This window comes from Nocardia higoensis NBRC 100133, from assembly GCF_000308595.1.
GTDB classification, from domain to species: domain Bacteria; phylum Actinomycetota; class Actinomycetes; order Mycobacteriales; family Mycobacteriaceae; genus Nocardia; species Nocardia higoensis.
Window position 1 is genome coordinate 1 of sequence record NZ_BAGA01000181.1, and the last position, 56,995, is coordinate 56,995.

General features: G+C 66.0%; 62 protein-coding genes and 2 pseudogenes (1 of these 64 cut by a window edge). 25 read left to right on the top strand and 39 right to left on the bottom strand.

Going from position 1 to position 56,995, the window contains the following annotated elements; genetic code table 11:
• The 4 genes from ON26_RS29350 to ON26_RS29365 are packed head-to-tail and all read right to left on the bottom strand — an operon-like array spanning position 1 to position 4,554.
• On the bottom strand, positions 1–951 hold the full coding sequence (locus ON26_RS29350) for an SDR family oxidoreductase (RefSeq protein WP_051027875.1): 951 nt from the start codon (positions 949–951) through the stop codon (positions 1–3).
• Positions 948–2,459 (bottom strand): flavin-containing monooxygenase, encoded by a 1,512-nt coding sequence (locus ON26_RS29355; RefSeq protein ID WP_083884455.1) that lies wholly within the window; start codon positions 2,457–2,459, stop codon positions 948–950. The genes ON26_RS29350 and ON26_RS29355 overlap by 4 nt, the downstream gene beginning before the upstream one ends.
• A gap of 35 nt (positions 2,460–2,494) precedes the next feature.
• Positions 2,495–3,682 carry a PDR/VanB family oxidoreductase gene (locus ON26_RS29360; protein WP_083884456.1) on the bottom strand — a complete coding sequence of 396 codons (1,188 nt, stop codon included), beginning with the start codon at positions 3,680–3,682 and terminating at the stop codon, positions 2,495–2,497.
• Positions 3,679–4,554, bottom strand: coding sequence for a metal-dependent hydrolase (locus ON26_RS29365; protein WP_040801252.1), 876 nt, complete (start codon positions 4,552–4,554; stop codon positions 3,679–3,681). Before ON26_RS29365 ends, ON26_RS29360 begins: the two co-directional genes overlap by 4 nt.
• 112 nt (positions 4,555–4,666) lie before the next feature.
• On the opposite strand from ON26_RS29365, the gene ON26_RS29370 reads away from it, so the two are divergent.
• Both ON26_RS29370 and ON26_RS29375 read left to right on the top strand, forming a co-directional pair.
• Positions 4,667–5,344, top strand: coding sequence for a TetR/AcrR family transcriptional regulator (locus ON26_RS29370; RefSeq protein ID WP_040801254.1), 678 nt, complete (start codon positions 4,667–4,669; stop codon positions 5,342–5,344).
• A gap of 56 nt (positions 5,345–5,400) precedes the next feature.
• Positions 5,401–5,673, top strand: a complete 273-nt coding sequence (locus ON26_RS29375) for a hypothetical protein (RefSeq protein ID WP_040801256.1) — start codon at positions 5,401–5,403, stop codon at positions 5,671–5,673.
• Between the two features lie 116 nt (positions 5,674–5,789).
• Here ON26_RS29375 and ON26_RS29380 read toward each other — a convergent pair whose 3' ends face one another.
• The 4 genes from ON26_RS29380 to efeU form a co-directional block, all read right to left on the bottom strand.
• Complete coding sequence (locus ON26_RS29380; protein ID WP_040801339.1) at positions 5,790–5,969, bottom strand: hypothetical protein; 180 nt, start codon at positions 5,967–5,969, stop codon at positions 5,790–5,792.
• A gap of 89 nt (positions 5,970–6,058) precedes the next feature.
• Positions 6,059–7,333 (bottom strand): iron uptake transporter deferrochelatase/peroxidase subunit, encoded by a 1,275-nt coding sequence (gene efeB / locus ON26_RS29385; RefSeq protein WP_040801258.1) that lies wholly within the window; start codon positions 7,331–7,333, stop codon positions 6,059–6,061.
• A complete protein-coding gene (efeO, locus tag ON26_RS29390; protein WP_174375464.1) occupies positions 7,317–8,450 on the bottom strand; it encodes an iron uptake system protein EfeO in 1,134 nt (377 codons plus the stop codon). Before efeO ends, efeB begins: the two co-directional genes overlap by 17 nt.
• 18 nt (positions 8,451–8,468) lie before the next feature.
• On the bottom strand, positions 8,469–9,521 hold the full coding sequence (gene efeU, locus ON26_RS29395) for an iron uptake transporter permease EfeU (protein WP_245546111.1): 1,053 nt from the start codon (positions 9,519–9,521) through the stop codon (positions 8,469–8,471).
• 109 nt (positions 9,522–9,630) lie between these two features.
• Here efeU and ON26_RS29400 point away from each other — a divergent pair, with 109 nt between their 5' ends.
• Entirely contained in the window at positions 9,631–10,242 is a 612-nt protein-coding gene (locus tag ON26_RS29400) for a GNAT family N-acetyltransferase (RefSeq protein ID WP_083884458.1), read from the top strand.
• Here the strand turns inward: ON26_RS29400 and ON26_RS29405 are convergent.
• Entirely contained in the window at positions 10,208–10,819 is a 612-nt protein-coding gene (locus ON26_RS29405) for an acid phosphatase (RefSeq protein WP_040801343.1), read from the bottom strand. The genes ON26_RS29400 and ON26_RS29405 overlap by 35 nt on opposite strands.
• Positions 10,820–10,957: 138 nt before the next feature.
• On the opposite strand from ON26_RS29405, the gene ON26_RS29410 reads away from it, so the two are divergent.
• The 11 genes from ON26_RS29410 to ON26_RS29460 all read left to right on the top strand — a co-directional run bounded on the left by ON26_RS29410 (position 10,958) and on the right by ON26_RS29460 (position 20,308).
• The gene (locus tag ON26_RS29410) at positions 10,958–11,464 is read left to right on the top strand and encodes a DinB family protein (protein WP_245546112.1); all 507 of its coding nucleotides are present in this window, start codon (positions 10,958–10,960) and stop codon (positions 11,462–11,464) included.
• Between the two features lie 442 nt (positions 11,465–11,906).
• Positions 11,907–13,523, top strand: coding sequence for a fatty-acid--CoA ligase FadD1 (gene fadD1, locus ON26_RS29415; protein WP_040801262.1), 1,617 nt, complete (start codon positions 11,907–11,909; stop codon positions 13,521–13,523).
• A gap of 111 nt (positions 13,524–13,634) precedes the next feature.
• A complete protein-coding gene (locus ON26_RS33690; protein WP_157172063.1) occupies positions 13,635–14,024 on the top strand; it encodes a hypothetical protein in 390 nt (129 codons plus the stop codon).
• Between the two features lie 420 nt (positions 14,025–14,444).
• Entirely contained in the window at positions 14,445–15,188 is a 744-nt protein-coding gene (locus ON26_RS29425) for an SDR family oxidoreductase (protein ID WP_040801266.1), read from the top strand.
• Positions 15,189–15,216: 28 nt separating this feature from the next.
• Positions 15,217–15,402, top strand: a complete 186-nt coding sequence (locus ON26_RS29430; protein ID WP_051027877.1) for a hypothetical protein — start codon at positions 15,217–15,219, stop codon at positions 15,400–15,402.
• Positions 15,402–16,004 carry a TetR/AcrR family transcriptional regulator gene (locus ON26_RS29435; RefSeq protein ID WP_040801268.1) on the top strand — a complete coding sequence of 201 codons (603 nt, stop codon included), beginning with the start codon at positions 15,402–15,404 and terminating at the stop codon, positions 16,002–16,004. The genes ON26_RS29430 and ON26_RS29435 overlap by 1 nt, the downstream gene beginning before the upstream one ends.
• 72 nt (positions 16,005–16,076) lie before the next feature.
• Positions 16,077–16,787, top strand: coding sequence for a TetR/AcrR family transcriptional regulator (locus ON26_RS29440; RefSeq protein WP_040801270.1), 711 nt, complete (start codon positions 16,077–16,079; stop codon positions 16,785–16,787).
• On the top strand, positions 16,784–17,761 hold the full coding sequence (locus ON26_RS29445) for an aldo/keto reductase (RefSeq protein WP_040801272.1): 978 nt from the start codon (positions 16,784–16,786) through the stop codon (positions 17,759–17,761). Before ON26_RS29440 ends, ON26_RS29445 begins: the two co-directional genes overlap by 4 nt.
• A 289-nt stretch (positions 17,762–18,050) precedes the next feature.
• Positions 18,051–18,959 carry an ABC transporter ATP-binding protein gene (locus tag ON26_RS29450; protein WP_040801274.1) on the top strand — a complete coding sequence of 303 codons (909 nt, stop codon included), beginning with the start codon at positions 18,051–18,053 and terminating at the stop codon, positions 18,957–18,959.
• On the top strand, positions 18,956–19,789 hold the full coding sequence (locus ON26_RS29455; protein ID WP_245546113.1) for an ABC transporter permease: 834 nt from the start codon (positions 18,956–18,958) through the stop codon (positions 19,787–19,789). The genes ON26_RS29450 and ON26_RS29455 overlap by 4 nt, the downstream gene beginning before the upstream one ends.
• A 15-nt stretch (positions 19,790–19,804) precedes the next feature.
• Positions 19,805–20,308: a PNPOx family protein gene (locus ON26_RS29460; RefSeq protein WP_157172064.1), complete on the top strand. Its 504-nt coding sequence runs from the start codon at positions 19,805–19,807 to the stop codon at positions 20,306–20,308.
• Here ON26_RS29460 and ON26_RS29465 read toward each other — a convergent pair.
• From ON26_RS29465 to ON26_RS29475, 3 genes and pseudogenes are all read right to left on the bottom strand, one after another.
• Positions 20,285–21,025 (bottom strand): VIT1/CCC1 transporter family protein, encoded by a 741-nt coding sequence (locus ON26_RS29465; RefSeq protein WP_373280971.1) that lies wholly within the window; start codon positions 21,023–21,025, stop codon positions 20,285–20,287. The two genes, ON26_RS29460 and ON26_RS29465, sit on opposite strands and share 24 nt — an antisense overlap.
• 110 nt (positions 21,026–21,135) lie before the next feature.
• Entirely contained in the window at positions 21,136–21,654 is a 519-nt protein-coding gene (locus tag ON26_RS29470; protein ID WP_040801275.1) for a DUF2231 domain-containing protein, read from the bottom strand.
• Between the two features lie 119 nt (positions 21,655–21,773).
• Positions 21,774–22,943 (bottom strand): annotated as a pseudogene (locus ON26_RS29475) (Cmx/CmrA family chloramphenicol efflux MFS transporter); the annotation flags it as partial.
• Positions 22,944–23,156: 213 nt separating this feature from the next.
• Between ON26_RS29475 and ON26_RS29480 the strand changes: the two are divergent.
• Positions 23,157–23,453: a hypothetical protein gene (locus tag ON26_RS29480; protein ID WP_040801277.1), complete on the top strand. Its 297-nt coding sequence runs from the start codon at positions 23,157–23,159 to the stop codon at positions 23,451–23,453.
• A 23-nt stretch (positions 23,454–23,476) separates the two neighbouring features.
• Here ON26_RS29480 and ON26_RS29485 read toward each other — a convergent pair whose 3' ends face one another.
• Positions 23,477–24,793: an NsdA family TPR-like regulatory protein gene (locus ON26_RS29485; RefSeq protein WP_157172065.1), complete on the bottom strand. Its 1,317-nt coding sequence runs from the start codon at positions 24,791–24,793 to the stop codon at positions 23,477–23,479.
• A gap of 338 nt (positions 24,794–25,131) precedes the next feature.
• On the opposite strand from ON26_RS29485, the gene ON26_RS29490 reads away from it, so the two are divergent.
• The 7 genes and pseudogenes from ON26_RS29490 to ON26_RS34345 form a co-directional block, all read left to right on the top strand.
• A complete protein-coding gene (locus tag ON26_RS29490) occupies positions 25,132–26,286 on the top strand; it encodes a cytochrome P450 family protein (protein ID WP_306307264.1) in 1,155 nt (384 codons plus the stop codon).
• Between the two features lie 32 nt (positions 26,287–26,318).
• A complete protein-coding gene (locus ON26_RS29495; protein ID WP_051027880.1) occupies positions 26,319–27,584 on the top strand; it encodes a cytochrome P450 family protein in 1,266 nt (421 codons plus the stop codon).
• Between the two features lie 78 nt (positions 27,585–27,662).
• On the top strand, positions 27,663–28,166 hold the full coding sequence (locus ON26_RS29500; RefSeq protein WP_040801280.1) for a nitroreductase/quinone reductase family protein: 504 nt from the start codon (positions 27,663–27,665) through the stop codon (positions 28,164–28,166).
• Positions 28,167–28,516: 350 nt separating this feature from the next.
• Positions 28,517–28,762 carry a transposase family protein gene (locus tag ON26_RS34340; protein WP_218000651.1) on the top strand — a complete coding sequence of 82 codons (246 nt, stop codon included), beginning with the start codon at positions 28,517–28,519 and terminating at the stop codon, positions 28,760–28,762.
• Entirely contained in the window at positions 28,704–29,492 is a 789-nt protein-coding gene (locus tag ON26_RS32765) for an ISAs1 family transposase (RefSeq protein WP_218000652.1), read from the top strand. The genes ON26_RS34340 and ON26_RS32765 overlap by 59 nt, the downstream gene beginning before the upstream one ends.
• Positions 29,473–29,601, top strand: coding sequence for a hypothetical protein (locus ON26_RS34975; protein ID WP_281032419.1), 129 nt, complete (start codon positions 29,473–29,475; stop codon positions 29,599–29,601). Before ON26_RS32765 ends, ON26_RS34975 begins: the two co-directional genes overlap by 20 nt.
• Positions 29,602–29,646: 45 nt before the next feature.
• Positions 29,647–29,841: pseudogene (locus ON26_RS34345) on the top strand (acyl-CoA synthetase); the annotation flags it as partial.
• Between the two features lie 113 nt (positions 29,842–29,954).
• On the opposite strand, the gene ON26_RS34350 reads toward ON26_RS34345, so the two are convergent.
• The 3 genes from ON26_RS34350 to ON26_RS33695 form a co-directional block, all read right to left on the bottom strand.
• Complete coding sequence (locus ON26_RS34350; protein ID WP_218000653.1) at positions 29,955–30,110, bottom strand: transposase; 156 nt, start codon at positions 30,108–30,110, stop codon at positions 29,955–29,957.
• Positions 30,095–30,226: a hypothetical protein gene (locus ON26_RS34980; protein ID WP_281032420.1), complete on the bottom strand. Its 132-nt coding sequence runs from the start codon at positions 30,224–30,226 to the stop codon at positions 30,095–30,097. Before ON26_RS34980 ends, ON26_RS34350 begins: the two co-directional genes overlap by 16 nt.
• Before the next feature lie 63 nt (positions 30,227–30,289).
• On the bottom strand, positions 30,290–30,835 hold the full coding sequence (locus ON26_RS33695) for a hypothetical protein (protein ID WP_157172066.1): 546 nt from the start codon (positions 30,833–30,835) through the stop codon (positions 30,290–30,292).
• Between the two features lie 560 nt (positions 30,836–31,395).
• On the opposite strand from ON26_RS33695, the gene ON26_RS29520 reads away from it, so the two are divergent.
• The gene (locus tag ON26_RS29520) at positions 31,396–31,695 is read left to right on the top strand and encodes a transposase (protein ID WP_040801284.1); all 300 of its coding nucleotides are present in this window, start codon (positions 31,396–31,398) and stop codon (positions 31,693–31,695) included.
• A gap of 2 nt (positions 31,696–31,697) precedes the next feature.
• Complete coding sequence (locus ON26_RS29525) at positions 31,698–32,582, top strand: IS3 family transposase (RefSeq protein ID WP_040801361.1); 885 nt, start codon at positions 31,698–31,700, stop codon at positions 32,580–32,582.
• 124 nt (positions 32,583–32,706) lie between these two features.
• Here ON26_RS29525 and ON26_RS33700 read toward each other — a convergent pair whose 3' ends face one another.
• From ON26_RS33700 to ON26_RS29615, 21 genes are all read right to left on the bottom strand, one after another.
• On the bottom strand, positions 32,707–33,198 hold the full coding sequence (locus ON26_RS33700; protein ID WP_157172067.1) for a hypothetical protein: 492 nt from the start codon (positions 33,196–33,198) through the stop codon (positions 32,707–32,709).
• Positions 33,195–35,087 carry a hypothetical protein gene (locus ON26_RS33705; protein WP_157172068.1) on the bottom strand — a complete coding sequence of 631 codons (1,893 nt, stop codon included), beginning with the start codon at positions 35,085–35,087 and terminating at the stop codon, positions 33,195–33,197. The genes ON26_RS33700 and ON26_RS33705 overlap by 4 nt, the downstream gene beginning before the upstream one ends.
• Before the next feature lie 667 nt (positions 35,088–35,754).
• The gene (locus tag ON26_RS29530) at positions 35,755–36,159 is read right to left on the bottom strand and encodes a hypothetical protein (protein WP_040801286.1); all 405 of its coding nucleotides are present in this window, start codon (positions 36,157–36,159) and stop codon (positions 35,755–35,757) included.
• Positions 36,160–36,206: 47 nt separating this feature from the next.
• Positions 36,207–37,493 carry a hypothetical protein gene (locus ON26_RS31930; RefSeq protein ID WP_051027882.1) on the bottom strand — a complete coding sequence of 429 codons (1,287 nt, stop codon included), beginning with the start codon at positions 37,491–37,493 and terminating at the stop codon, positions 36,207–36,209.
• 57 nt (positions 37,494–37,550) lie between these two features.
• Complete coding sequence (locus tag ON26_RS29540; protein ID WP_157172069.1) at positions 37,551–38,597, bottom strand: hypothetical protein; 1,047 nt, start codon at positions 38,595–38,597, stop codon at positions 37,551–37,553.
• Complete coding sequence (locus ON26_RS29545) at positions 38,594–39,670, bottom strand: hypothetical protein (protein ID WP_157172070.1); 1,077 nt, start codon at positions 39,668–39,670, stop codon at positions 38,594–38,596. Before ON26_RS29545 ends, ON26_RS29540 begins: the two co-directional genes overlap by 4 nt.
• A gap of 1 nt (position 39,671) precedes the next feature.
• The gene (locus ON26_RS29550; RefSeq protein ID WP_040801290.1) at positions 39,672–40,736 is read right to left on the bottom strand and encodes a hypothetical protein; all 1,065 of its coding nucleotides are present in this window, start codon (positions 40,734–40,736) and stop codon (positions 39,672–39,674) included.
• A 24-nt stretch (positions 40,737–40,760) separates the two neighbouring features.
• A complete protein-coding gene (locus tag ON26_RS29555; protein ID WP_040801293.1) occupies positions 40,761–42,380 on the bottom strand; it encodes a Gp37-like protein in 1,620 nt (539 codons plus the stop codon).
• The gene (locus ON26_RS29560) at positions 42,380–43,273 is read right to left on the bottom strand and encodes a hypothetical protein (RefSeq protein WP_040801295.1); all 894 of its coding nucleotides are present in this window, start codon (positions 43,271–43,273) and stop codon (positions 42,380–42,382) included. The genes ON26_RS29555 and ON26_RS29560 overlap by 1 nt, the downstream gene beginning before the upstream one ends.
• Positions 43,270–45,510 (bottom strand): hypothetical protein, encoded by a 2,241-nt coding sequence (locus ON26_RS29565; RefSeq protein ID WP_157172071.1) that lies wholly within the window; start codon positions 45,508–45,510, stop codon positions 43,270–43,272. Before ON26_RS29565 ends, ON26_RS29560 begins: the two co-directional genes overlap by 4 nt.
• 172 nt (positions 45,511–45,682) lie before the next feature.
• Positions 45,683–45,991, bottom strand: a complete 309-nt coding sequence (locus ON26_RS29570) for a DUF5361 domain-containing protein (protein WP_040801299.1) — start codon at positions 45,989–45,991, stop codon at positions 45,683–45,685.
• 68 nt (positions 45,992–46,059) lie between these two features.
• The gene (locus ON26_RS29575) at positions 46,060–46,350 is read right to left on the bottom strand and encodes a hypothetical protein (RefSeq protein WP_040801302.1); all 291 of its coding nucleotides are present in this window, start codon (positions 46,348–46,350) and stop codon (positions 46,060–46,062) included.
• A 120-nt stretch (positions 46,351–46,470) separates the two neighbouring features.
• A complete protein-coding gene (locus ON26_RS29580; RefSeq protein ID WP_051027884.1) occupies positions 46,471–47,058 on the bottom strand; it encodes a phage tail tube protein in 588 nt (195 codons plus the stop codon).
• Between the two features lie 76 nt (positions 47,059–47,134).
• Positions 47,135–47,569 carry a hypothetical protein gene (locus tag ON26_RS29585; protein ID WP_040801304.1) on the bottom strand — a complete coding sequence of 145 codons (435 nt, stop codon included), beginning with the start codon at positions 47,567–47,569 and terminating at the stop codon, positions 47,135–47,137.
• 18 nt (positions 47,570–47,587) lie between these two features.
• Positions 47,588–48,178 carry a hypothetical protein gene (locus tag ON26_RS29590; protein ID WP_040801306.1) on the bottom strand — a complete coding sequence of 197 codons (591 nt, stop codon included), beginning with the start codon at positions 48,176–48,178 and terminating at the stop codon, positions 47,588–47,590.
• A gap of 672 nt (positions 48,179–48,850) precedes the next feature.
• Positions 48,851–49,282 (bottom strand): hypothetical protein, encoded by a 432-nt coding sequence (locus ON26_RS29595; protein ID WP_040801307.1) that lies wholly within the window; start codon positions 49,280–49,282, stop codon positions 48,851–48,853.
• Between the two features lie 681 nt (positions 49,283–49,963).
• Positions 49,964–50,476 (bottom strand): hypothetical protein, encoded by a 513-nt coding sequence (locus ON26_RS33710; protein ID WP_157172072.1) that lies wholly within the window; start codon positions 50,474–50,476, stop codon positions 49,964–49,966.
• Positions 50,469–50,888: a hypothetical protein gene (locus ON26_RS33715; protein WP_157172073.1), complete on the bottom strand. Its 420-nt coding sequence runs from the start codon at positions 50,886–50,888 to the stop codon at positions 50,469–50,471. The genes ON26_RS33710 and ON26_RS33715 overlap by 8 nt, the downstream gene beginning before the upstream one ends.
• 90 nt (positions 50,889–50,978) lie before the next feature.
• Entirely contained in the window at positions 50,979–51,269 is a 291-nt protein-coding gene (locus ON26_RS29605) for a hypothetical protein (protein WP_040801311.1), read from the bottom strand.
• Positions 51,270–51,779: 510 nt separating this feature from the next.
• Positions 51,780–54,098, bottom strand: coding sequence for a hypothetical protein (locus ON26_RS29610; protein WP_157172074.1), 2,319 nt, complete (start codon positions 54,096–54,098; stop codon positions 51,780–51,782).
• A gap of 100 nt (positions 54,099–54,198) precedes the next feature.
• Positions 54,199–55,329, bottom strand: coding sequence for a serine hydrolase domain-containing protein (locus tag ON26_RS29615; protein ID WP_040801315.1), 1,131 nt, complete (start codon positions 55,327–55,329; stop codon positions 54,199–54,201).
• 416 nt (positions 55,330–55,745) lie between these two features.
• On the opposite strand from ON26_RS29615, the gene ON26_RS29620 reads away from it, so the two are divergent.
• Positions 55,746–56,279, top strand: coding sequence for a cytochrome P450 (locus ON26_RS29620; protein WP_051027886.1), 534 nt, complete (start codon positions 55,746–55,748; stop codon positions 56,277–56,279).
• A gap of 79 nt (positions 56,280–56,358) precedes the next feature.
• Here ON26_RS29620 and ON26_RS29625 read toward each other — a convergent pair whose 3' ends face one another.
• Positions 56,359–56,742, bottom strand: coding sequence for a hypothetical protein (locus ON26_RS29625; protein WP_040801317.1), 384 nt, complete (start codon positions 56,740–56,742; stop codon positions 56,359–56,361).
• A gap of 18 nt (positions 56,743–56,760) precedes the next feature.
• Positions 56,761–56,995: the final stretch of a DUF3558 domain-containing protein gene (locus tag ON26_RS29630; protein ID WP_083884465.1), read on the bottom strand. The gene runs 368 nt beyond the window's last position; the window shows 235 of its 603 coding nt (coding positions 369–603); its start codon lies off the right edge, out of view — the gene reads right to left on this strand; it ends in the stop codon at positions 56,761–56,763.

Sequence of the window (56,995 nt, forward strand, 5' to 3'; positions counted from 1 at the left end):
TCAGCGCCTGGAGGTCCCACGGATCAGCGGGCGCACCACCGTGTCACGCGCCGCGGACAGGCGCTGCTCGAGGCGGTCGAGCAGCGAGTGCAGGTTCGCGTCGCGGGTGAGGCGGTCGTCGAGGACGACATTGACGGTGCCGCGCAGCAGGGCGTAGGCCTCCCACTGCTTGGGCGCCATCGTGCGCGGGGAGCGCCGGATGATGCCGTCGGCGATGGAGACGGCGGCTTCGCGGGCGGTGATGCGCTGGTTCAGCGGCCAGGGCAGCATCTCCCCCACCTCACGGCCGAGTTCGTCCTCGTCCAGGGTGTTCCTGGTCATGGCGGTCTCGACCACGCCCAGGTAGGCGACGCCCGCGGTCGCGCCGTGCGCGGACAGTTCCACCCGCAGCGCGCGGCCGAACTGCTCGACCGCGGCCTTGCTGGTCATATAGGGCGAACCGGCCATGCCGGGCGCGAAAGCGGCCGCCGAGGAGACCACCACGACATGCCCACCGGCTTCGATGACGCTGTCGAGCGCGGGCTGCACGGTATTGAACACGCCGGTCAGGTTCACCGCGATGACCCGGTCGAAGTCGGCCGGGTCCATCAGGCGGATGGTCGCGGGCGGCGGCACGATGCCGGCGTTGGCGACCACCACGTCGATGCGCCCGAACTCCTCACGCACCCGCGCGATGGCCGCGTTCATGCCCGCGCGGTCGGTGACATCGGCGGTGACCGCGAAGCCACGGATGCGCAGATCGCGGGCCACGGCTTCGGCCGCGGCGGCATCGATGTCGATCACCGCGACATGCGCGCCGCGCGCGGCCAGCAGCCGAGCCAGTTCCCGGCCGATGCCGGTGCCCGCGCCGGTGACGACGGCGACCCGGTCCTGCAGGTCGAAGATCGGCTGATCGGAGACGCCGGTGAACGGCACCGAGGCGAGCAGTCCGCGCAGATCCGGCAATTTCATCGGGTCCTCATCTCATACGATTCGGCGTCGAAACGTCGCGTGCGGCGAGCGTATTCGAAGCTCCAGCTCGGGTACAGGCCGGAGTTCGCGCCGTCGGCGGTGGTGTAGTAACTGTTGCAGCCGCCGGTCAGCCAGGCGGTGTCGGTGCTGCGCGCGTTGACGTCGGCGAGGAACGCCTCCTGCACCTCGGGGCGGACCGCCACGCGGGTGACGCCCTTCTCGCGCATGGTCTTCACCGCGTCGACGATGTAGCGGGCCTGCGACTCGATCATGAAGACCGCCGACTGATTGCCCACCACGCCGAACGGGCCGAGGGTGGTGAAGAAGTTCGGGAACCCGGCCATCGAGGTACCGAGGTAGCTGCTCGGCGCTTCGCGGTAGATATCGGCCGCCGAGCGCCCGTCGACGGCGTGGATGCGCTCGAACACCCTGGCGGGCATGCCGAAACCGGTCCCCCAGATCAGCGTGTCGACCGGGTGCTCCACGCCGTCGGCGGTGACGATCGAATGCTCCCTGATCTCCTTGATCCCGGCCGTGACGACCTCGACATTGGGCTGGGTCAGCGCCGGGAAGTAGGCATCGGAGAAGATCGCGCGTTTGCAGCCGATCACGTAGTCGGGAGTGAGGATCTTGCGCAGCTTCGGGTCGCGGACCTGGCGCAGCAGTTGCAGCTTGGCCAGCGTCTCGAACGGATGCCGGAAGCGCTTGTCCACGAAGCCGACCAGGCCGAAGCTCTCGATGCCGGTGTAGAACGCGCCGCGCACCGCCTTGCCGAGCACCGGGAGATTGCGCAGCAGCGCGCGTTCCACGGGGGTCGTGCGGCGATCGAGGCGGGAGACGATCCACGGCGCGGATCGCTGGAACACCGTCAGCTTGCCGACCTTCGGCTGGATCTCCGGAATGAACTGCACCGCGGACGCGCCGGTGCCGATCACCGCGACCCGCTCGCCGGTCAGATCGTGATCGTGATTCCAGTGCAGCGAATGGAACTGGGTGCCCGCGAAGCTCTCCCGGCCGGGCAGGTTCGGGATATTGGCCTCGCTGAACGGGCCGACCGCCGAGATGAGCACGTCGGCGGTGTAATCACCTCTGCCGGTCGTCACGCGCCAGCGATTCGCGTCCTCGTCGAAGCGCGCGTCGGCGACCTCGACGCCGAAGCGCATGTGCGGCACGATCGCGAAATCGGCGGCGACCTTCTCCAGGTAGGACAGGATCTCCGGCTGCGTGCCGTAGGTGCGCGACCAATCCGGGTTGGGCGCGAAGGAATACGAGTACAGGTGGGAGGGCACGTCGCAGGCGCAGCCGGGATAGGTGTTGGCGCGCCAGGTGCCGCCCAGGCCCGAGGAGCGTTCCAGGATGACGAAGTCGGTGATGCCCTGGGCGCGCAACTCGACGCCGAGCGCGATGCCCGCGAAGCCGGCGCCGATGACGACCACCGGGAAGTGCTCGGTGGTCTTCCGCTGCGTGGCCTTCTCAGCGGTGGCGGGGGTGTTCTTCTCGGTCGCCATGTCGGCGACTCCTTTCCGAGGCAGGTCGGGTCGGCTCACAGATCCAGCACGAGGTCGCCCTCGTCGGCCCGTGAGACGCAGGTCAGCATGGCCTTGTCGCGTTCGACCGGCGACAGCGTCCGGTCCCGGTGCTGTACCCGGCCGGCCAGCACGCCCACCTTGCAGCTTCCGCAGAAACCCTGCTGGCAGGAGTAGGCGACGCCCGGCTGCACCCGGCGGATCGCGGCCAGCGCCGATTCTTCCGCGCCCACCCGCACGTCGGTGCCGCTGCGGGCGAGGGTGACGGTGAACTCCTGGCCGCCGAGAACCGGTGGCGGCGAGAACCGTTCGGTGTGCAGGGAGACGCGCAGGTCGTCGCCGACGGCGCGGGCGGCCGCGGCCGGCATCGGCGGCGGGCCGCAGACGTAGATCGCGGTGCCGCGCGGGGCCGAGGCGACGATCGAGGCCACGTCCGGCCGACCGAACTCGTCGTCGGGACGGATCTCGACGTCGGCGCCGGGAATCGCCGCCAACTCGTCGAGGAACGGCATGGTGGCGCGGGAACGGCCGGTGTAGACCAGGCGCGCGAAGCGGTGGTCGGCGCGGGCGGCCCGCAACATCGGCAGGATCGGGGTGATGCCGATGCCGCCCGCGACGAACAGGTACCTGGGTGCGGCCACGTAGTCGAAGGCATTGCGCGGACCGCGAATTCGTACGCGATCGCCCACCTTCAGCTCGTGCACCTCGACCGATCCCCCGCCGCCGTCGGCGATGCGGCGCACCGAGACGCGGTAGTGGCGGCGGTCGGCCGGGTCACCGTTGAGCGAGTACTGGCGCTGCCTGCCCGAGGGCAGGAAGAGGTCCAGGTGCGCGCCGGGCGACCAGGCGGGCAGTTCGCTGCCGTTGGGATGGCGCAGGATCAGGCTGCGCACGTCCTCGGCTTCGTCCTCGATCCGGTCGACCAGCATCGGCAGGTCGAAGCCGGTGCGCCGGACCGGTTGTGGGCGCGAGAGCAACGGAGCCGCCGGGCTTTTCACGAAGACGTTCTTGTAGGCGTCGAACGCGCCGACCAGCAGCCGTAGACCCGCGTTCGGCTCGTAGCCCGGACGCGACGCGGCGGTTCCCCGGCCGCCCCCGTGGCCGCCTACCTCGCGATCACGCTCCGCCACGGCCACCGTCTCCGGCGCGAGCGGACGGCTCGTGCGGTCACCCCTCGCCGCCACCTCCTGCTTCTGCACGGTCATGCCTGGCCGCCCCGGGCCGCCGGAGAACTCGCCAGGTAGCGCAGCGCGTTGTCCATCGGACCGAGCTGCGAGGGGTGGAAACCCGGGCGCAGGTAGCGCGGGATCTCGGTGAAGAAGGTGGTGAAGCTGGGCACCACCCCGCGCACCGTCGCGCTGGCCAGCTGCACCGGCCACCAGCGACCCTTGCGCGGCGAGGGATCCTTGGCGAACAGGTAGCCGCCGGTCGCGGCGAACAGCGCGAGCAGGCCCATGCTGGAGATCAGCGCGTGCCGGGCCTTGCGCGCGTAGCTGCCGTCGACGTGCATGTAGGCGTCGTAGACCACGCTGCGGTGCTCGACCTCCTCGGCGCCGTGCCAGCGGATGAGATCGAGCATGGCCGGATGCATGCCCTTCTCCTCGAGCACGTCGTTGGTGAGCAGCCATTCGCCGATCACGGCGGTGTAGTGCTCCATGCCCGCGAACAGCGCCAGCCGCTCACACAGCCACTCGTGTTTGGCGCGGCCGCTGAGGCCGTGATCGCCCAGCATGCGGTCCACCAGCCAGCCGACCAGCTCGACCAGCGGACCCACCTCCAGCCCGAGCTTCTCGAGCTGGATGCGCGCCTGCTCATGGGAGGTGGCGTGCATGGCTTCCTGGCCGATGAACCCGCGCACCTCCTCGGCGAGCCGCTCGTCGTCGATCAACGGAAGCGCTTCCGACAGTGCCTGGGCCATCGCGCGCTCGCCTTCGGGCAGCAGCAGGTGCATGACGTTGATGATGTGCGTGGCCATCACCTCGCCGGGGATGTAATGCAGCGGCACCGAAGAGAAGTCGAAGGCGACGTCCCGGGCGTGAATCGCGTGCGCCTGCTCGGTATAGGAGGCAGTACCCATCGGATGATCCTCACGGCTCGACGTTGAACGGGAGGCCTTGACGATATTTGTTGACATCAGGCAATGTCAACAGCACCTGATGTCAACTTCTCGATGTGAGAGGATGAGGAGCATGGTGGCCGAATCCGACGCACTCGCCGGTATGCGCAACTGGCGGGGTCTCGCCCCCGCCGACCGCATCGCCGCCCGCCGCGCCCAGCTCATCGAGGCGGCCACCGACATGATGGCGACCTCCGGTTCCTCGGAACTGTCCATGCGCGGGGTGTGCAGGCAGGCAGGTCTCACCGAGCGCTACTTCTACGAGAACTTCCCCAACCTCGACGCGCTCATGGTCACCGTGCTCGAGACGGTGGTGATCGGCGCCCGTGACCGGCTGCTGGACGCGCTGACCGAAGCGCCCGCCGAGCGCGAAGCCATGTTCCACCACGTCGTGTCCGCGTTCACCGACTTCCTGCTCGAAGACCGCAGGCGCGGGCCGATCATGTTCATCGAATCCCAGGCCAACCCGGTCCTGAGCAAACGCGGCGACGAACTCATCGCCCTGTTCACCCAGCCCATCGCCTTCACCATCGGCAGCGGCGACTACCGGGAGCCGCTCCCCGACCACCTCGACGCCTCGCTCAACGCCAACGCCATCTTCGGCTCGCTGGCGTATCTGTACCGGCCGTGGCTGGATGGCACCTTCGACGTGCCGCGCGAACGGTTCGACCGGCACGCGGTGCGGGTGCTCACCGCCATCGCGACGGTGCGCTCCTCCGACGTCGCGGCCCCCGCACCCGACGGGTCGTAGGCCGCTGCGCCCGCCCGCGAGCGTTTCTCCTCCGACGCTCGGGGCACCCGATCAGCATGGCTACCGACAACTCCTCCGCCCGCGCCGACGACCCGACGCACGTCGACCCGAGCGATCTGCGCCGGCTCCTCGACGCCGTTCCCGGCAGCTGCCTGCTGCTCTCCGAGGGCCGGGTCCAGGTCCACAACGGCCCCGTGGACGACAACTACGGACTGGTCGTCGTCACGCGTGCCGATCTGGCCGCCCATCTGGGTGACCGCCCGGACGAGACCCAACTGACCACCGAGGCCGCGCTGCTCGACGACAAGATCCGCCTGCTCGGCGCCTGAGCCGACCGCCCGCGGCCGTCGCGGCCCGGGGACGGCCGCAGGCATGTGCGGGCCGTCGAACGCATCGGTGCACCGTCGCCCTGACGATGCGGGGCGACGCCTACGCCTTCGCGACGTCAGTGCGAGTAGTCCCGAAACGTCATGACGCCGCCGACCATGATCGCCACCGCGGTGAGGATGTAGATCGTGATGCGGAGCCACACCGGCCCGTAATAGCTGACCAACATCGACGCACCGAGCGCCACGAGAATCATCACCACCCCGTAGAAGGGCGTGTACTGCTCCTTGTCGACCATTACCCCAGTGTCCGCCGGGGGCGCCGCGGGTGGCAACGGCATCGGCCGCGCGGCCCGCGGATACGTCCGGTCTGCGCGGGATGCCGGGATCAGTCGGCGAACAGGGTCGAGCCCCAGTAGTCGCCGTCGCCGAGTCCGGGCGGGCAGGCGAACACCGCCGATCCGACGTGCTTGGTGTATTCGTTGAGCGCGTCGTTGCGGGCGAGTTTGTCCTGCATCGGGACGAACTGGGTCTTCGGGTTGCGGCAGTAGGCGATGAAGAACAGGCCCGCGTCCAGATGTCCGAAACCATCGGAGCCGTCGGTGAAGTTGTAGCCCCGCCGGAGGATCTGGATGCCGCCGAGCTCCTCATGAGAGGCCAGGCGCACGTGGGCGTCGCGATCGACCAGCGGACCGGACGGCCCTGAAGATTGCAGGTCGAGTTCGTCGAACTCGTCGCGGCCACCCAACGGCGCGCCGCTGCCCTTGGCGCGGCCGATCACCCGTTCCTGCTCGTGCAGGCTGGCGCGATCCCAGGGTTCGATCAGCATGCGGATGCGGCGGGTCACCAGATACGAGCCGCCCGCCATCCACGGTTGGTCGTCCGCGCGATCCACCCACACGAACTCGTCGACGGCGGCTTGGTCCTCGGCCTTGATATTGCGGGTGCCGTCCTTGAATCCGAACAGATTGCGCGGCGTCACCTGGCCGGTCGTGGTCGAGGAGGTACGGCCGAATCCGAGCTGGGACCACCGCACCGACACCGCCCCGAAACCCGCCCGCGCGAGATTGCGCACGGCGTGCACCGCGACCTGCGGGTCGTCCGCGCAGGCCTGGATCGCGATGTCGCCGCCGCAGCGCGCCGGGTCCAGCGCGTCGCCGGTGAACTTCGGAAGGTCGGCCAGCGCGGCGGGTCTGCGCCCGCCGAGGCCGAAGCGGTCGTGGCCGTCGCCGGTCACGAACAGCGACGGGCCGAACCCGATCGTCAGGGTCAAGCGCGAGGCCGACAGGTCGAGCGCCTCACCGGTATCGGTCGGCGGAGTGTAGGCGCCCAGGCCGACCGCGCCGTCGGTGAACGCTTCCTGCCCGCGGGTCATGCGTTCGGCCATCTCGGTCCAGGTCCGCAGCAGATCGACCAGTTCGGCACGGGACTCGGTGTGCACGTCGAACGTCGCGAAATGCAACCGGTCCTGCGCGGCGGTGACGATGCCGGCCTGGTGGGTGTCGCGGAACGGCACCACCTGCGCCGGGGCGGCCTGGCCGGCCGAGACCCGACCGGCCAGCACACCGGCGCCGGCCGCGACGGCGCCGACTCCCGCCGACCCGATCAAGCCGCGGCGGGAGATCCCGCCGCGGCCGGGACGAGGTTCACGATCCGGCGACAATGCCCTGCACCTGGCTCACCACGGCCGAGAGAGCGTCGATGCGCCGCGAGAGGGCGATGCGCTGTTCCTCGGTGACGGTGTCGTAGCTGACCTGCCCGTCGCCGAGCCGGTACTTGGCGAGCTCCTCGTCGAGTTCGGCGAAGCGCCGATCGATCTGAGCGCCCAGCTCGGCGTCGCGTTCGTCGAGGATCGGCCGCACGCTGGCGACCGCGGCCTGCGAACCGTCGACATTGGCCTGGAAATCCCAGAGGTCGGTGTGGGAGAAGATGTCCTCCTCGCCGGTGATCTTGGTGCGGGCGATCTCGTCGAGCAGGGTCTGCGCCCCGCCCGCGACCTGCACCGGGTCGACCGAGTAGCCCTCGGCGCTCACCCCGGCGACCAGCTCGTCGATATCGGCGAGCAGCTGATCGGCCATCCGGTTCGTATCCGGCTGCAGCCCCTGCGTCCAGAGGTCCTTCTCCAGCCGGTGGAATCCCGTCCAGGTGTCACCCTCGGCGAGATCGACCTCGCGCAGATCCAGACGCGGGTCCAAATCGTTGGGGAAGCTCTCCGCGACGGGCTCGATGCGCTCGTAGTAGGTGCGGGTCACCGGGTACTGCTTCTTGGCGGACTCGACATCACCGCTCTTGATCGCCTCGACGAACGAGCGCGCGGTTTCCTGCAGCGCGGTCGCCTGGCTGACGATGTAGCGCTTGTAACCGGTCGCCGCCTCGGCGAGTTTGCCGGATTCGTCGCGCTTGCGCGCGTCGCCGGTGACCGTGAAATCGTGGCGGATGCCGTCGCCGACCATGCCGGGCTTGCACACGGTCTGGTAGGTGCCCGGATCCGGCACGGAGACGATCAATTGCCTGGTCAGGCCGGGACCGATGTTCTCGACCTCGCCGATGACCCGGTCGCCGGCGCCGAAGACGTAGAACTCGGTGACCTTGGTTCCGTTGTTGACGATGCGGAAGGTCACCGTCCCGGTCTCGGCCGAATCCCGGGCGACCGCACAGGACGAATCGTCGGCGGTGACCGCGATGTCACTGTCCGACGCCGGGTCGGCCTTGCTCGTGCACGCGGCGAGCGCCAGCGGCACAGACGCCACCACGGCGACCGAAATCAGGGTATTGCGCACGGAGGACAGACCTTTCACTTACGACGGCGACGCCGCGGTTTCCGAAGACGACGAACTTCCACCACTCGAATCGGCAACTGCCGTCGGTCGCAGGAACAGCGTGAGCACCACGGCCGCATACAGAATCCAGGCGATCACCTGGAGCAGCGTGGGGTCGGCGCGGAAGTTGAAAATGCCCTGGACGATGGAGCCGTACCAGCTCGACATCGAAAACCACGACGAGATATCGAAGGCATTCCGCGACAGACCCGGCAGCCAATTCGCTGTCTGTAATGCCCGAATTCCGTAGGCGAGGATGCCCGCCGCGACCACGATCAACAACACGCCGGTATAGCGGAAGAACACCGCGAAATCGATCCGCACCGCGCCGAAATACATCGCCACCGTCAGCGCGGCGGCGACCACGATCCCCAGCAGCAGGCCGAGGAGCGGCCACTGGCTCCCCGAGGCGTTCTCCGCGTAGCCGACCATCAGCAGCGCGGTCTCGACACCTTCGCGTCCGACCGCGAGGAACGCCAGCGCCACGACCGCCGGTGGACCGACACTCAGCGCACGTGACATGCCGTGCTTCAGATCCCCTGATATCGACCGTGCCGCGGTGCGCATCCACAACACCATCCAGGTCACGATCACCACCGCCGCGAGCGAGGCCAGGCCCGCGATCAATTCCGCGGCGACACCGGTCACCGTGGAGGTGCCGTAGTGCACGCCGGCGAAGATCGCGGCCACCATGGCGACCGCGGCGCCGACTCCGGCCGCCACCCATTTCAGCGAGTCGCGACGCTGCGACTTCACCAGGAACGCGACGAGAATCATGACCACGATTCCGGCCTCGAGCCCCTCGCGCACCCCGATCAAGCCACTGCCGAACAACTCGGCAGCCACCGAGGGGCCGGAAGCAGAAGTACGTTCCAGCACATCTCTCCCAAAACGACGAAACAAAGCCTCACCAAAGGTTGGTAAGGCAACCCAGTGTTGCATACACCGATATGCGGGCAAACGAGGACTGCGGTAATCGGAGACCAGTCCATGTGTCACCTCTTGCCGGCTCGTGTCGAGATCTCCGGTCATGTCAGGTCGTCGATCTTCCGCGCTCCGCCCACGCGCGCCCGATTCGTCCCGAAATACGGGCTGCCGATATTGCGTTGCCCACGTCGCGACGAGCTGCCAGCATTCCGAGATGAACACCGAGCAGCCGTCCGCACTCGCACCGGGAATCGCGCCACCGGAGCGGATCGACCTGGGTGATCTACTCCTGCGCAGGTGGCAGCCCGAAGACCTGATGCCACGATTCGACGCCATAACGGCCTCCTTCGACCACATCCACCCCTGGATGGACTGGCTCGCCGAGCCCATGACGATCGAACGGCAACGAGCCTTCGGCGACGCGATCGCGACGAGCTGGCCCGGCCCCGACGGCAGCTGCAACTACGGCATCTTCGACGCCGAGGGCACCGTCCTCGGCGCGATCGGACTCCACGACCGCATCGGCCCGCGCACACTGGAAATCGGGTACTGGTGCCACATCGCGCATACCGGCCGTGGCGTGATCACCCGCTCGGCCGCCGCGCTGACCCGAATCGCGCTGGCACTACCCGGCATCGACCACATCGAAATCCGTTGCGACGAAGCCAATGTCCGCAGCGCCGCGGTCCCCCGCCGGCTCGGCTACCGGCTCGATCGGATCGAACCACGCGAGGTGCGCGCCCCCGCGGAATCGGGGCGCGGGATGGTGTGGGTCGCGCATGCGCACGACTTCATCGAGGCAGATGCGGACAGGCGTGGCCGGTGAGACCGAGTGCGGCGATCTGACGCACACCGTGCTCGAAACCGCACACCGCGATCGAGGCAGGCACCATGGAGAGCCGGATACCCTGGGCCACCGGCAATTCCATCCATCGCGCCAGCAGCACGCGGGAGAAGTGCCCGTGGCCGACGAAAACCACATCCCTGCTCTCCATCCGCTCCAGAGCCAGCGCCACAGCCCGGTCGGCGCGAGCGCCGACCACGGCCACGCTCTCACCGCCCGGACAGCCGTGCGTCCAGACCAGCCAGCCCGGAACGGTCTCGCGAACCTGCGCGGTGGTGAGCCCCTCGTAGTCGCCGTAATCCCATTCGGCCAACAGCGACAACTCTTCGTCGACCTCCAGCCCCGCCAGAGCGGCGGTCACCACCGCCCGGCGTCGCGGGCTGCAAATGACCAGAGGATCGCGCAACTCCAGTTCGGCGAGTGCTCCGGCGGCCATCTCGGCCTGCCGACGGCCGACATCGGTGAGATCGAGTTCGGTGCGGCCGGTATGCCTGCCAACAGCCGACCACTCGGTCTCGCCGTGCCGGAGCAACACGAGCCGGTGCCCCAGGACGCTCACATCGACGATTCTGCCGCACATCCGGCCGCCGTCAGCACTACTCGCGACCGGGCGCGTCGTTGGGCGCCCCTTCTCTCCGCAGCGCCGACAAGATCGGTTCCTCAGGTCGAGGCACGATGCCGATGGCACCATCTTCGGGTGACGATGAACGACCGCGCGATGCCACCGCTCGATGCCGACGAGCGCACCACCTTCGAGGCGTGGCTCGACTTCTACCGCGCAACTCTGGCCGCGAAGTGCCAGGGACTCGACGACACCCAGTTGCGTACCGCTTCGGTAGCGCCCTCTGCGCTGACCCTGCTCGGCCTGGTCCGGCATATGGCCGAGGTCGAACGCAACTGGTTCCGCAGAATCCTCGCCGGGGAGCCGGTTGCATCGATCCACCACCAACAGGATCCCGAGCACGATGCCGGGTTCGACCTGACCGAAGACTCGACCTACGACTCTGCCGTCACGATCTGGCAGGAGGAGATCGCCCACGCCCGCCGCAACTGCGCCGCACGCGAACTGGGCGACACCGCCCCGTTCATGGACGGCCGAGTGAGCCTGCGCTGGATCTACACGCACATGATCAGCGAATATGCCCGCCACTGCGGGCACGCCGACCTCATCCGCGAACGTATCGACGGCGCAACAGGAGTCTGACCCCGAGCCATGCCCTGGTAGTCGCATTGCCGCGCCGACCCGAATCGCATTGCCCCTACCCTGCGTCGACAGCGTCGAAATCACCTGCGCCGAGGCACATTTCGCAGTGCCACAGTCGCCCGCCGTCTCGGCTACCGGCTCGACCCTCATCGCCACAGGACTGGATCTTCAATCAGCGCTTGTACCACTGATTGAAACGTGTTCTACTCGTTCGCGTGAGCGACATCACCCCCAGCCCGGGCGCGACACCGCCGCCGATCCGAGCCGCCGGCGATCGACCACATCCCACTTCGCAGGCCTCGCGCTTCGACGGGACGGACAACGGGCGATCCCACTAGCCGAGGCGCCCGTCCAGCCCGGGCCGCCGCGTTCACACCCCGAACCCCGTTCTCGATAAACCAAAGCGATCCCATTCGGTCGCGGTCTCCACCGGAGGTCAACGATGACCCTGACCATGCAACAGCTCATCGCAGAACATGCCGAGAAAGACACCCTGGCGGTCATCCACGACGCCGCCGACGGCAGCCGGGTCCGATGGACCTGGAAGGAGTACGTCACGCGCTCCTCCCAGCACGCGGCCGCGATCCTCGAGCGCGCCGACGCCGGTCGCCCCCTGCACATCGGAGCGCTGCTGGGCAACACTCCCGCCATGCTCACCGCCATCGCGGGGGCGGCACTGGGCGGATACGTGCTGTGCGGAATCAACGGCACGCGCCGCGGTGCCGGTCTGCGGGCGGACCTCGCCACCGCCGACATCCAGATCCTGTTGACCGACACCGAACACCGGCACCTGCTCGACGGCCTCGACCTCGCGGGCGTGGACGTGATCGACGTCGAAGACAGCGAATGGCAACATCGATGCCAGAGCGCCGGCGAGCTGACACCGGCCCGGCAGGCCCAGCCGACCGACCCGTTCATGATGATCTTCACCTCGGGCACCAGCGGCGACCCCAAAGCTGTTCTCGTCTCCCACCTCATGGTGTCCTTCGCCGGCGGCAACCTCCTCGACCGATTCGCGCTGACCAGCAGCGACGTCTTCTACCTCGCGATGCCGATGTTCCACTCCAACGGCATAGCGGCGGGTTTCGCACCCGCTGTCGCGGCAGGCGGGACCATGGCGCCGAGCAAGTTCTCGGCCTCCGGATTCATCGACGAAATCCGTTCCTACGGGGCGACTTACATGAACTATGTCGGTAAGCCGCTGGCCTATGTCCTCGCCACACCAGCCCGCGCCGACGACTCCGACAACCCGCTGCGCGTGGCTTTCGGCAACGAGGCGTCCGATCAGGACATCGAGGGGTTCTCCCGGCGGTTCGGCGTCCGCGTGGTCGACGCCTTCGGCTCCACAGAGAACGCCGTGATCATCACCCGCGAGGAAGGCACGCCGCCCGGGTCGGTCGGACGCGGCCTGCCCGGCGTCGCCGTCTACAAGAGCGATCCGATCGCCGAGTGCCCGCCCGCCCGCTTCGACGACAGCGGAATGCTCGTCAACCCCGAAGAAGCCATCGGCGAACTGGTCAACACCAGCGGCGCCGGTTTCTTCTCCGGCTACTACAACAACGACGAGGCCTCCGCCGAACGCATGCGCGCCGGGATGTACTGGTCCGGCGACCTCGCCTACAAGGACTCCGACGGCTGGATCTATCTCGCGGGCCGCACCGCGGACTGGATGCGCGTCGACGGCGAGAACCTCACCGCCGGCCCGATCGAGCGAATCCTGCAGCGCCACCCCGACATCAGCCGCGTCGCCGTCTACCCGGTCCCCGACGAACTGGTCGGCGATCAACTCATGGCGGCCGTGGTCCTGCGCGAGGGAGCACGGCTCGACGAAGCCGAATTCGGCGAGTTCCTCGCTTCCCAGCAGGATCTGTCCCCCAAGGCATGGCCGCGGTTCGTGCGGATCGCGGCCGAACTCCCGGCTACCGCCACCAACAAGATCCTCAAGCGCGTGCTCGTCTGCGAGGGCACCGGCGTGGGGGCCGACATCCTGTGGACCCGGGCCGGGCGCGAACGCACCTATCGCCTGTCCGAGGGCCGAGCAGCCCGGACGCTGCCGTAGCCGCGCCGCCCCGACCGCGCTGGTTCAACAACCCGCGGACCGTCGCGGGAGGGGAACCGATCAGCCGGCGGACGCGTCTGAATGTGCAGGACCACCGAGAGGACAGTCGCCGTGAACGAATCGAACCCGCGAGATACCCCGCCCGGCCAGACCGCAGTGGGAGCAGCTGTCCTGCAACTGAACCCACAGGCGCTCATCGAACTCGACAGCGCGTGTTCGGAATTGGCCGCCGCACTGGTCGACGCCCAGGGCCGGGCCGCCGCACTCGGCGCGCTCACCACGTGGGGACTCGGCGAGGACGATCCCGCGCTGCGCACGGCCCGAGCCCTGGTGAACATATTCCGGGAGAAGGCATCCGGCGGTCCGGGCAGCGCGCATTCGGTGCTCGGCCGGCATCTGGCGAGCACGGAGGAACTGCGCGGGCTGTTCGCGACCGTGGCCACGGCATTGCCGCAGGTGGACGAGGAGTTCGCCCAAGAGGTACGGCAGATCGACAGCTGACCCGCACCAGGCGGTTCCGGTGGATCTCGGCCTATCGGCGCGCCGTCGGCCTGCGCCCGGCTCGAGCACCGATCGTGCGGGAAGATCACATAGGTGGTCCACCGGGAATCCACGCGTCGCACGATGCGCTGGCTGTCACCGGGCATATCCCAGGCTATGACCGCCCAGGGCTTGCGCGGCTGGCGTGCGCAGCCGGCCCCGCCCGCAACGGCGTGAACCCGAGCCGGCTGTTCTCGACGGAACCGTGCGGCACCATCGCCGTCGCCCGCGTCCCCTCGACCAACGCAAGCGCAGCACGAGCGGCAGCGAGCCCGTACCTCGACCTCCAGCTTTCTCCCTGCCGCATCGCGACTGTTAGTGGACGCACCGTTCATATCGTGCTTATATGGACGGTACGTCCACATAACCGATCGGAGCATCATGTCGAGCGCCAACCCCACGCCCCGCGTAGCACTCGTCACCGGCGGCTCCGGCGGCATCGGCCGTGCCGTGGTCGACCGACTCGCGGCTGACGGCTTCGCGGTCGCCGTCCATTACGCAGGCAACGCCGAGCGGGCTCGAAAGATCGTCGATGCGGTCACCGACCGTGCAGGCCGCGCCATCTCCGTCAGCGGCGACGTCGCCGACGAGGCCGCGATGGCGAACGCCTTCGACGTGGCGGAGGCCGAATTCGGCGGCATCGACGTCGTCGTCAATACCGCCGGGATCATGGTCCTCTCGCCGGTCGCGAGCCTCGACCTGGCCGACCTCGACCGAATGCATCGCACCAATATCCGCGGCGCCTTCGTGATCTCCCAGCTCGCCGCCAACCGGCTCCGCCGCGGCGGCGCCCTGATCAACGTCTCGACCAGCCAGACCCGGCTCCAGCACCCGACCTACGCCCCATATGCCGCGAGCAAGGCCGCCGTCGAGAGCCTGACCCTCGTCCTTGCCCGTGAGCTGCGCGGCAAGGACATCACCGTCAACGCGATCGCGCCGGGACCGACCGCCACGCCGCTGTTCCTCGACGGCAAAGACGATCAGACCATCGACCGCCTCGCCGCCCTGGCGCCCCTCGAGCGTCTCGGCACCCCGGAGGACATCGCCGAGGTCGCCGCCTTCCTCGCCGGCCCGGGTCGCTGGATCAACGGCCAGGTCGTCTTCCCCAACGGCGGGATCGCCTGAACCCCTTACACAGGACAGGAGTCCGAACATGACCGACTTCCGCACGGACAATATCGGCGAGCAGTCACCCTTCGAGGTGCTCGCCACTGAACCCGGCGACGAGCCGGAGTCCTATGTGGTCACCATGAAGGTCACCGGCAACGGCTTCAACGGCGCCGGTCCCCTGGCCTTCGTCCTGCGCGACGACCGGATCGCCGAGCTACGGATCAGCTGATGGCATCGGAATCATCGTCTGCGACACGCGGCCGCGGCCGCCGCCCCGCCGAGGAAGTGCGCGCCGACATCTTGAAAACCGTTGGGACACTTCTCCTGAGCGAGGGCAGCGCGGACCTCACCTTCGAGCGCGTGGCCCGCGAGGCAGGCGTCAGCAAGACAACCCTCTACAAGTGGTGGCCGTCGAAGGGCGCGCTCGCACTCGACGGCTACTTCCACGCCGTGGAAGAAAGACTCGCCTTCCCCGACACCGGCGACATCCGCACCGATCTGCTCGCCCAGCTCCGCGCCTTCGCGAAGCTCATGACACGGACTCCCGGCGGCCGGGTGCTGACCGAACTGATCGGCCTGTCCCAGACCGACGAAGACCTGGCAGTCGCCTACCGTCGACTGTATTCGTCGCAACGCCGCCGCCTCGCCTGCGAACGTCTGCGACGGGCACAAGAGATCGGCCAGATCCGGCCCGAAGCCGACCCGCAGATCATCGTGGACCAGCTCTGGGGAGCCGTCTACCACCGGCTGCTCATTCCCGACGAGCCCGTGACAGACCACTTCGTGACCGGCCTGGTCGCCAACCTCCTCGACGGCATCGCAGCCGGCTGATCCCGAATCCGCAATGCGCCGCCGACTATACCGACAGTCAGCATAATTCTCGATACTCTGTACCATTGATACATGGAGTCAGGAAGGACCCGCCTGCTGGAAGCAGCGCTCGCGCTGCTGGCCGAGCATCCGGAGCGGGCACCGAGCACACGGGAGCTCTACGAGGCGGCGAATGTGGCCGCGCCGACGCTGTATCACCACTTCGGCACGAAGGACGGCCTGATGGAGGCCGCGGTCGACGAAGCCTTTTCGGCCTACCTGGAGCGCAAGCGAGCGGTCCCCCGGACCGGCGACTTGATTGCCGACTTCGCGGCAGGGTGGGACATGCACGTCGGATTCGGGGTGGAGAACCCGATCCTCTATGCGCTCATGTACGGGCGCGAGGATGGGCGCCACTCTCGGGCCGCCCAGACCGCCGAGACGGAATTGCGGCGCGCGGTGGAGCTGCTCGCGGACGCGGGGATCCTGCGAACAAGTGTCGACGAAGCCGTCGCGGTCACGACGGCGATGGCGATCGGCTGTGTCACGCAACTGATTCACGAAGGCGCGCCCGCGACCGCGCCGCTGGCTCGGACGATGCGTGGCGCGCTGCTGTCCGAACTGACCGGAAGGTCGCCGGAGCAAGACGACGCCGGGCACGCCGCGCGGGCGCTGCTCGCTCGACTCGGTGCGGTGGACGGGCTGTTCAGCCCGGCGGAGGAAGCGCTGCTGCGCCAGTGGCTGCACGCCCTCTCCGGGCACTTCGCGCAATCGGATACACGGAAAGAGGGAGAGGAATCATGACCAACTCGCCACGCGAGAAGCTCACGCTCACCCATCTACTGGGAGGACAGGACCCCGTTCCCCGCCTCGGATACGGCGCCATGCAACTCGCCGGCCATGGCGTGATCGGATTACCCGAGGACGTGCACGGCGCGATCGACGTGCTGCGCGCTGCGGTGGATCAAGGGGTCAGGTTCTTCGACACCGCGAACGCTTACGGTCCACGCACCGTCGATCAGCTCATCGGCAGAGCGCTGAGCCCCTTCGCCGACGATGTGATGATCGGAAACAAGGTCGGCGCGCGGCGCGGCCCCAGGGGCGAGTGGCTCACCGACGGCCGACCGGAGACCTTGCGCACGCAGGTCGAAGAAAGCCTGCTCGATATGCGTACGGACAGCAGCCCACTCACCTACTTGCGTCTATCGGGCGACAGCCAAGCACCCGAGAGTGCCCCGGCCGATGAGGTGCCGTTCGAGGAATCGCTCGGCGCCCTCGTCGAATTGCGCGCGGAAGGCAAGATCCGCCACATCGGACTCTCCGGCGCCTCGCCCGAGATGCTGCGCATCGCGCAACAGATCACGCCGATCGCCGCCGTCCAGAACCGCTTCAACCTCATCGACCGCAGCGGCATCGAAGTCCTCGGCGTCTGCGAACGAGACGGCATCGCGTTCGTTCCGTACTTCCCGCTCGCCACCGGCGCCCTGGGCGAACCGGACCAGCTCACCCGACCGGCACGCCGGCTCGGCGTCTCCACCTCCGCGGTCGCCTTGGCGTGGCTGCTTCGGCGCTCCCCGGTGATCATCCCGATCCCGGGCACCAAGTCCTTGCGACACCTCGCCGACAACATCAGCGCCTCCGAGGTCGCGGCGCTGTTGACCGACGACGAGGTCCGCGCACTGACAGCGCTCGAGGACGAAGAATCCGCACAACTCGGCACGATGCCGGATCGGATGTCCGAAGCCATGGTTCGAATCCGCGACGCGTTCACCCGGTAGGCAGGGCCGGGCCAGGCGACACGGCTTCACGGCAAGGCGTGTGCAGGCCACTTCCATGAGCCACCACATACCGTTGGCGTAACCAACCGACCCGATGGATTCGGAGCTCGGTCCCTGGAGTGAGCCCGATGTGGGCCACGGATGCAGCCAGGAATATCGCCGACGACCACCACGCGCTCCACGCCCGGAACGGTAGGCGCACAGCAGCGCGCAGGCGAGGCGATTTCCACCCACGACAAGAGGCCGAAAGGCACTAGCAAGGCCCGTGACCAGCTGAGACCGTCGAGATATGCCTCCCGCTTCCGATGTGGTGGTGCGGACCGACCGGCTGACGAAAGCGTACGGCCGACTGGTCGCGTTGCGTGAGGTCGACCTACGGATCGAGCGCGGTGAGGTATTCGGGTACCTCGGGCCGAACGGGGCCGGCAAGTCCACCACCCTGCGTCTGCTGATGGGGATGCTGCGCCCCACCGCGGGGAGCGCGGAACTGTTCGGACTCGATGCCTGGTCGGCTGCGGTGGCCGTCCATCGGCGGATCGGGTACGTGCCCGGCGAGCTGGCCCTGTACCCGCGCATGACCGGGCGTCAGCACATCGACTACCTGCGAAATCTGCGCCGGGACCGCGACCGGAAATCCGCCGAGGCGCTGGCGACCCGACTCGACCTGCAGCTCGACAAACCCGTGCGGGCGCTGTCGAAGGGCAACCGGCAGAAGCTCGCCCTGGTCCTGGCCCTCATGAGCAGGCCCGAGCTGTTGATTCTCGACGAGCCGACCGGGGGTCTGGATCCACTCGTCCAGCTGGAGTTCTACGCGATCCTGCGCGAGCACACCGCGAAGGGCGGCACGGTGCTGCTGTCCTCGCACGTCCTCAGCGAGGTCCAGCGGGTCGCGGACCGTGTCGGCGTCCTCCGGGAAGGCCGCCTGGTCGCTGTCGAAAGACTCGAGGATCTGCAGGAGAAGTCTCTGCACCACGTCGTCGCCGAGTTCGCGAACCCGGTCGGCGCCTTGGATTTCCAGCACATCGACGGTCTGCGCGACATCGCGATCGAAGGGAGCACCCTTCGTTGCAGCGCACCCCAATCCGCACTGGACGCGCTGATCAAGCACCTCGCGCGACACACTCTCGTCGACTTCGAATGCGCCGAAGCGAGTCTCGACGAAACCTTCCTCGCACTGTATGGATCGGGGGAATCGTGATCGCGAACACTGCCCTCACCCGGACGGTGTCGACTCGGACCGTCTTCCTCAAGACCCTGTGGGACCAGCGGTGGTCATTGCCCGCCTGGGTGCTGGGGCTGGTGCTGCTCGTCGCCATGTACGTCGCGATCTGGCCGAGCGTGCGCGACCAGCCCTCGATCAGCGGCTTCATCGAGCAGATGCCGGAGGCGATGCGGGCGCTGTTCGCGATGTCCGGCGCGGACATGTCCACACCGGTCGGCTACGTGCAGGTGGAGCTACTTGCCTTCATGGGACCGCTGTTGCTGCTGCTCTACGCGATCACCACCGGAGCCGCATCGCTCGCCGGTGAAGAGGAGCACCGCACGCTGGACCTGCTGCTGTCGAGCCCGATCAGCCGAGGCCGCATCTTCGTCGAGAAGTTCGCCGCGATGGTGGTCGGGATCGCGCTGCTCGGGGCCGTGACCGGAGTGGCATTGGTGGGTGAGGGAAGCCTGGCGGACATGACGCTGCCCGCGGGCCATGTCGCCGCGACGATGGTGCACATGTCGCTGCTGGCACTCGTGTACGGCACCCTCGCGGCCACCTTCGGCGCGTTGACCGGACGCACCGGCGTCAGCCGTGCCGTACCCGCAGTCGCCGCCGTCCTCGCCTATGTGGTCAACGGGCTCGGCCCGATCGTGTCCTGGCTGGAGCCGTGGCAGAAGTTCTCGCCGTTCTACCAGTACGCCGGCCACGATCCGCTCCGTAACGGACTGTCCGTGCCCGCCGTGCTGGTCTCCGTCGGCACGGTGGTGCTGCTTGTCGTTGTCGCGTTGTTCGGGTTCGGGCGCCGCGACGTCGCCGGATAGAAAGCGATGGAGACGATGTCCTGTTCACCCGTGCTCGCCGCGGCGAACCGCCCGATCGCGGCCCCCTTCGGCACTGTCTCGGTCAGAGACATCGTGCGGGTGTTCAACAAGTACGTGACCAATCCACTCATGATGCGGCTGGCCGGCCGGAAATACTGGTATGCGTCGGTCATCCGGCACACCGGCAGACGCACCGGGAAAACCTACGACACCCCCGTCGTGGCCGAGCCGTTCACCGGCGGGTTCATCATCCCGCTCCCCTATGGCAGGCACGTGGATTGGCTGCGCAATGTGCGACGCACCGGAACAGCGACCATCCGGCACAAAGGCAACGTCTACGCCGTCGCCGCTCCCGAGATCATCGATGCCGCAACCGCCGCGCCGCTGCTGTCCCCACCACGTCGGCGCCAGTTCGGGCGATTCGGCATCGACGAGTTCGTCACCTTCGAAACCCGCGACGCTCGCAGTGCGACGGCTGGGGGCGCATCGCCGCCGTCAGACCCCGGCGACGCCGAGTAGCTGCCCGATCCCGTAGGTGACGGCCATCGCGAGCGCACCACCGGTGACCACCCGCACGATGGCCCGGCCTCGGGCGGCGCCGCCGAGGCGGGCGCTGAGGCTGCCGGTGAGGGCCAAGGCCACCAGCATCGCGACGAACGTGATCGGGACGCGCACCTCGGCAGGCGGCAACAGGATCGCCAGCAGCGGCAGGATCGCACCGACTGTGAACGCGGCGGCAGAGGCGAACGCCGCATGCCAGGGGTTGGTCAGCTCGTCCGGGTCGATCCCCAGTTCGACCTCCGCGTGCGCGGCGAACGCGTCGTGCGCGGTCAATTCCTCGGCGACCGTGCGAGCGGTCTGCGGGGACAGGCCCTTCGCCTCGTAAAGACCGGTCAGCTCTTCGAGTTCGGCGTCGGGCATGGTCGACAGCTCGTGGCGCTCCTTGGTCAGCAGGGCGCGTTCGGAGTCGCGCTGGGTGCTGACCGAGACGTACTCGCCCAAGGCCATGGAGACCGCGCCGGCGGCGAGGCCGGCCAATCCGGCGGTCAGGATCGGGCCGCGATCGGTGGTGGCCGCCGCGACACCGACGACCAGACCGGCGACCGAGACGATGCCGTCGTTGGCGCCGAGCACCCCGGCCCGCAGCCAGTTCAACCGCGACGACAGCCCTCCGACATGTGGTTCCGCGGCGTGGGAGCCGTTGCTGATCGGCGAATCGCTCGAGTCCTTGTTCAGGGTCACGACCGGAAGGTTATTGCGACCGGGCTCGCGCCACCAGCAATGCAAGGCTATCCGAAGCCGAATTCATCCAGATGATTCCCGCCTGCTCGACGCGGAGACGGGTGTCACCGCCCCGGCGTCGACTCGGTGTCGGCCGAGTTGTTCCAGACCGCGGCCGCGCCGCTCTCACCGATGCGATAGACCTGCACGACCGATCCGACCGCCAGCGCGATGCCCAGAACGGTCAGCCCGACCGCCAGGAAGCGGGACGCCTGTTCCCGCGCGGATCCGGTCCGCTGCGTCCACCACTGCTGGACGCGGGGCTGGTGGATCGCCCACCACGCCAGCGAGACCACGAAGACACCCAGCGACCAGACGAGCAGTTCCTCGCCGAGCTCGGCGTGGATCTCCACCAGCGGATCACTCGGCGTCCGATGCTCGAGCCACTCGCCGGCCTCGGTTGTCAACGGCACCAGCACGAGCGTGACGAAGGCCACGATGGGCGAGGCGACCCCGATCCGGCGTCGCGCGGCGGGCCAGCACAACGACAGCAGCAGGATCAGCGCCGAGATCGGCACCAGCACCACCACGAAGTGCACCAGCAGGGGGTGGATCGGCAAGCCGTTGAACGTGGTGAGCTCCATGGAGACCGTGCCTTTGTCGAGATGTGTTTGCGATCGGGCCCCCACACCTTAGAGGCAGAACCTGGGAGTTTCCTGGGCGATGGCCGGGAATACCGGTCTCCCCGCCGCCACCTCGTCACCTCCATTGCGTCACACGTCAGCATGCGTCCCGAGAGAAGCGCTACGCCGAGAGCAGCCGTCGTCATCGCTGCCGCGACCCAGACCGGAGCCGGTCCCCCGAGACCTGCGGCAATGCCGGCGGCACCGAGGGCAGGCCCTGCAGCGGCTCCCAGGTTCAGCGCGGCAGTCGCGTATGAACCACCCATCGTCGGCGCGCCTGTCGCGGCATAGAGCACCCGAGTGATCAGGGTGCTCCCGACACCGAACGCCAGAACTCCTTGCGCCAGAACGAGAACGATGAGGAGCGCCGGGTGCGAGCCGAACGATGCGAGCGCGACCCACCCTGCCGACAGGAGCGGACCTCCGACCGCGATGACGAGACCGGGCCGCTGATCCGACATCCTTCCCGCGATCGTCACACCGAGGAATGATCCGAGACCGAACACGACCAAGACGACGGAGATCCAGCCATCGCTCAGCCCTGCGTATCTCGTCACGATCGGCGCCAGGAAGGTGAAGGCCGCGAAGGTGCCGCCGTTGATCAGCGCGCCGAGAGACATCGCGAGCAGGAGCCGCGATGAACGCAGTTGGCGGAGTTCCGACGCAATCCCCGGCGCGGGGCCGTTGCCCGTCGCGGCGCCGGCAGACTGGTTCGGGACGCCTTGGAGGATGCCGAGAGCCGCGGGAATGCAGAGGAGGGCGATGGCCCAGAATGTCGCACGCCAACCGAGGGCGGTGCCGAGTAGCGCTCCGGCGGGGACGCCCGCGACCATCGCGATCGTCGTGCCGGAGAGAAGGATGGCCAGTGCCCGGCCCTTACGATCTTCGGGTACGAGGGTGGTCGAGGTGCTCAGCGCGACCGCGAGAAAGCCTGCGTTCGCCAGCGCGGCGACCACGCGACTGATGAAAAGCACTGTAAACGCGGGCGTCACCCCGGCGACGACATGACAGCTCGCGAATGCGAGCAGGCAGACGAGCAGGGTGAGCCGCGGGGGCCAATGGCGAGCGGAGGCCGCCATTGCGGGTGCACCGACGACCATTCCGATGGCGAATGCTGAGGTCAGCAGACCCGCAGTGCCGACGGAGACGTCGAGATCGGAGGCGATCGCGGGGAGCAGACCCGCGAGCATGAATTCCGAGGTGCCCATGACGAAGACCGCCAGGGCAAGCATGTAGAGAGCGAAAGGCATCGAGTACTCCGAGGTGAGAGGCCAGAGAGGGTTTCTCGTCACCACGACCAGCGGCCCGGAGCAAGCCGGAGACCCGCCCGCGCAGAGGGCAGGGAGGGCTCAGGGGTTCACGGGGCTGACGGTGTGACCACCAGCCCCTGATGTGTCCGACTCAGGACTCGACATACCTCGCACTCTACATAGGCCCGCTGCCGGTGGGGCTCGGCCGATCGGGTGGAATCGGGCTCCGAGCCGCATGCCGCGGTACTCGACATCGCCAAGTACGCCCTCGGCCGCTGGACCGTCACACTCGCCGCGGTCGGCACGGTGCTCAACATCGCGTTCACCGCTCCCCTGGTCTGGCTGGCGACCGACGACCGCCTGTTCCAGGCCGCCTACTTCGACGCGCAATATCCCGCCGACGGAGCCGGCGCCATGAGCCTGGTGACGCGGATCGTGATAGCGGTGGCGATCGCGGTGGCCGTCTGGGATATCGGCGAAGGCTGGGTCAAGGCACTGCGGACGCGCTGACGGCCCGCGACCGGAGACGACACTCACATCGCCGCCGCCGCGAGACGGCGACGGAGCCCGGTGACCCCGTCGACCGACCTGTGGGCTGCCGCCAGTGAATCCAGTTCACGCAGGTAGACACCCATGCGACGGGAGCGGACATGGGCGGCTTCATCGATGGCGGCGTGGCCGATGACGGTGGCCTCGTGGGGGTCGCCGGTGGCCATGACGAGCGAGGCCAATTTGAGGTGCGCCAGCGCCCTGGACCGGACGTAGATGTCACCGAAACCACTGACGGCAGTCTGCAGGCGCGCCCGCGCCTCGCCGACGAAGCGCCCGTGCAACGCCATGTCGTAGAGCGCGTGCCCGGTGTCGCCACCGAGTTGGGCATCGTCGTAGTAGGCCATGAAGAACGCGTCATCGCCGGGGCTGCGGTTGCTGAAGCTCTCGTCGGCCTCGCCCACCGCACGCACGGCTTCCTCGACACGGTGCAGTTGGGCGAGCGCACGTGCCCGGATGACCCGCAGGCTGGCGCGTTCGGTGGGGGTGAGGCGATCGGCCCGCACCAGTCCGAGTTCGGTGAGGGTCAGTCCGGCATCCGGGTCACCGCACCAGATCTCCTGCCGGGCCATACAGGACAGTACTTCGGCGCGCAGATGGACATCGCTCGCCTCCTCGGCGCAGCGCAAGGCCAGGCGCTGCATCCGACGAGCGTCGTCGTGCGCGTGCGAGTCGAACGCCATCCAGGCCGAGGTGTTGGCGAGAAAGCCGACAGCGCTGAACAATTCGGCGCGGTTGGATGCCGAACAGCGGGCATCGAGCAGGGCGACGGCGTAGCGCAACTGGGCGGCGACGGCCTCGCGGACCAGGACACCACCGTAGGTGTTGTCCCAGGTGTCGAACACCCGGGCGGTGTCGAGTATCTGCGCGATCTCGACCTTGCCGACACGCGCCGGAATGGGCGTCGGCTCGGTGATCTCGACCAGATCCGCGAGCGCGGCCTGCGCGGTCACCGCCGCGGTCACGCCCCCGGCTGCCCGCAGAGAGTCGGGGCGGTGCAGGGGATCCGCCTCGACCCCGGCGCGCAGCGGTGCGTGCGCCGCCCGCTGATCGAAGAAGCCGAGCTGGTGGTCGGAATCCACACCGAGCACATGCCGAAACGCTTCCCGATACTTCGGGTCCGGCCAGGTCCGCTCGCCGCACAGGTAGCGGCGAATCGTCTCGTCGGTATAGCGTCCCGGGGTGCCCGTGATCTGGTCGATCCGCGCGTTGACCCGCCGGGCCAACCCATCCTGAGTCAACCCCGCCTGTCGGATGAGCTGCTGCAACTTGCTGTTGGACACCCGCTGGCGTCGTCTCACCGCTCTCGAACTCCCCTTGCCCCCGAAGCCCTTGTCAAGATCTGACAACGAAAAGGCTACGTCGACACTCCGGTTTCGGCGACCGGAGTCCGCCGACCCCCCGACTTCGCCACCCGTACCCCCCCGTTGAGCGCCGGTGAGTACGTAACTTCTTCTGGGGCTGTCATTTTCACCGAAACTGGGCCAGCCTCGAGAGACCGACCGGCGCCTGGCGCGCGCCGTTCGTATCTCGCTCGAACCGGGAGTCCCTTTTGCCCTCAGCACAATCCGGCGTTCCCGCCGCCGGCCGTCGCCCCACGGCCCACGGCTCGCCTCTCGACACCGACGGCGAGTCCCGTGTGCCCATCTACACCGAAGAGTTCGCGGCCGACCCGCACGCCGTCTACGGGCAGCTGCGTGAGCGGTTCGGGTCGCTGGCGCCGGTATGGCTCGCTCCGGGAGTCCGGGCGACCTTGGTGATCGGCTACTGGACCGCGCTGAAGATCATGAACGACCCCGAGCACTTTCCCGCCGATCCGCGGATGTGGGAGCGCGACATCCCACCGGAGTGCCCCGTGCTGCCGATGATGCAGTGGCGACCGAACGCCCTGCGCAGCGCCGGGCTCGAACACGAGCGGTATCGGTCGGCCACTGTGGCCGCCCTCGGCCGGGTGGATCTGGCCGCCCTGCACACAGCGGTCGAGCGGATCGCGGTGACACTGATCGACGAATTCGCCGACCGTGGCCGGGCCGACCTGCTCGGCGACTACGCGGTCCCGTTGGTGTTCGAGGTGATCAGCGAGCTGATCGGGTGCGATCCCGACGTCAGCGCGCAGACCGCCGCCGGTATGGCGATGATGTTCGACGCGACTGCCGACGCCGCCGAAGGAAACCGGCTGATCGTGACGGCGCTGGGCGAACTGGTCCGCCGCAAACGCGCCAAGCCGGGCACCGACATCACGTCCTCGCTGTCGGCCCATCACATCGGCCTGTCCGACGAGGAGATCATCCAGCAGCTGGTCACCCTTTACGGCGCGGCGAGCGAGCCACTGACCAACCTCATCGCCAACGCCCTGTCGTGGATGATGACCCACCAGGATTTCGGGGGCGATGTCGTCGGCGGGTCGTTGTCGACCCGTGACGCGCTCACCCACGTACTGTTCCGCGATCCGCCGATCGCGAACTTCTGCATGTCCTATCCGCCGCAGCCACAGCTCATCGACGAAACCGTTTGGGTGCCCGCGCATCAGCCGATCGTGATCAGTCTGGCCGCCTGCAACAACGACCCGGCCGTCCTCGGCGGCAATATCCGCCACAACGAGTCCCATCTCGGACTCGGCGCCGGACCACACCGCTGCCCCGCGCAGACACCGGCGCATCTGATCGCTGGGGAGGCCATCGATCAGATCCTCGACTCTCTGCCCGAGATGGACCTGGCGATCCCCGCCGAGCAGCTGCGGTGGCGACCAGGACCGTTCCACCGGGCGCTCGAATCACTGCCCGTCCTCTTCTGACCCATCCCACCCGCCGAACGTAAGGCTCTCCGATGACCGCTCTTCCCTCTTCCTCCGTCGCAGCCACCCCCGTCGTACTCGATCCCACCGGCACCGACATCTCCGCCGAGGCCATCCGTCTGCGTGAGCTCGGACGTCTGGTTCGCGTGGAACTGCCTGCCGGGGTGCAGGCCTGGGCGATCACCGATCCCGTCCTGCTCAAGGAGTTGTTCGTCGATCCGCGGGTCTCCAAGGACGCCGCGCAACATTGGCCCGCCTTCATCGCCGGGGAGATCGGGGCGGACTGGCCGCTGATCTCGTGGGTGTCGGTGCGCAATATGCTCACCGCCTACGGCAAGGACCATCAGCGGTTGCGCAAGCTCATCGGACCGGCGTTCACCCCGCGCCGGGTCACCGCGTTGCGCCCGCAGATCGAGAAGATCAGCACCGACCTGCTCGACGACCTGGCCGCCCGGCCCACCGACACGGCGATCGACCTGCGGGAGGAATACGCGGCGCAGGTTCCGCTGCGGGTGATCAGCGCGCTGATGGGCGTCCCGGCCGATCTGCAGCCCGGGCTCCGACGCTGCATCGACGAGATCTTCTCCACATCCCCGGAGCGCGATCCGCAGGAGACCTTCGCCGAGATGGTCGGCATCCTGGGCACGCTCGTCGCCCGTCGCCGCGCCGAGCCCGGCGAGGACATGACCAGCCTGCTCATCAGCCACCGCGACGAGAACGAAGACCGCCTCACCGAAGAAGAACTCGTCCACACCCTGCTCCTGGTGATCAGCGCCGGCTTCGAGACCACCGTCAACCTGCTCGGCCAGGCCGTCTACCAGCTGCTCACCCGCCCCGAACTGCTGTCCCAGGTCCACGCGGGCACCATCAGCTGGTCACACCTGATCGAGGAGACCCTGCGCTACGCACCCCCGGTCTCGAACCTGCCGCTGCGCTACGCGATCACCGACATCGACGTGGACGACCAGCAGATCAAGGCGGGCGAGGCGATCATCACCAGCATCGCCGCCGCCAACCGCAGCCTCGAGCTGTACGGCCCCGACGCCGACGAGTTCGACCCGAGCAGGACGACCAAGGACCACGTGTCCTTCGGCTACGGCGCGCACCACTGCCTCGGGGCTCCGTTGGCCCGGATGGAAGCCGAGATCGCGCTGCCCGCGCTGTTCGAGCGGTTCCCCGAGCTGGCGCTCGCCGAGGCACCGGAGGCGTTGAAGCCGTTGAGCAGCTTCATCTCCCAGGGACATCAGAGTCTGCCGGTATATTCGGGCCGGCAGCCGGGGGTGGCCGCCGGACAGTGAGGCGAGCCGGGGACGCGACCCGAGCGCCGTGGCGAATTCAGGCCGGAAACTGGCCTATATCCGCGGCATGCTCGAACCATGAGCGAAACCGAATCGACTCCGGGCCAGACCGACATCACCGACTACGACGACCCGAACGCGCCGTGGAACCAGGCGTGGGACCAGGAAGGCGACATCGCCCACTGGAACGATGATGTGATCAAGGAGTTCCGGGAGAACTCGGGCAAGGTGGGCGGTGCCTACGCGGGCGGGGACCTCATCCTGCTCACCACCACCGGAGCCAGGAGCGGCAAGCGGCACACGACTCCCCTGGGGCCCCTGTACCGGGGCGACATCATGTACGTGAGCTCGTTCATCGAGGACAGGTACCCGGCCTGGTGGTACAACATCAAAGCGAATCCGCAGGTCACCGTCGAACTCAGGGACAAGACCTACCGGGCGACCGGCACGGTGCTCGAAGGCGCGGACTACGACGAGTTCGCGGCGTGGGCGCTGGCGGACAACCCTCTGCTGGCAGATTTCCAGTCCAAGGTCGACCGACCCATGCCGCTGGTCGTGCTGACCCTCGACAGCGAGGTCTGACCGGGTGTCGGCCGGCGGGTCCGCGGAGGACCGCCGGTCACCCCGCACAGCCTTCACCCGCCGCGCACATCAGCACGCCCGAAACAGGGGCTCCCCGATGACATCGGACGGGAACGGCAGTACTCGCCCTGAACGAGATCGGTGGACCGTGTGAGGTGCGTGGACACTGGGGCTCAGTGTGCTGTTGGGGCGGGCACGGCCGGTTCAGTAATGATCTTGGTTACCACACACAGGATCGTCCGAAAGCCATTGCCGTGCCCGCGTTCCCATCATCTCCCGTTGCCTGTCCCCATGCCGAACCGGGTCCGGTTTCGACACGACGACCCGAAGATCCGGATTCGGAGGTGGTAGTGGCAGGGTTGCTGGAACTGTTGGAGACGGTGGCCGACCCGCGGGATCGCCGTGGTGTGCGGCATCGGTTGACAGTAGTCCTGGCGATCGCGCTCGCCGCGCCCCTGGCCGGGGCCAGGTCGTTCACCGCGATCGCGCAGTGGGCCGCCGAAGCACCCGGACCGGTATTTGACACAGCTGGGATCGGTGCGGCAGGCACCGTCGGAGTCGACGATCCGGCGTGTACTGCAACGAGTGCCCGGTGACCGGTTCGACGAGGTGATCGGCGCCTGGATATGGCTGCGCACCGGCATCGTCGGTGGTCGGCGAGTGATCGCGTTCGACGGCAAGACCCTGCGTGGGGCCAAGGACACCGCCGGGAACATGATCCACCTGCTGGCAGGGTTGTGTCAGCACACCGGCACCGTGCTGACACAACTCGCCGTCAACGCGAAGACCAATGAAATTTCCATGCTGCAAACACTTTTGGCGAGGACGAACATCACCGCAGCGGTGATCACCGCCGATGCGTTCAACTGCCAAAGCCAGACCGCGGCACTGATCTGTGATCGCGGCGGCGACTACATCCTGACCGTGAAAGCCAACCAACCCAACCTGCGGAAACCACTGAAACGTCTCCCCTGGGGCGACGTTCCGATCGCGAACACCACCACGACCACCGGCCACGGCCGCCGCGAACGACGAACCCTGAAAGCAACAGCGATCGATACCGGTATCGGGTTTCCCGGCGCCGAACGGCCGTGCGAATCACCCGCACCCGCACCGACCGCAAGACCGGCAAACGCAGCAGCGAAACCGTCTACGCCGTCACCAGCCTCACCGCGACCACGCCACACCCGAACAGATAGCCCACTGTTTATGAGGACACTGGGGAATCGAGAACCGCACCCACTGGGTCCGCGACGTCACCTACGACGAAGACCGCTCCCAGATCCGCACCGGCCACGCACCACAAGTGAAGGCAACCCTGCGTAACACCGCCATCAGCCTGCGCCGCCTGGCCGGCCACACCAACATCGCCGCCGCGCTCCGATATCACACCTACGACTTCTCCCGACCCGTCACACTACTATTGACCTGCTGAAACACGACTTTGCCGGGGCCCTGGCCGTCTACCCTGTCCCCAACGGACCTCTCCTCCAAGGCATGGCCACGCTATGTGCGGATCGCCGACGAATTGCCTGCCACCGCCACCAACAAGATCCTCAAGCGTGAACTGGTCGCCGAGGGGACCGAGGTCGGGAACGACACCCTGTGGACCCGGCCCGTGCGCGAACGGACTAATGACCGAATGAAGATCCGAACGACGCGAACGGTGCCGTAGCTGCAGAGGAACCCACAGGCGCTCACCGAACTCGACAGCGCCTGTGCCGAATTGGCCGACGCGTTGTCAGCGGCTCGGGACCGGGCCACCGTCGGCGGTGTCGCGGGGCACCTTCACCTCGATCGGCCGACATCGGTGATCACCGTCTTCAAGCGGGTCCCGCTGCGGCTGTTGCGGCCGGCCTGGGCATGCTTGTCGTAGCCGAGTTGGTCGACGGCCTCATCCTCGAGCGCGGATTCCAGCACCCGCCTGGTCAGCTGCTGCAGCACCCGCCCTCACCGGTCAGCCGCAGGCCTTCGCTGCGGGCCCGGTCGACCAGCATCGCGATCATCTGCTCGTCCAACACCTCCGCAGACGGATTGATCGCGGCCCGAACCTCAGTCATAGCCTCACTCACTTGGCTTCTCTCCCTTGATCATCGAGATCCGCCGTTGATGAGACACTCCCGCTAACGGGCCTGCTGTATCACCTTGACCGTTTCGTGGGCAAGAAGATCGGAGGTGAGAAACCGCTCGGTCAGGAAGTGCCATAGATTGGTCCCTGCAATCTCCGAGAGAGTTACGAATCGCCCGAATGGGTTGGTGCGCCCGGCGAGGGCTTCCAGTTCAAGAATGAGAGCCGCCCAATGCGCGGTATCGATATACCACACGACACCCCGATCGGCGTCACCCTCACTGAGATCGTCTGCATAGGGGAGCAGGGATATCGTCTCCGCAGTACCTGCCAAGCAAGGGTTCGGAGTCGCGGAGTAATCTGACGTACGTGCGGCCCATATGCGCGCCTCCGATCGGGACTCGACCGCGACTGCCGGATCGAACTCGTGCGTATCCCATGGTGGAGCGAATGCGGAGACGTCGGGGAGGAATCTTATTTCGATGCGTGCGTTGAGGGCTACCATATAACCGCCTGACAGGAGGTCAGGACGATCCGACGCGATCGCCCACTGCAATGGTTGCACGCAAATCAGGAAATCGCGAAGATTCGGCACTTTCATTATAGGGTTCCCCCCAGGGTGCGGCCGGACCTTTCGTACATGAACATCAGAAACTGCACATCGGGAAAGAATTCATCGGCCCATACCCTGTCTTCGACACCTTTAATGCGCGAGTTGCGGATCCTTCTGCACCAAGAATTCAGCCGTTTCCGCAGCAGTGTTCCCCCTACTCCGACAAAAGGCGGTAAATTCAGCTGGCGTCTCGAATTCTTTCATTTTATATACCTCTATCTCCGAAAGGTGGCATAAACTCGATCGAAATCTCCGTCCAACCGGGCTTGCGCCTCATCTATCCTCACGCGATCGAATCCGTAACGTGCAGCTTGCCGACCTGTCCACGTGCGCCTCGCCGCCTGCACTAGACTTTCCCCATTGCGAACGTCTTCATTGAAACCAGCCAAGTTGTCACCATACACCCATATCCCTTGCATCTCCTTGCTTTGGTCGCCGAAGTGCTGCATCACCTCGTCGAACATTTCTCGCCCACACAAGGGTGAGGTTCCCCCGCTTCTTTGGAGGGCTCTGAGCATGGTCCGATAGGGCCAGGAAGGGAGCCCCGCGTGGCAGCACCGAAGAAGTACCCGGACGAGTTGAAGGCCCAAGCAGTCCGGTTGTATCAGGACTCGGACCCGAAACCGACTGTCCGGAAGCTGGCCCAGCAGTTGGGTGTGCATCACGAGGCGTTGCGCACCTGGATCCGCCAGGCCAACGCCGGCCAGCGTCCCGAACCGGCGGATGTCGATCTGGCCGAGGAGAACAAGCGGCTGCGTAAGCAGGTCGCCGAGCTGGAGCGGGTCAACGACATCCTGCGTTCTGCGAGTGCGTATTTCGCCTCGGAGCTCGACCAGACCCGGAGGTGATCGTGCGCTTCGTCGAAGACAGCCCGCACCCGGTCGAGCTCGTATTGCGGGTGCTGGGCGTCGCGTCGTCGACCTACTACTGGTGGCGCAAACGCCTGCAGGAGCCGTCGGCGCGGCAGATCGCCGACAACCAGTTGCTGGCTGAGATCGTCGATATCCACACCAGCTCCGGCGGCACCTATGGCTCGCCCCGGGTGCATGCGATGCTCGCCCGCCGCGGAATCGCGGTCGGCCGCAAACGAGTGGAAAGAGTGATGCGAGGCGCCGGGTTGCAGGGCGCTTTCCTGCGGAAACGGTGGCGGCTCGGTTCCACGCGTCAAGATCCGCGGGCAGCGCCAGCGCCGGACCTGGTCGAACGGGTCTTCACCACCGATCGCCCGAACCGGCTATGGGTGGCGGACGCGACTCGCATCGCGTGTGGTCAGGGCGCGTTCTGGCTGGCAGCGGTGCGGGATGCGTTTTCCAACCGGATCGTCGGGTGGAAGACCTCCGACCGCTGTGACACCGAGCTGGTGCTCGGTGCCCTGGAGTATGCGGTCTGGAGCCGCGATATCCGTGACGGTGAGTTGATACATCACTCCGACCGCGGGTCGACCTACACCGCTATCCGGTTCGCGAACCGATTGGCAGACAACGGAATCGCGCAGTCGATGGGGTCGGTCGGGGATTCCTACGACAATGCGTTGATGGAGAACTTCTTCTCCACGTTGAAGACCGAGCTGGTCTATCGCCGGTCCTGGCGGACCCGGGAAGAGTCCGAGAACGCCCTGTTCGCCTACATCGACGGCTGGTACAACACCCAACGCATCCAGAAGAAGCTCGGCTGGCGATCACCCGACGAGTTCGAAGCCAGCTACCATCACCGAGTTCCAGCCGAAAGCTGGTAATCCGCCCTCCAACAATGCGGGGGAACCTCAGGGTGACCCAAGGCTCGGATTATTGTCTATAGACCTACACGAACACAACCACACCCGCAAACATATACTTCCTGGTCAGTACGTCATCGATCGACTATTCCTCGACCGATACAAGGTTGCCGCCCGCCGCCCAAGCTAGGTAGCGAAGCGGTCCGATACTGTACGGCCACGAATCGAGTTGCAGTTGCACTACCAACACCGGACCGTTACGGCTATGTCCCCACCAGCTCCAAACGCGATTCTCCATTGCATAAACCCACGAGTCATAGTCCCATAGGTTTTCATTCTCCCGTATCTCTTGCCTCGAGTGCCCTTCGAACGACTCGATGAACCACTCCGGCAGGAAAGGCTTCAGATATGCACCCAGATCTCCTGGTGCCGTATCGCCCGATTTACCCGAAGGAAAATCCTCGATCCGCAGGTGTTGAGGCCGATCGGACCCGGTCGCCACAATCCACTGCCGCATCACCCCGAAAATCTTCTTCTCCACATCAGAATCTTCACCCAGATGTATCTTCAGCGTCAGCCACTGCCCCGGCGCCTTACCGAAGTGCGGGTTGCGCTCCAAGTTTTCGATCTCGCTCATGGTATGATTTCTTCCCCACTTCCTGGAATAATGTTATCTTGCAGTCGTTGCCATAATTGCGGGGGTATGCCAAATTGATCAGGATAGGCAGGGTCGTCAATTTGAGCTTTACCCCGGTTTTCCGGAAATCGACCCTCGCGTTGCGGAACCGCCGTTTCACGCAGATAGTACAGAAAGCTCTCCTCGACCTTGAACTTGACAATATAGGAGCCGTTACCACGCTTTTCGATCCACTGGAGCGTCCTGTCCCACTGATTAAAGTTGAGGTGCAGCATCTTATCGCCGAGTATCTCAATAGTACCATCTGCTGCCACTCGGAGGCGCTCCCGACTGAAATTCTTTGGCGGGTTATCGCCACCTTGGACGCGGTAGACATCAACAAGTCCATCGATAGTCTCGATCAATTCGCCCGCCAGTCCTACACGAGGCCCCGACGGATCGATTTCCCCGAGCAACGCACTACGCGTCTTGTCGCTCGGTCCCTTCGGCGTCGCGCGAGGAGTCTCCCCCGGATTTCTCGACGCAGCGATAGGTTCGAATTTCTCATTGCGTCCAACGGCGGTGGCCGGTACGCGTTGCGGCTGATCTGAACCTACGACGTCGATAGGAGTTCTCGGCACCGAGTCCGGATGTATCGGCGGCAGCTCCGCGTGTGGCACAGGGGGTTTGCCGATGTGGGACGGCGGGATCCGGGTGTGTTGGCTGTAGATGTCGATGTGATCGGTCCAGCCGGCCGGGTTCCTGTTGGCTCGGCCCACGGCGCCGGCCTCGGAGGCAACAGCCGGAGTTCCTGCGGCATCTCCCCCACCCGAACCGGGTTTGCCGCGACCACCCGCACCCCTGGCAACACCTAGCGCGATGCCGAAGGCTACGACCGAGTTGGGATCTCGCCAGTCCGGCAGACCGATAGCCATCCCCGCGTGATTGATGAACCCAGCTGTATTGCCCTTGTCGGCTTCGGCTTTGGCCGCCTCGACTTGCTCGGCGACGCCCGCGGCGACGTCATCACTTGTCGGAAGGTTCGGATGCCTGCCGAACCATCCGCCGACACTGTTGACGACAGCGCCCAGATCTGTCATCGCGAATACCCCGACGGCCATGTGGCCGAGCTGGCGGGCAACTCCACCGAGACTCAGCTCCGGATCGCTGTCTACAGGTTCGGATGGACTGGTCAGAACGGGGATAGCCGCCTGGTATTTCACATACTCCGAGACCTCTGGATCTCGCCAGGGGATTCCGGCTTCGTCAAGACGACGGCGAGCCTCGCGCTGCTGCCGTTCCTGTCGCTGTCTGGCATCCGTATACCAAGCGGCCTCGTTGCGAAGACACGGGAGGGTGTCGCTCGTGGCGGACTTCAGATCTTCGAGTTGCTGAGGTGGCGTGTAGGCAGCCGCGTGCAATCGAGCCATGGCCGCATCCCAGGGGTGGGCACCTTGACCGACCCATGGCACGGGCGGGATACGGATTGTCTCGAGATCAGCGATGAGTTGCGACGCTGGGTAGCCTGCGCCGATGCGAAATACCACGCGTGGATCTCGTATAGAGTCCGGCAGGCCTGTCGCACGTGGATCGGGGACACCGGACGCCGAAGGCAGTGGGTCGACGCTGTTCACATCGGAGGCGATGGAGGGAATTGCTGCCTCCGGGACGATCAGTTCGAGCGCACTGCTCGTGGCAGGGCTCGGTGCGGCCGGCCCGGTGCCGAGAACGATCTGTCCGACAAGTGTTTGTTCCACGGTTGTCGCATCGGCTTGCGAGGACTTCTTCTCCTCGGGCTGAGTGATGATCCAGGGCAGCGAGCCGACCGCCCCAGGGGCTCCACTGTCGCTGTTGTAGCCGAACAGGTACGGATACTTTCGGGCGATCTCAGGATCGACCGGCCGCTGCACCGGCTCCGGACCAGCCGAGGTCGGGGCGTCGACCGAGGCCGGCTCTGCGGGTACGGGCTGCGCCGGCCCGGTGGACGGTGCGGACGGAGACTCAGGCGCGGGGGTGGGCGTGGATGGCACCGATACCGTTGGGGCAGACGGGGTGTGGGGCGTTGCCAGGAGGTGCTGTATGTCTTCATCCGCACTATCGCGATCAGCAGACGGCGCGGGAGGGGGCGGGGGTGCGGGCGCGGGGACAGTCGGTGCGGCTTGCGTCGGCGCCGGGGGCATTTCCTGCTTGGGTGGCTTCGGGGGAGTGGTCTGCGGCGGCGTCGGATCACCGATCGGTGTCGCCACAGGTATCTGCTGACGTGCGGACGCGTCCAAATCCGCTCTGTTCAACACGCGTTCGTATGCGCGTGCGGCGAGCGCCGGAGTCATGCCGTGGAAGTTGTGCACCCGCGGCCGGCCGTCACCACCACCATCGGTCCGAGTCCTGGCGGGAGTGAGCGACTGCAGCCACCGCGACCCCGCCAACGGATCGTAAGTCTCTTCTGGCATCGCCATCGTGCGGAACCTTCTCTACGCAGCACCGAAAAGGCCCGCTCCACAAGGGAGCGGGCCAATCGGCGTCCTATGTTCAGTTGGCTTGTGACGTTCGCGGGTGATACCGCCGCGACCGACCCGGTCAGGTGATGCGGACGTAGCTGCCCGACGCGTTGATCGATGGAGCCCAGCCCGAGAGCCCGGCATTGGTCGCGGTTTCCACGGTGATGACCGAACCCTCGACCACATCACCAGTCACCGTGGCGAGCAACACACCCGACGTGCCGGTCACCGTGGGACCTTCGACCACCGAAACACCGTCGACCAGCAACCGGATCTTCTGAACGAGCGAACCCCCGGTACTCGTCCCACCGGAGAACACGAGATTGGCGGTGATGGTCGCCGCGACCTTGTCCGCCGACACCCGCAACCCCTCGCCGACCACCGTGGAACCCGGATAGGCGCTGTCGGCGACCCAGCCCGGCACAACCCACCACGGATTCGCGGTCGTGCCGATCTGCATCGTGTACGCGCCGTTCTTGTTCATAGAGGTGGGAAAAAACGGTGCCCCGCCACCGACGATCACGAAGGGCATCAGGACGTCACCCCTCGCAGGCTCGCCTGCAGACCGCGACCGGCCGGACTGTCGGCAGTCGTGATGTGCACGGTGATCCGGTCACCCGCGTCGAACACCCACGAACCGGTCAGGGTGGTATCGGCCGCATGAGCGGCGGCGGCGATCGTCGCCGAGGTGAGCGCCACGGCGGTGCCGTTCCGCCGCAGCTCGACGATGAGGTTTCCGGTGCCCGCGGTCTCACCTCGATAGGTGAGGGAGGTGACGGTGACCTTCCGTTCCAGACGCAGGCCTTCGGGCATCACATTGCCCGCGCCCGCGGCACGGATGCCGTTGTGCGACTTGAAGGCGATGTCGTAGATCTGGCCGAGTGCGGTCGGGGTCCTGGCATCGCTGAGACGGGCATCGGTCGTGGCGACCGCCTCGAGAGCGGTGCGGGCGGCGACGGCGTCGACGGCGGTCAGCACCGCACGACCGACGGTGGTCGAGTCGGCGATCTGATTGGCCGGATGGGTGTGCGAGATCGGGGTCCGGGCGTTGGACAGGCGGGGGTCGTCGCCGGCGACGGCGGTGGTCGCCGTCGATCCGATGGTCGGCGGGAAGGTCGCCGGTTTGCCGGTGATCGCGGCCCAGTCGCTGGACCCGGCCGGACCGCGGATGACGATACCCTGGCCGTTGGGCAGCCAGCCGCCGTCGGCGGCGTGGTAGACGTAGAGCAGGTTGTCGGCGGCCACCACGTAGTGTGCGCCTTCGGGCGGTGTCGCGGGCAGCGCGGAGTAGGTCGCCACCCGGCCGTCGATCCGGATACCTTCACCTCGGGGCCCGACCACCACAGCATTGCCCGGTGAGGCCGGGACCGGGGAGGCCAGGGTGAGATCGACGAGACCGGAGGAGCCGGTGTCGGGATTCTGCGGGTCCGGGCCGGGGAGATACTCCGGGACCTGAAAACTGAACGGCTGCAACGGCACCGGGTCGCCGTCATAGGAGAGGTCGAAGGTCACCCGCCAGGTCCAGTCGGCCGGGTTGGTGGCCGCGCTCGGCGCGACCAGGCGCACTCCGCGACCGCCGCGCCAGGTGAGGTAGCCGAACTCGTCCAGTGAGCATTCGTAGTGCCGGGGCAGCTGCACGTAGGTGGCGGGCGCGGGCACGGCGTCGGCGACGAGCACCTTCGGCGTCTCTGCGGTGAAGGTGACCGTGCCGGTGAGCGGGGGGAATTCGGGAAGGTCGCCGATGTCGGGGCCGTCGCTGATGTTGGCGAGGAAACGCCCGACGACCTTTCCGTATTTCAATGGGGGCAGATCGGCCATGGATCGATGCCTTTCGGAGTGGGCAGCCGAGGGACGGCTGGGGTGGGAACGCTGCCGCTACACCGGCTGGGCGTAGACGATGAGCTGCGCGCCGTTGGTCGAGACGCTGAATTTCGAGGTGCCGACACGGCGGACGACGACATAGAGGGTGGTCGTCTGATTCGCCGGGATCACTCCCACGGCGGAGCCGGGCGAGAGCGCGTACTCGAACTTCGGGGAGATCGGGATGCGGGTGAGGTTGTTGGCGCCGAGGGTGTAGCCGTAGCCCACCGGATCTCCGTCGATGTCGCCGACACGCACCTCGACATCGCAGTGCGAGGCGTTGAGCTGGCTGACGTGCGTCTGCACGATCAGGCCGCCCTCCACTCGTGGACGCCACGGCGCCGGCTGCGCCGGGATGGTGAGGGTGGCGACCACGCGGCGGTCGTCGGAGATATTGGTGCCACCGGTGAACTGGCTGCTCGCGATGGCCCACGGACCGGCAGGCGCGGGGTTGGGCACGGGCCGGAATTTCTCCAGTGCCGCGTCCCAGGACAGGATGTAGTCCTGGCCGAGCGGATGATCCTCGTCGACGAGGACGTCACTGGCATCCTGGATGCGTCCGGCGCCGCCGGGTGGGCCCGCGTCGCCGGTCTCCCCTCTCGGGAACGTGATCTGCAATTGCTGATGCGGCGCGGTTCCGGTGATCTGCGCGGTCGCATTCGAGCCGTGCGGCCCGGCGACACCGGTTCCGGTCAGCGTCGTGGCTGAGCCTCTGCGCCCGGGTGCGCCGAAGGCATCGGCGAAGGCGATGAATTCCAGGCCGGTCCAGTAATAGACGCGGTTCTCCGAGACGACTCGCCACGCTTTGCGCGCGTCGGCAGTCGTCGGGGCGAGCGCCAGCAGGGCCGGGACATCGGCGACATCGCCCTGCCACACCCACGGCCACGCCGGATCGCCGTCCGGGCCCGCCGGACCGGGGAGCCCTTCGCGGATCTCCACCAGCGCCTGGCGATCCACCACTTCCATGGGATTGACCGTGAACGGCAGCCCGACCGAGTCGGACACACCGCGCATAGTGATCATGATGTCGTCGTCGTAGACGATATTCGGGTCGTCGGTCATGATGCCGCCACTGGTTGCGCCCAGCACACGACCTGTGCGCCGGACATGGTGTACGAGTAATTGGAACTGCCTTGGGCACGGCGCAGGACCACATAGAGGGTCACCGCCTGGCCTGCCGGGACGACGCCCACCGAGCTGCTCGGATCAGTGATCGAGGCGCCGAAGAACGGGCGCAGCGGGGTGCTGACGGTGATACCGAACGGCCAGCCGGTGCCGAGGGCGACGATCTGGCCGGAGTTCGATCCGATCCGCAACTCGGTGTCGACGCGGGTGGCGTAACTGGTGGAACTCTCCTGCGTGCGCACGACCACTCCGCCGGAAACCAGCGGACGCCACGCGACATCCTGTGCGGGAATGTCGAGGCGGGCGATGGTGTTCGGTGAGGTGGAGACGTTCGTCTGGGAAGCCGAGAAGCCCGCTCCCCCGTTCCACGCCGATGTTTCGACGATCGACCACGGCCCGCGCAGACCCGGGTCGGGACGAGGAGTCCACTTGCCGGTGGTCTCGTTCCATACGGGTACCGAACCGTCGGCGTGGACACCATCGGCGTAGTCGGCGGCGTTCCGGATCGGGCCGGGCGGCCCGGCTTCGCCGGCGATCCCCTTCACACCTCGCGGAACGGTGAGGTTCACCGTCACGTTCGGCGCTGTCCCGATGACCGTGACCTGCAACGGGCTGCCCACGGGCCCGGTGTCGACGACACCGATCGACACCGAAGACGGCTCGCCGTCGGGGCCCATGGCACCGAACGCGTCGGCGAAGGAATCGAAAGTCGATCCGTTCCAATACATCAGCGTGTTGTTGGCCAGCACGCGCCATGCTTTGCCCGCGTGCGCCTGGGTCAGCCGGGGCGCGAGCGCGTTCAAGGCGCTCTCGTCGGCGATGTCGCCTTCCCATCGGAACGAGTGCGCCGTGGGCCCCTGCGGACCGACGGCGCCGGGCGGACCGGTCATGAGTTCGAGGGCGCCGTCGCGCGGCGTCGCGTGCAGTGCTTGCACTACGCCGGACGCGCTGGAGCCCTCATCGATGCCGCGAATAATGGTGGAATCGAAATATTCCCCTACCGTGGACATTTCACTTCCTTGCTCGGGTGGGTGTGGCATAGACGACCAGGGACGCGCCTGCGCGCTGATAGCCGATCTCGCCGGTGCTGGTGCTGCTCGCGTTGAGCCGGTCGACCGTGACCACCAGATTCACGGGTTGACCGGCTGGGACGGTCGCGTACTTCGCGACGGGCGACAGTGATTTGGTGGCGTCGGCGTCGCTGTAGGCGGGCACGAACGGAGTCATCAGGTAGCCGCCGCCGGTGATGCCCGTCCGAGCCATCGCGACGATCTGTCCTTCGGAATGCATGAGCCGCACGGTGACTCGATAGAACTGCTGGCCGGAGTCCTGGCAGTAGACCGACAGGTGGCCGTATACGGTGGGGCGCCACTCGAACGGCATGACCGGCACTGTGAAGGTCCCCGCCACCAGCTGTGCGGCCGCACCGGCTTGGTCGGCCGCGAAGTCGGTGTCGTACCAGGCCCATGGACCGCGTCCGATCGGAGCGGCCAGCGCCTGGAACTTGCGGGAACCGCGCTGATAGCCGAACACGCCGCCATCGGACGGCCCTACCGTGGTGTCGAAATCGGGGGCCGTCCCGATGGTGCCCGACGCGCCCGGGGGGCCTTTCGGACCCCGCAGCCCGGCCGGGACGGTGACCGCGAGCGTCTGAGCGGCACCGGATCCGGTGACCACCACGGCGGGGTTGGTCAGCGCGGGCTCGTGCACCGTGCGGACGTCGGTGAACGCGATCGGATCGGCGGCGGGACCGGCCGGGCCGACCGCGTTCGGCGAATGCTGCCAGCCGGCGCCGGTCCAGAGGTCCATTCCGTCGTCGTCGAGGCGATGCCACCACTTGCCGCGGTCATCGGGTCCGAGACCGGAGGGGCGCGCGGCGGCGTCGGCGATCTCCCCCATCTTGTGGAAGGTCGTGCGTGGTAGTCCGCGACGCCCTGCCGGTCCGGTGAGTCCTTGGGGCAGCGAAAGTTCCGCGACCGTGGGGGTCACCGCGACCTCGGCGGTCAGGACGGGCAGTCCGTCTGCGTCGGGATCGGCGCGGAGAGTGAGGTGTGCGGGAAAGATGGTGTCTGCCATTGTTTTCTCCTCGCGGGACAAAGGTCAGAAGATGAGCAGGTCGAGATCGGCGCCGACATCGGTGGCGAGATCCTTGATCGCGGACGCGACCCGGCCCAGCCGCTGCCATGCCTTGACCACCGCGTCCTCCTCGTCGGAGCCGTCGCCGACGGTGATCTGCCAGGTGGCCGGAGTCTCCCGGTCGTCGGTGAAGGTCAGCTCCGTCACGTAGTCGGTGAAGATGAGCTGCCCCATGGCGAAGCCGATCTGGTCGCCGAGCCCGAAGTCCCGGCCGAGCAGGTAGGGGGCGTTGTCTTCCACGGTGACCCGATGACTGGTGTAGCCGCGGGTGAGGTGCAGGCCCTGGCGGGCCGCGACGAAGCCGTCGAGTGTGAAGGCCTTGTCGCTGCCGGTGATGTACAGCTCCCGGAACGCGTACGGGCCGCTGCGCTCGACACGCTCCAGGTCCCGGTAGACGTTCCAGGCCAGGAACACGTCGTTGAGCTGGCCCCGGTACAGCCAGTCCATGCCGATCAGCGACAACAGCCCTTTGATCGCTATCTCGATGCCCGCGTTGACCCAGCCCGGTGACCGGCCGCCGATGATGACGTCGGTCGCCGTTGGCTTGTGCAGGGCCACCTCGGATCGCCCGATGCCGGAGTACTCGCCTTCGAAGTACCACACCCACGGCAAGTTCTTGAAGGTGCCGAACTTGCCGTAATTCCCGTACACCGCTTCGTATTCGGTGGTCGATTCGAAGTTCGGATAGCGGATCGGTGTGGTGCCGTCTTCGGCGAACTCTTCCAGCCAGGACTTGATGCCATCGAGCAAGGTGCCCGTCGGGCCGGTCACACCCGACTTGTCGACCGTTTCCAGTACGACGGTTGGCCGCTCCAGATAGAACCACTCCGGTGCGGGCTGCTCGTCTTCCTCGGGGAGGAAGAACCGGGCCGTCAGCATGACACCGGAATCCTCGAGCATCGGCACGAACAACTTGTCGGCCATGTCGAAACGTGCCGAGGCCGCGCTCCAGCGACTGGTGTCGGTGCGTGGGTCGACGGGGACCACTGCGATCGGGAACAACGGATTGCCCGCACCCGCCCAGCCGGGGTTGTCCGCGGTTCCCGGCGGCGCCCAGCCCGGCGCCTGCAGGCGCAGGAGATTCGCGGTGAGATAAGTGGTCACCAGGGTGCGGACCGGACCGAACTGGATCATGTGCCGGGGGAACTGCGCCAGGATCGGCGCGAACGGTGAAGCCCAGCAGCAGATGGTGGAGATGTGGTTCCAGGCGTGGATCGCCTCGATGTCCACGGTCTCGACGCCGTTCTCGTCACGGACCAGCGCGGCTTTGGTGATGTAGCCGTCCCACCGGAAGCCTCGGGTATTCACCGTGATCGGGATGGTGGCGTCGGCCCCGTCCTCGTTGTTGAACAGGTGATCGAAGTGCACCATGTCGCGGGGGCAGATCATCTTGAGCCCGCCCGCCGCGTTGCGCGGATAGGTGAACTCGAGCGACAGATAGCTGTGCTCCTCCCCCACCTCACGCATGAACTTGTCCCAATAGCGCACCAGCACATCGGAATTGCGGGCTTGTTCCCGCTCGATCCGGTAGACGTCGTCCATGTGACGCGCCTGCGCGTGCGGATCCCAGGTCGGTTCGCTCATCAGAACGGCCTCGACGATCGCGGGGTGACGGACACGATCAGGCTCGACTCGGTGGTGCCGCCGTCCACGGTGACGGTGATGTCGGTCGAACTCCACGGCGGGAGCGCCGCCAGCCAGTGTCTGCCCGCCAGCTGCGCCCACACATTGCGGCCACGCGGATTCTCGGCGCTGTAGACAGTGGCGGTGCGGCGCCTCGGATGGGTGTCGATTCGGAGGGTCTCGCCCGCACTCAACACAGGTGTCTGCACCAGACGCGGTTGTTCACCGCCGACGGGATCCTGGATCCTCCAGCGTCCGGGCCCGTTCATGGTGTAGCGCGGCCAGGCGGGCTGGTCGGCGGCATTGCGCGCCCGCACAACGCCTTCACCGAGGCCGGCGATATCGGTCCACACCGAGGTTTCCTCGAAGTGATGTTCCAGCGGGTCCATGGCCGTCGCGGACATCTTGTAGAGGGCGAACGCGTTGCGCGCCGGATCGATGTCACCCATCGGTTCCGGCGCGGCGTCGAGTTGCGCTTGCTGGAAACGCCACCCTTGATGCCGGGTGAAATAGCCTACGGTGACCGGTTTGTCGGTGGACCAGCCGCGGAACCAGGCGTCGTGGACGGCGAGGAAATCGCGCACCGGGTCGGCGGCGGGACGGTGCGTGGTAGCCGAGATCACCACCAGGAAGTCCCATTCCTTCTTCGAGCGGACCGACCGCTGGAAGGTCGCGCCGTCCTGACGGGCGCCCTCGGACACCAGGAGCTGCACCGGCGCGAACATGAATCCGGCCTGTTTCGACAGCCGCACCCCTTCCCGCCCGGCATTGGCGCCCGACAGATGCCACACTCGCCCGTTGACATCCCACACGACCACTTTCGTGTCGTGCGCATTCGATAACTGGTGGGTCATCGACCGAGCCCTCCTCCGCGTTGCTGCGCCAGCGTCCGGCGCCGATTGACCCGCTCCACCGCGATAGCGGCGCTCTTGGGGTCCATGCCGTTGAAGTTGTAGATGTCCTGGCGGACTGTCCGGCCGCCCGGACCTTCGGCGAGATCGGTGAGTCCGAAACCGGTTCCGATCACCTCTTTCGCCGACTGGGCGGCATATTCGATCGGCTGGGTGACCAGGCTGGACAGCGTCGATGCGGCCATCGAGCCGATCGCGCTGCCGATCGCGGGCGCCAGCGGCGCCGCCGGGCCGAGGAAGCCGGCCAACGCGGTTCCCGCCGCGGAGCCGAGCATGCTGCCCGCCGTCGACGCGGCTCCACTGATCGCTCCGGTCAGGCCGCCGACGAGTCCCCGCTGCCGCATACCCTGCACAGCGCCTGTCACGGCGGCGAAACCGATCTGCTGTTCGACCGAGGGATTTTGACGCAACGCCTCCTGCTGGTCCGGCCGGAAGTCGATACCCAGCAGGTTGCCGACACCCATCGCCAAGGTCGGCGCCCACTGCCCCTCGGGGTCGAGCGACGCGACAGCGCCGAACAAGTCACCGATATCGCGACCCGCGTTCTCCCCGATCCCGAAATCGACGCCGAGCTTGGCACCGGCGACCTGGGCGAAGTCCGCGACGCTGCCGGTGACGGGATCGTACGGCCGCATCGCCTGCTCGAGGCTCTTCGCCTGCGGCACCGCCGTACCCAGTGCTTTCGGCGCGTCCGTGCGCAGCGCCGACAGCATGGACTGCACGGTGCCGCCTTCACGGACCGAAAGCGCGGGCGTCAGCCGGCCACTGGGCAGCAGATATTGGAGGGGAATGCCGTCCGAGCCGCCCACCGGGATTCCCGGCAACGTGCCGCCCGCGCCGACCTGCGGAGCGACCGAGCCGGTTTCGCTCGAAGCGACCGCTCCCCCGTCCACGGTCGGGGCACCGGTGCCGGGGCCTGTCACAGGGTCGACCGGCGTGGTGCCGGTCATGGTCATCGAAGCGCGCAGGCTGCCGCCGAATTTCGATCCGATCATGGCGCCGAGCTGGGCGCCGATCTCCGGTGCGAGCGCACCCGACGGCCCGAGGGCCGGGCCGATCGCCGAGCCCAGCGCCGAACCCACTCTCGCGCCGGCGTCCGCGGCAACGCTTTCGATTCCCTGCCCGAGCGCTTCGGCGAGCCGGGCCATCTGGCCCGTGCCATCATCCGTGCCCGCCGAATTGCCGGACAAGAGACCGGTGAGGCCGGGAAGCATCGCAGCACGGGGAATCGTGGACGCCCCCTGCGGGGTGATATGGAGAAAAGCGGCGAGCGGATTCGGCGCCCCGCCCGGAAGATCACGCTTTTCGAAGGTCTGAGTGGGATCTGCCGAGGCGCCGCCCGACGCGGAGAACAATCTGCTCACCGCGCCACCGGGACCGAACGCGGGCGCGATCGCCGCGCCCAGGGCGGAACCGGCGCGCGCACCGGCGTTCAGCGCACCGTCGGCGATGACGCCGAAAGCATCACCGACCATGCCGAACAGGCCGAAGTCCGCACCCGTGACCGCACCCGGCCCGACCGGCTTCACGAGGTTGCGAGCCAGCAGATCGCGCCACACGCCGTTGTTGCCCGCCGAATCGACCAGTCCACCGGCGGCGAAGCCCGGCAGCATGCGCGCCAGGTACGCCGGCGAGGGTACCCAGCCCGCGTTGATCGCATCGAGCAGCGGCAGCGCTCTCGAGGTGGCCGCGGCATTGACGACGTACTCGCCGTCGGACAGCCGAGCCAGGATCGAATCATCGCGCGGGCCACCGGGACCCGACACCATGCCGCCGGATGCCCGGCGGATCGGTGTGCGGTCGGCGAGGCCCGAATCGGTGACGGCCTCGTCGCGTTCGCCTTCCGGCTGCCCCGCCCGGTACGGATTCTGGAAGGTGGTACGCGCACTCATCCGCAGAACCCGAGTGCTGGTGCGTGCCTGCTCTCCGCCACCGCCGGAGGCGACCCAGTCGGCGAAGATCCTCGGCATCACGCCCAGAACACCCTGGAACGCGCGCGCCAAGGCATCCATCCGCACCGGCGAGCCGGCCGACTCGGGTGAGTCACCCGAGTCGACGAACAGCGGATCGTCGTCGGGGAAGGTGATGGTGGAGGTTCCGGCGATCCGCCCGCCCTCCCACACCGCACCGCTGGGCAGGGTGAGCTTCTTGCCCGGAGGCAGGGCACCCGCATTGGTCATCGCGAGAATGTCCGGCATCCCCATCACCGGGTGACGCCGCGCCGGCCGAGAGGCGGCGGGTCCGCGCGCCGGAGACGGACCGGAGCCGCCGGGTTTCCGCACTACGGAGCTCATGTGTATCTCCTCAAATTGACATCTACTTTCTCGGCCGCTGCCCTGGCCTCGGCGCCTGTTACCGACCCCAGTCCAGGAAGGTGTTCATCTGGTCGATGGCGGTAGCGGTGCCGACACGTTCGCGGTCGGTCTTCTTGCCTGGCCGTGCGATGGGCTCGGGCCGATGTCTGCCTTGCTGGGCATCGGGGGTCTTGGACCACACCAGCCAGCGCAGGGACTCGGTCATATCGGCCAGCAGGTGCTGGGTGAGTCGCCAGCGGCTGGCTTCCGGATCCATCGACCGCAGCAGGGCCGATTCGGCGGGCAGCCACCGGATGATGGCCTTGAGGTCACGCCAGCTCAGCACGTCGGTGCCGAGCTGGCGCAAACGCAGGCCGAGAGCTATCAGATCGAATTCGACAGCCTCGCCATGCTCTTCGAGAAGAGCATCGAGGCCTAGGATTCCCCCAGGTTGACTCCCGAATGGGCGCGCCAGGCCTCGAGCAGAGCGTGGTAGGCGTCAGGGTCCATATCATCCAGCGCGGCAAGCGATTCCGCGGGCAGCACCAGTTCGAGCAAGGTGTACATCGCGTCCACGTCACCGAGCCGGCGAATCCGGCGGATCAGGCCCGGCTTCAGGTACGACAGCGAGGGCAGGTGCACTTCGACACCGCCGACCTCGACCACGAAATCGTCCTTGACGGTGATCGGCTGGTTCAGCGTGACGGGGGCTTTGGGGGTAGTCATCGGTTTCGCAGACCCTTTCATGACAGTTGTTGTGCGCAGGCTCGGAAAACAGTGAAGGGCCCAGCGGCGGCAGGCGGGCCTGCGCATAGGTGAATTACCTGCCGCCACTGGGGGCTTTTATCAGGCGGCGAAGACGCCGTCGTCGAGGTAGCGGTAGGCCTTCACACCGGCGTCGTCCTTGAACGCCTCGACGGTGATGGTGAAGCCGGCCAGTTCGTTGGAGACGAACTTCTTCTCGGTGACCGAGGAGATCTGCGCGTTGGGCAGCACGATCCGCAGCTTCTTGTCCTCGTTCTTCATGTCGAAGATCCACGCCCGGCGCGGCAGCACCAGGCCGGTCTCCTCGACCTTGACCATGGTGCCGCTGGAAGCGGTGGCGGCGGTGACTTCGACGTTGTCGGGATGGAACACCTCGTTGAGCACGTCCGCGTCCCACACCGCGTAGAGGGTGAGGCCGAAGGCGACCGAATGCTCGGTCTGCAGCTTGGCGATGATGTCGGCGTTCCAGTCCTTGATGGTCTCGACCCGACGCTCACCGCGGGACTCGATACCGTCTTCGGAGACGTAGCCCAGCGGCTTGAAGGCCGCGATCGGGGCGATGGCGGCCGAGGTGGGCAGCGTGGTGCCCAGCGGGGCGACCAGAACGCCGCCGGTCACGGCGATGTTCGGCGTTCCGGCGCCGATGAACTTGCTGGAAGGCAGAGCCATTGTGATATCTCCCTTGGGATCAGTTGCGCAGGCCCCTTGGGATCGGATATTCAGTTGTGATTCCCGAATCGGGGAATCAGGCGGAGACTGCGCCCCGCACGATCAGGTCGGCGACGATCACCTGACGCGGTGCGTCGGTCGCCGGGTCGGTGTCGTTCTCGACGCCGACATCCTCGAGGTGGTCACACCACACAGCCCCGAGATAGCCGGGTGCCGCCGCCGACAGGATGGCGCGCACCCGGCTCGCCAGAGCCGCCGCGGTGCCGGCGTCGTCGGTGCACTCGATGACGACACGAGGCCTGTCCAGAATCAGGTGGGTGCCACGGCGCCCCTCCCTGTCCTCGACGTCCTCGCGCCGCTTGCGGTCGTTGCGCACGACACGCACCATGCGCACCGGCCGCGGATCGGGCACCCGCGTCACCACAGCGGCGGTATCGGAGAGCGCCGCGAGCTGGGTGGACAGGTACCCGACCAGAGTCTGTTCGATGTCCGGGAACACGATTCGTTCCATCGGAAACCTCTTTCCTGGTCAGTCGGCCCCGCGGGCCCGTTCGATCCGCTCACGCAGCTGATCGACGAGCCCCGCATAGGCTTCGGTCTTGGTCGGGGCCTCGAACACGAGCCCCCGGGGATGGACGGCGCACCACGCGCCGTCCTCGGTCTGAGTGACATCGATATCGTCGATGTCGTAGAAGGAGTCCGGATCAGGGTCGGGCCAACAGCCGTTCTCGTCCTTGCGCACGTGCAGGCCGGTGTCGAACGCGCCCGGCTGGCCGCCCGGGGTGGGTAGCCAACGGATCTCCTCCAGCTCCGCATGCACTCGAACACCGCGCTGCACAAGGTATTCGGCGACCCTGGTGGCCTGTTTGATACCGGTCACCGTCGCCTCGGCCGTGGTGCCCGCGCCCCGCTGCCAGGCCGGCAGGTGGATCACCGACAGTTCCTCGGCCAAGGCCTTCACCTGTGGGTCGAGCTCCTCGCCTGCGGCGGGCTCCGGGAGCCGGCCGGAGAGCATCTGCTCCATCAGGGCGAGGAACTCCGGCGTAACCAGCTGTCCTGTCTCACTTTTCGAGTAGGAGGACTGCGGCTGACCGACACCGAACTCTATCGAATCAATCACTTTTCGATCGGACATAAATGTCATCAACAACTTTCCGCGACCTCGGGCCGCAACTATTCGATCGTCCAAGCCGATGGCGTCTCAGAGTTGCGAAAACCCGACTACACTCGGATTCACAGATTTGCTGAGCCACCAAAAGTGGATCTACCGAGACGACGACACAGACGAGCCGAGGGTTTTGATATCACCCCACCCGTTCTGGATGATTTGGCGGGCGGACTACCTCTTCCCCCGCCTCTCGACACGGAGTCGTAGCTGAGTGATCTGCCGTTGGCGGCGCCATTTCCAATATAGAATCCACCAAGGCTGCTTGTGCAGCAAGCGCTCGAACGAACTGGGCGCGGGCAGCGGATCTATATTAGATCCCGATTCTGACCATATACCATGGCCGAACATCACATCTTTTGCCCAATAATCCTCTGACTTATGAAAAATAACATCGTCTCCGAAAAATTCCAAGCCCACGAATCGTTGGTTGATTCTAGCTACAGCCTCCGTTTCGGAGATTCCGAAAGTTCTACTCATTTCCGACGCGATCGCCGAAAAGAACTCCCTCCCCTCATCGTCGGTCCAAAAAGTGTAGCGATTCATCGCCGAGTCCTTCGTTTATGGCACCACGATATACAGCCGAGACGCCTGCACGATCTGGATATTGAACCCGATGCGGCACCTCTAGGAGAGTCCGGGGGCGAACTTTTCTTCTGCTGCCGCTAACATCCTGGGCAATCGGGGCGGCTGACTGCGCCGAAAATCTTCATAAACCAAATCCAGCGGAGAAAAGAAGCCTTCGGATACATCCCGCCCGCCAGCCACGAGTACATAGTTCAGCCCCCGGTCATCGACCAAGAGCCTCCATTCGGCACCGAACTCGACGATGAAGACCTGGGCCACGTATGCGGCCAACATAGTATGCAGATAAAGCCAATCCTCTTCGTCCATCGCAGAGAAATCCTGGCCGACCACGAATAGATCCAATTCGGTAAGCAATGACACTGGGTCATTGTCAATATCTGCATCGCCGATACCGGCGGCGCGAAGAAACTCCGCCAGTGCCGTGCGGCGCTGCAATTCCCACCTACCGAGCCGGCGGATAGCAGAATTCATGCATTCCCCTCGATTCGAGAAGTTGAGTCGGTAATCGGCGAAAGCAAACTCTACACGACCGGATTTGCATCACTTTATCCCCGATTCCACCTAGCTATCGAGCCCCGGTGACCGAAGTCGGGAATCGGCTCCCAAAAGACCGACACATCCACATTATCGTAGCTTGTCGTTTCACGTGATCCGTCCTCGTAATCATCCAACGTGTCGCGAACTATTCCGTCTTCCGAAAATTCTGTGCGCCTGATCGACGAGGCCCCCGAAATATCCTCAGCTCGATCGTTCGGATATGAATAGGTGATCATTTCTTTCATAAAAAGAAGATCTCCGGATGCCTTGTCAAAATAGTAACAGTACTCCCGCCGTCCATGATCGTCGAAGAACCAGACGAGGTAGCAGCCAGTTGCTGTGTTTATTTCGATCACGCTATCCGGCACGCCATCGGTGCGAGGTCCGAGCAAAGCGACAGAGTAACCTATGCCAGTCTCATGGCAGGCGCGCGCTCGATCCTCCGTATAGTGGCGACCAACAGGGCGATGGAGAATATAATTCCACCTACCACAATAGACTGACCTATCAGCGCCCACTCCGCAACTCCCTTGCGCCCGCACCTCCATCGATGATTTTAATACCTTCGCGCCGAATGTTTTCAACGCCCTACGGCGTAGGTCGTATGCCAACTCGTCAACTGGAAGCCTTGCCGACCTGCCGGATATCCGAAATATTCAGCCATTGCAGAATGTTCACCTGCTCGTCGTGATCAAGTGTCTCGAACACGAGAATGGCGGCATCCCGCGCAGTTTGCGTACCCAGGGTCAAAAGATTCACGATTATATATTCAGCAAAGCTGTAGAGGTTGAATTTATCATCACGAACCGACCGCAGCTTCGCGAGTTCAGCAACAATGCGCGCAGCCGTATCATTCGTGCCAGCACGATCCACAAGCTCCACAATTGCGGCAGATCCACGCGGATCACCATTTCTAACGAATTGTTCGAGTTCCACCACCGTCATGCCAGAATAGTCTAGTGGCGCAGCATTGCGAATACCTTCGGGGTCGATTTCATCCCAGTCGGCATCAGACAATTCATCGACATCCAGATCCGGACCATCGCTCATATCTCGAATATACCCCGAATCCAGCCGTGGCTCGTTCGCGCCGCCGAGCAGATTCGGGCGATCATCACCATCATTCACCATCCATTCCTCCGCTCTCTTCGATAAATCTTTTTGAGTTCCTTTTCAATAGTCGATGCAAGTTCACCACGGACGTCTCATCCCCGACGAGCCGAGCATGTTCGATCTCCTCATGGTATGCGCGGCGTTCCCATTGCGCCCGAACATCCCGATCAGCCATCATGCGAAAACCGCGCCACCCGCTCTCCATATCATCGAGCATGTGCCGTGTTTCATGCAGCCAGGCACCGTACGAAGCCTCCGGGTCGATGATCAGTTGGCCTGGTTTACCGGGAGATGCGCTCGACACTCCGTCGGCACGAGATTCGACATGATTCTCGATCATCCAGTCGGCCTCCGCGGCGAACATGTAAAACTCGAGACGTTCACTGTCTGCGAACTGCGACATGCCCCAGGTGGCATATGCAATCATGCCATCCGTCCAGCTCTAGACTGTGAATTCTGCGGCTGCACGATGCGGCACCCTCAGGACGGGCGGGGGCACACTTTTCTTCTGCTGCTGCTAACATCCTGGGCGCCCTCGTTCATCGACCAGGATCTTCCATTCGGCCTCGAATTCCACAATGAAGACCTGCGCCACGTACGCCGCCAACACAGTATTCAGATAAAGCCAATCCTCTTCGTCCATCGCAGAGAAATCCTGGCCGACCACGAATAGATCCAATTCGATAAGCAATGACACTGGGTCGATGTCAATATCTGCATCACCGATGCCGACGGCGCGAAGAAACGCCGCCAATGCCGCGCGGCGCTGCATCTCCCACCTACCGAGCCGGCGGATAGCAGAATTCATGCAGTCCCCTCAATTCGAGGCGTAGAGTCGGTAACAGGAAGAAGAGCGCTCCGCCCACTGCTGCGGACTATCGGTCGCGAGAGCCTTCACCGGGCTCGGTCTGCATCACCTGAGTATGATACCCCAACTTTTCAAGTGTCTCGATGACAGAGCGAACCTCTACCGCTGTCCCGATTGGCTTATTGGGGCCGGACTCTGCCAATACCGCGAGCGCTTCAGCCAGGGATAGTCCGAACATTTCGCGCAACCGCTTCACTACCGCTAGGCGTGCGGGACGACTCGTCGATACAGCTATAATCGCCCCGCCGAACTCATCCAGGAGTGCTCGGCGCAGCGTAGCCGGTCCGACCCCAATGCCGGATTCGTCACTCACGACTCCACACGAGGGGCACTCCCACTCAATGAACCAGCGAATTTCATTCGCATGATCGAGGAACTCCTGACCCCACCATCCCGCCACAGACTGACCGCAACTGGAACAAAATTGACTATATTTCGCAGCTTGCTCCATTATGCCCATCCTCTAAATTGAAGATAACGATTGACTGTATCATAGAACAGTTTTGATGTTCCACTACCGTCGCGAGGGTGGTGGTTTATCCGTCCGCGCGCAAACCAGCGGTGATGCAGTTCCTCGTGGACAATGGTTCTCCGCAACTCCAATCGTGAGCTGAACGGAATCCGGCCAATCTGTATTCCGGTGTTTCGTCGCGCCATTCCGCTGTATACGGTGGGGCTATAGACCGGCTGATGTGTAAACTTGAAGTTCTCAAAGTCTGGGGAGTTCAGGATTGCCTCCAACGCACGGCGCCGTGCGAGGGACGATGAGCCTGTAGCATGTTTGATCTGATCCAGTCCTCCCCAAACATTCCGAGAAGCCTGCCCACTGTGTTCCTGATGCTGCGTCCTCTGCGACTCGACTGAGCGCTTCTCCGAGGCCGGGCCAGTCCTTCTCAACGATTCATGCTGGGCGCCTGATGGTGTCCGACCGCCAGAAGGGTGAGGTACCTCGCGTGCCGAGCCCGGTCGGAACGACGGAGTTGCATCGATGCCGCCGATGACCTTCCCTCCACCAAAAATCAAAGCAATTCCGAAGGCCGCGTTTCCGAGCGTTTCTGCTGGATGTTCGGAAAACCCGGTCCAATCGGTGCCGATGACCAGCTTGGACATCTCGTTGTAGGAGTTGCCGATAGCGCGGCTCACTTCGTTCCAGGTTTCATCCCAACCCTGTTCACCGAAGAGGAACGCGCCCAGTTCGCTGGCCGTCGTGGTCCATGCCCGGTAGTCGGCAACCGCGACATCGACCACCGTTCTGCCGAACCCGATGACCGTTTCCGGGAGCGTGGTGAGGTTCGGGTTCTTGCCGAAAAGCTTTCCTACGAGGTTGATCTGCGCATTGACACCGGAGAGCGCGCCGGCGAATTCGACCAGGCCGAGTGCGCCGGTCGAGACGCCTTTCCCGAACGCGAGACCGAAGCCGGCGGCCTTTTCCCAGGCGGCGCGGGTGTCGGGACGGCCCTGGCGAGCGATCTCGGCGCCATCCGCGTCGAAGGTGATCCGTGTGAAGTCCCGCAGTAGCCGGGTGGTCCGGCCGTCCGGCGTCGTCGTGTCACGGAACCATTCGCCGTCGACGCCACGGAATTCGTCTGTCCGGAGCCCGGTGTGGTCGATTCGCGAGAGCAGAACCCCGTCTTCGTCATCGACGGTTCGCACCATGACGGGATTTCCGTGGCTGTCGAGGGTCATCGTCCAGGGTTCGCCGTCCGGGCCGATGCGCCAGCCGTTGCCGTTTCTGTCGACCTGTTCGAAGAATCTGCTGGCAACACCACCGAAGCCGTCCGGCGATGCTGTCGTGACCGTGCGGTTGCCGTCGTTGTCGTAGTGGATGTTGTCGTAGAGCCCGTCGGCGTTGGGCACGCCGACGTCGTAGCCCACGAGGTTGCCGTCCGCGTCGTAGGACGGACTGACCACTTCTTTCCAGCCGGGCGTGGTCCCGAACTCGCGGTCCGGTGCCCCGGTTGTCGAGGTGCCCGGCATGAAGTGCTGGCCGAAGCCCATCGCTCCCGGATCACCGCTGTTGTAGTACGAGGCGGTCCCGGTCGAGTCGTTGTTCCACCGCTGGTATCCGCCACGGCCGTCGGAGACCACTCGCGAGTAGGTGATCGTGCCGTCGGCGTTGTGGATCACCTGGTCGACGGTGTTCAGCCCGTTGCCGAGCGGGATCGTATTGGTGCGGGTGATCCCGTTCGGCAGCGTCTCGTCCCAGGTATCACCGGGCGCGTGCCCTGTGACGTCGGGGAGGCCGAAGACATGCTCGGATGAGTCTTCAGCAGGGGCTGGTTCTGGAAGCACAGGGATCGGCGTGGTTCCGGGCGACGATGGTGTCGCGCGTGATTCGTCGCTCTGTTGCGAGGGAAGTTTCGGTAGTGGGCCGTCCCACTGAGTCGGGCGGGGAGCATCAGGGTTCACAACCGGCGGCAGTTGATCCACTGCCGCCGGCTGTGGCGCGGGTGGGGCGGGCGCTGGAAGCTTTTGCCTGTTCGGCGGCTTGTAGTAATCGCCGACGGGCTCGTCTACGAATGTCAGCTTCGACTGTGCCGGGGACAGCATGGACTGGACAGCATCGGCGGTGAGGGTGAGTGCGGCGGCGGCTCGTATTCGCTCCAGCCGCCTGGCAGCAGACTGGGGCGTCATGTTGTGGAACGTGGTGACCGAGGGCGGCTCGGACGGTGCGTCGGCGAGGCCACTCGCTGTCATCCGCCGAAACCAGTCCGCTCGAACATCCACCCAATCCGGCCGGTATATCTGCGGTGTAATGGAATTGGTCATCGGTTACCTTTTGGACATGCCGGCTGACCGCGCGGCAGTACCGCGCGGTGCGGAGCAGAGTTCGATGAGACGCCCGTCACTGATAGGGCGCTGATCGCCGTCAGAGCGCGGCGTACGCGTCCAAGGCGGCTTGCCCGATCGTGGTTTGACTCGACGTGCCGACCGTCATGTGATGTTCGTTGGCGGCCGCCACGACCTGCTTCGAGCCGTCGTCGGAGGTCAGCCAGAGGCTGTAGTAGCCGAGCACGCCGCCGGTGTGCTGCCACACGGGGCCCGCGCTGGTTTCGACGCGCAGGACGCCGAGTCCGTAGGCGGCCGAGCCGTTGGAGTTGGGCACCGGCACTGTGGTTTTCAGCTCGGCCTGCTGCACGGCGGGCAACAGCTGACCGCTGATGAGCGCTCGGGTGAAGGTCGCGAGGTCGTCGAGTGTGGAGACGATCGCGCCCGCGGCACCGAAGGCCTGGACCTGTGAGGCGGTAATGAACCGGTAGATGCCCCAGGTGATCGAATGTCCTTCGAGGTAGTTGCCGTACAGCTGGGGATCCGCCGTGGGGAAGGACGTGTCGTCCAAGGCGAGCGGGATCAGGATCCGACTGTTGATCTCGGCGGCGGCGGTTTTGCCGGTCGCGGCCTGGATGATCATGCCCGCCAGCACGTAATTGGTGTTGGCGTGTGCGAACTGCTGTCCCGGTGCGTGCAACGGGGGCTGGGCGACGGCGATGTCCACCAGCATCTGCGGCGGCCACGGCTGGTTCGGCTCGAAGTTGAGCGCGTAGGTAGTGGTGAAGGCGGCCTGGGAGGAGTACTCCGGGAGGCCCGAGGTGTGATCCAGCAGTTGGCGGATGGTGATGGCGGCGCCGTCGTTGCCATTGGCATCGACGACGCCGGGCAACCATTGGTGGACCGTGTCCTCCAGCGACAGAACGCCTTCGGCCTCGAGCTGGAGGATGACCGTTGCGGTGAAGGCTTCGGTGTTCGCGCCGATGCGGAACTGAGCGGACCAGTCCGCGGGCTGCTGCGTCTGGTACTTGCGGTAACCGACCGCGATGTACTCCTTGTAGGGCTCATCGCGCACCATGCCGATCACGCCCGGAAAGCCCGCTGCCACGGCGGCCCTTGCCCCGGAGACCAGAAGTTGCGCCGGCGTCGGCGATGCGATGCCTGGTACGGAGGTCGCCGACGGGATGCTCGCAGGCGAGGAGATTGTCGCGGGCACGGTGAATTCGCTCATGAAAACTCCTGAGTAATAGAATGATGCGCATATCAAGATGCGATGACGTGCCGTTTGTCGAGGCGACGCGGAAATCATCGGGCCCGGAAAACAACTGTGGCTTCGCCCCGGAGCCGGGTCGAAGCCACTGAGGGGATCGAATCAGACGTTGCTGTCGCGAAAACGTCTCGCAGACGTAGAGAGTCGCGCAGGCTCGAACCTGCTTGCAGGCACAGCTCTGGCGCTGCACATAGCTTCACTTAAGCTCAGCGAAATGTCAACCCGCGCAGAGCAAATCAGCTATACGCGCAGGTCGCCGGTCGAACCGAAGTGCGCCGCTGGAGCGGATCGACGCACTCGACCCACACACACGGGGAACCGATCGGCACGTCCAGGCGCAAGACAGAGCAGAAGAACTCGTCCACACCCTGCTCCTGGTGATCAGCGCCGGCTTCGAGACCACCGTCAACCTGCTCGGCCAGGCCGTCTACCAGCTGCTCACCCGCCCCGAACTGCTGTCCCAGGTCCGCGCGGGCACCGTCAGCTGGGCACACCTGATCGAGGAGACCCTGCGCTACGCACCCCCGGTCTCGAACCTGCCGCTGCGCTACGCGATCACCGACATCGACGTGGACGACCAGCAGATCAAGGCGGGCGAGGCGATCATCACCAGCATCGCCGCCGCCAACCGCAGCCTCGAGCTGTACGGCCCCGACGCCGACGAGTTCGACCCGAGCAGGACGACCAAGGACCACGTGTCCTTCGGCTACGGCGTACACCACTGCCTCGGGGCTCCGTTGGCCCGGATGGAAGCCGAGATCGCGCTGCCCGCGCTGTTCGAGCGGTTCCCCGAGCTGGCGCTCGCCGAGGCACCGGAGGCGTTGAAGCCGTTGAGCAGCTTCATCTCCCAGGGACATCAGAGTCTGCCGGTATATTCGGGCGGGCAGCCCGATGCGGACGCCGAACAGTGAGATGAGCCGTGGACGCGCAGTCGGTGTCGCGTGGAGCCCGGATCACCTACCCAACGTTGCTTGATGCGGCACCAGCCCATCAGCGCTGGTTCCACAGAACCAACAGCAGCGCATCAGCGCCCAGGACGACCGTTGGAACCGAGTACTGCCACTGCCAACTCCACCGCGAACGCAGGACGACGAAGACCAGCACCGCTCCGGCCCCTCCAGCCACCACCAGGCCGAACCGCCATGCGGGACTCTCGGTGTCGAGCACGCCGAACAGCGCGACGATCACCGAGAACAGGATGGCGCCCTGCCACAGAGCGTCCCTGACCCACTGCTCGACCACCATCGCCAGCCCATAGACGAGGACCCGTGCCCGCTTCATTCCCCGCTGATCGGTATCGGCGTCGTCGTAGTCCGCCGCCGCCGAGAGCGCCCTGTCGAGCAGGGGGTCGGCTTTTCGCTCTTCCTCGGTCATCGACGCGCCCTTCCGCTGTCACTCGGCGTCGAGAATGCTGACAACGGAGTGTGCGATCGAGGTCACCTCGTCGCAGACGTTCGCAACATTCGTGGATGAGTCGACCAGGGTGATATCAAGCACACCGTCCTTGGATTTGACGGCGATAGCACAGGTCCCCTCGGCATCAGGCGACTGATAGACCGCCGCGCCCCGACCACCGACTACTTCGTTCGCCAGGACGGGCCAATCCCTGTCGGCACGAACCTCTTCG

Coding starts and splice junctions, on each gene's coding strand:
- ON26_RS29550 (WP_040801290.1), bottom strand. CDS start 40,736: ATGGCAGACACCATCTTTCCCGCACACCTCACTCTCCGCGCCGATCCC.
- ON26_RS29375 (WP_040801256.1), top strand. CDS start 5,401: ATGGCTACCGACAACTCCTCCGCCCGCGCCGACGACCCGACGCACGTC.
- ON26_RS29500 (WP_040801280.1), top strand. CDS start 27,663: ATGAGCGAAACCGAATCGACTCCGGGCCAGACCGACATCACCGACTAC.
- ON26_RS29370 (WP_040801254.1), top strand. CDS start 4,667: ATGGTGGCCGAATCCGACGCACTCGCCGGTATGCGCAACTGGCGGGGT.
- ON26_RS29430 (WP_051027877.1), top strand. CDS start 15,217: ATGACCGACTTCCGCACGGACAATATCGGCGAGCAGTCACCCTTCGAG.
- ON26_RS29470 (WP_040801275.1), bottom strand. CDS start 21,654: ATGGAGCTCACCACGTTCAACGGCTTGCCGATCCACCCCCTGCTGGTG.
- ON26_RS29350 (WP_051027875.1), bottom strand. CDS start 951: ATGAAATTGCCGGATCTGCGCGGACTGCTCGCCTCGGTGCCGTTCACC.
- ON26_RS29360 (WP_083884456.1), bottom strand. CDS start 3,682: ATGACCGTGCAGAAGCAGGAGGTGGCGGCGAGGGGTGACCGCACGAGC.
- ON26_RS29380 (WP_040801339.1), bottom strand. CDS start 5,969: ATGGTCGACAAGGAGCAGTACACGCCCTTCTACGGGGTGGTGATGATT.
- ON26_RS29440 (WP_040801270.1), top strand. CDS start 16,077: ATGGAGTCAGGAAGGACCCGCCTGCTGGAAGCAGCGCTCGCGCTGCTG.
- ON26_RS29560 (WP_040801295.1), bottom strand. CDS start 43,273: ATGACCCACCAGTTATCGAATGCGCACGACACGAAAGTGGTCGTGTGG.
- ON26_RS29580 (WP_051027884.1), bottom strand. CDS start 47,058: ATGGCTCTGCCTTCCAGCAAGTTCATCGGCGCCGGAACGCCGAACATC.
- ON26_RS29495 (WP_051027880.1), top strand. CDS start 26,319: ATGACCGCTCTTCCCTCTTCCTCCGTCGCAGCCACCCCCGTCGTACTC.
- ON26_RS33700 (WP_157172067.1), bottom strand. CDS start 33,198: ATGAGCGAGATCGAAAACTTGGAGCGCAACCCGCACTTCGGTAAGGCG.
- ON26_RS29445 (WP_040801272.1), top strand. CDS start 16,784: ATGACCAACTCGCCACGCGAGAAGCTCACGCTCACCCATCTACTGGGA.
- ON26_RS29400 (WP_083884458.1), top strand. CDS start 9,631: ATGAACACCGAGCAGCCGTCCGCACTCGCACCGGGAATCGCGCCACCG.
- ON26_RS29625 (WP_040801317.1), bottom strand. CDS start 56,742: ATGACCGAGGAAGAGCGAAAAGCCGACCCCCTGCTCGACAGGGCGCTC.
- ON26_RS29365 (WP_040801252.1), bottom strand. CDS start 4,554: ATGGGTACTGCCTCCTATACCGAGCAGGCGCACGCGATTCACGCCCGG.
- ON26_RS29555 (WP_040801293.1), bottom strand. CDS start 42,380: ATGAGCGAACCGACCTGGGATCCGCACGCGCAGGCGCGTCACATGGAC.
- ON26_RS29530 (WP_040801286.1), bottom strand. CDS start 36,159: ATGAACAAGAACGGCGCGTACACGATGCAGATCGGCACGACCGCGAAT.
- ON26_RS34980 (WP_281032420.1), bottom strand. CDS start 30,226: ATGACTGAGGTTCGGGCCGCGATCAATCCGTCTGCGGAGGTGTTGGAC.
- ON26_RS29460 (WP_157172064.1), top strand. CDS start 19,805: ATGTCCTGTTCACCCGTGCTCGCCGCGGCGAACCGCCCGATCGCGGCC.
- ON26_RS29575 (WP_040801302.1), bottom strand. CDS start 46,350: ATGACTACCCCCAAAGCCCCCGTCACGCTGAACCAGCCGATCACCGTC.
- ON26_RS33695 (WP_157172066.1), bottom strand. CDS start 30,835: ATGAAAGTGCCGAATCTTCGCGATTTCCTGATTTGCGTGCAACCATTG.
- ON26_RS31930 (WP_051027882.1), bottom strand. CDS start 37,493: ATGGCCGATCTGCCCCCATTGAAATACGGAAAGGTCGTCGGGCGTTTC.
- ON26_RS29615 (WP_040801315.1), bottom strand. CDS start 55,329: ATGAGCGAATTCACCGTGCCCGCGACAATCTCCTCGCCTGCGAGCATC.
- ON26_RS29565 (WP_157172071.1), bottom strand. CDS start 45,510: ATGACCAATGCGGGTGCCCTGCCTCCGGGCAAGAAGCTCACCCTGCCC.
- ON26_RS33715 (WP_157172073.1), bottom strand. CDS start 50,888: ATGATTGCATATGCCACCTGGGGCATGTCGCAGTTCGCAGACAGTGAA.
- efeU (WP_245546111.1), bottom strand. CDS start 9,521: ATGACCGGAGATCTCGACACGAGCCGGCAAGAGGTGACACATGGACTG.
- ON26_RS29595 (WP_040801307.1), bottom strand. CDS start 49,282: ATGAATTCTGCTATCCGCCGGCTCGGTAGGTGGGAATTGCAGCGCCGC.
- ON26_RS29435 (WP_040801268.1), top strand. CDS start 15,402: ATGGCATCGGAATCATCGTCTGCGACACGCGGCCGCGGCCGCCGCCCC.
- ON26_RS29450 (WP_040801274.1), top strand. CDS start 18,051: ATGCCTCCCGCTTCCGATGTGGTGGTGCGGACCGACCGGCTGACGAAA.
- ON26_RS29605 (WP_040801311.1), bottom strand. CDS start 51,269: ATGAATTCTGCTATCCGCCGGCTCGGTAGGTGGGAGATGCAGCGCCGC.
- ON26_RS29355 (WP_083884455.1), bottom strand. CDS start 2,459: ATGGCGACCGAGAAGAACACCCCCGCCACCGCTGAGAAGGCCACGCAG.
- fadD1 (WP_040801262.1), top strand. CDS start 11,907: ATGACCCTGACCATGCAACAGCTCATCGCAGAACATGCCGAGAAAGAC.
- ON26_RS29425 (WP_040801266.1), top strand. CDS start 14,445: ATGTCGAGCGCCAACCCCACGCCCCGCGTAGCACTCGTCACCGGCGGC.
- ON26_RS29610 (WP_157172074.1), bottom strand. CDS start 54,098: ATGACCAATTCCATTACACCGCAGATATACCGGCCGGATTGGGTGGAT.
- ON26_RS29585 (WP_040801304.1), bottom strand. CDS start 47,569: ATGGAACGAATCGTGTTCCCGGACATCGAACAGACTCTGGTCGGGTAC.
- ON26_RS29540 (WP_157172069.1), bottom strand. CDS start 38,597: ATGACCGACGACCCGAATATCGTCTACGACGACGACATCATGATCACT.
- ON26_RS29545 (WP_157172070.1), bottom strand. CDS start 39,670: ATGTCCACGGTAGGGGAATATTTCGATTCCACCATTATTCGCGGCATC.